This window comes from Streptomyces sp. NPDC048331 (assembly GCF_043201215.1).
Classification (GTDB): Bacteria; Actinomycetota; Actinomycetes; order Streptomycetales; family Streptomycetaceae; genus Streptomyces.
This window is the reverse complement of record NZ_JBICYT010000006.1, coordinates 55,625-112,662: the sequence shown is the minus strand read 5'-3', so window position 1 is coordinate 112,662 and position 57,038 is coordinate 55,625. Positions and strand designations below refer to the sequence as shown.

Below are 57,038 nucleotides of genomic sequence, written 5' to 3'. Positions count from 1 at the left end.
GCCGTCGTCGGTGGCCAGGATGCGGAACTTCCCGTCCACCGGATCGCTCATCGCCAGACCGTGCCGGGCGTCGAAGAAGGTGAGGCAGTCGTAGAAGGCGCGCGGGTCGGGGTTGCGGAAGGCCTCGGTCCAGGTGGCTCCGCCGTCCTCGGTGCGCAGCACGCGGGAGGCTTCGCCCTCCCCGATGGACAGGGCCACCGCGCGCCGCGCGTCGAAGGCCTCGATGTCACGGAACTCCAGGCCCTCCGCGACCGCGCCGGGGGGCGAAACGTCACGCCAGCTGCGGCCGCCGTCCACCGTGCGCAGCACGGTCCCCTTGGATCCGGCCACCCAGGCCGTGCTCCGGTCGACCGCCGCCAGCCCGCGGAACCGTACCTCGTCCTTCCCGGTGTCCTTCAGGGCCCAGCCGGCGCCACGTAAGTCCTGTGCCGGCGGCGCCGGGTCGGGGGCCGGGGCCGCTTCGGCCCGGGCCGGGGCGGCCAGGGCCCCCACGACCAGGGCTGCCGCGCACATGCCGATTCCGAGTTCCAGAAGTCTCATGGCGCCGGAAGCTAACGCACCCCGGATACGCCGTCCAGAGCGTCTTCCGGCCCCTGCCGCCCCACGCGCCTCGGCCCCCGTTCCCGGGTCACAGGCTCGCGTCGCGGTGGGTCACGCCGCCGTCGAGGACGGTGAGGAGCACGGGCAGGTGGGGCAGTTCGGTGGCGGCGACGGTGAGCGGATCGTCGGCGAGGACCGTCAGGTCGGCGCGGTGGCCGAGGGCGATCCGGCCCGCCAGGTGCTCCTCGCCCGCCGCACGGGCGGCGTTGACGGTCATGCCCTGGAGGGCCTGGAGGGCGGTGAGGGCCTGCTCGGGACCGTGCGGTGGCTGGGTGAGGTCGCGGCGGGGGCGGCGGTGGCGGGCGCCGCCCATGACGCCGAGCGGCGGGTACGGGGCGATCGGCCAGTCCGATCCGAGGACCACGGTGGCTCCGGAGTCCCACAGGTCGCGGCAGCGCCAGGCGCGCGAGGCACGCTCCTCGCCGAGCCGGCGGGACCAGTTGTCGGTGTGGTCGGCGCGGGTGAAGTCGCAGCAGTGGGTGGGCTGTACGGAGGCGATGACGCCGAGCTCGGCGAAGCGGCGCAGGGTGTCGTCGGGGACGGTTTCGATGTGCTCGACGCGATGGCGCACCGCGGACCCGGAGCGGGAGCCGGCTCCGGGCCCGGCCAGGGGCTCGGCCCCGCACCCGCGCCCGTCGGAGGCCTGGGCCTTCTCGATGGCGTCGAGCACGTGCCGTACGGCGGCGTCACCGATCGCGTGGGTGGCGACGGGCACGCCGGCCCGATGGAACTCGCCGACGATCCTCGTGTAGACCTCGGGGTCGGGCCAGAAGGCGTGCGTGGACTCGCCGTTGCGGTCCGGCTGTTCCAGCCAGGCGGTGCCGTTGTCGATCGTGCCGTCCATGAAGATCTTCACGCCTTCGGTGCGCCAGAGCGTGCCGCCGACGCCCTGCCCGGCGATGAGCGCGCGCACGGCGTCGGGGTCGGCGCCGGGCTGGCACCAAGGCGCGACGCGTAGGCGCAGCGGCAGTTGACCGGCCTCGTCGAGTTCGGCGTAGAAGGCGAGGCTGTCCCCGTTCGCATCCATCGCGTGGCCGCCGGTCAGCCCGGCGGCGGCCATCTCGCGCAGCGCGGCGGCCAGCCGGTCGCGGCGCTCCTCGCGGGTGGGCTGCGGGGCGACGCGTTCGACGAGTTCGCAGGCGGCGTCCTCCAGGAGCAGGCCGGTGGGGCGGCCCTCGGCATCGCAGACCACTTCGGCGGAGGCCTGGTCGAAGGACCGCGGCCCGTCCACGCCCGCGAGTTCGAGGGCGCGCCGGCTGGCCAGCATGGAGTGCGCGTCGAAGAGCAGGAGGGTGGCGGGGACGCCGTCGAGTACGGAGTCGAAGGGGGCGGTCCCGACGGGGCGGTCCCCGAAGGCGTTCGGGTCCAGGCCCCACCCGGTCAACCAGGCGCCACGGGCGAGCCCGCGCACACCGGCGGCGAGTGTCTCGCGGAGTTGTTCCAGGTCGGTGCAGCCCGACAGGTCGAGTCCGTGGGTCAGTTCGGCGCCGGAGACGGGATGGATGTGGCCGTCGACCAGGCCGGGGGTCACCACGGCCCCCTTGAGGTCCACCACCGTGGTCGAGGCGTCGGCGAGCGTACGGATGTGACGGTCGTCGCCGAGCGCCGTGATCCGTCCGCCGGCGGCGGCCAGGGCGGTGTCCGGCAGGAACCCGCCCGTGGCCGGGTCGAGCAGGCGGGCGTTGAGCAGGACGAGGGGGGTGCGCACGGAACCTCCAGCGGGGCGGGGTGGGGAGCGTCGGGCGGGGGTGAAGTGCGGGCGGGCGAAGCCGGCCGCGTGTGTCAGGCGTCGCGGGTGAGGGCGCCGTGCGGCAGGCCGAGTTCGCGTTCCGCGGTGGTGACCGCCATCCGGGTCACCGCCTCGGGACGGCCGCGGTCCTCGGTGTTGGCGTGGGCGCCGAGGCCGTCGAGGACGACGAGGATCTGAATCGCCGTCACGTGCGGTTCCTCCGTACGGAACTCGCCGCACTCGACGCCCTCGCGGATCACCTCCTCCAGCCGGCCCCGCCAGGCGGCCTCCTGCTCGGCGACCCGGTCGCGCAGGGGCGGGCGGTAGCGGCTGAGGTGGCGGGCGTTGATCCAGAGCCGACTGATGCCGTCGTAGTCCTCTCCGGAGGTGCGGGCGAAGAACCGCGCCAGCCGCCCGGTCGGGGTCGACGCGCCCGCGCCCGCCCCGACGGACCCTGCCGCCGATGTCGTCGCGGCGGGCGCGGCGGGCGCCTCCGCCACGGGCGGCAGCAGGACCTCCAGCTCGGCCCCGGCGGCCGTCCCGAACGCCTCGGCGACCAGGTCCTCCACCGAGGGGAAGTAGTGACTGATCAGCCCCGGCCGGACAGCGAGCTCGTCGGCGATCCGGCGCAGCGTGAGGCACTCCAACCCCTCGGCCAGGGCGACGACGGCGGCCGTCTCGACGATCTCGGCCCTGCGGGCCTCCGGGGACTTGCGGATTCGCTTGCGCTGGACGCTTGACGACATACCGAGGATGCTATTGAGTGTGCGACCAATAAGCAAGCGAGGCGGACACGCCCAGCACCCGGAGGTCCCCCATGGCGTCCCCGATCCCCGACCCGCCTCCCGGCTCGCCTCCCGGCTCGCACCCGGCCCCCGGAGCGCTCGGGCAGGCCGCACCGACCCAGGAGCGGGCCACCCGCATCGAGGCCCACGGCATCGACCACATCCCGGATTCCGAGCGCCACGGCCGCCCCCGCGACCTGTTCTCCGTCTGGGCCGCGGCGAACGTCAACTACCTCAGCCTGGTGATCGGCGGCGCACTGGTCCTCATGGGGCTGAGCCTGTGGCAGTCCGTCGCCGTGATCGTGATCGGCAATCTGTTCTGGCTGCTCACCGGCCTGCTCGCCACCTCCGGCCCGGCGGCCGGCGCACCCAGCGAGGTGATCACCCGGGCCATGTACGGGGTCATCGGCAACCGGGTGATGAACGCGGTCGGCGGCTGGCTGGTCTCCGTCTGCTACTTCGCCCTCAACCTGGCCGCCGCGGCGGCCGCGGCCTTCGCCCTCGTGGAACGGGCCGGCATCACGGCGAACACCGGGATCAAGGCCGTCGTCATCGTGACCATCGCCGCGTTCACCCTGGCCATCAGCGTCTACGGACACGCCATGATCATGAAGCTCTACCTTCCCATGACCGTGGTCCTGGCCGCCGCCTTCGCCGTCGTCGCCGTAGCCGTGCTCGGGCACACCGACTTCGCCTACCACCCCGCCCCGCCCCTGACCGGCGTCGACCTCTGGGCGGTGCTCCTGGCAGGCATCACGCTCATCGCCTCGGGCCCGCTCTCGTACACCACCAGCGCCGACTTCTCCCGGTACCTGCCGCGCTCGTCCTCGCGCAAGGCGATCATCGGCTGGACCGCCCTCGGAGCCTTCCTCCCCAGCGTCGCCGTGTGTTCCCTGGGCGCGTTCGCCGCGACCGCGGTCGACATGACCGACCCCCAGGCCGCGCTGCAACAGCTCCTGCCCGGGTGGTTCCACCCCGTCTTCCTGCTCGCCCTGATCCTCGGCACGATCTCCGTCAACGCCCTGACGGCCTACAGCGCCGGGCTCGCCCTGCAGGCGGTCGGGATCCGCATCCGACGCTCCGTCAGCGTCCTGTTCGACGGCGCCGTCGCGGTCGCCCTGACCCTGTACGGCCTGCTCGTCTCGAACCTCCTGGACACCGTCAGCAACTCCCTCCAACTGATCGTCGTCCTGATCGGCCCGGTCATGGCGATCTACGCGACCGACATCCTGCTGCGCCGGTGCCGCTACGACGGGCGGGCGTTGGCCGACGAGACTCCCGGCAGCCCCTTCTGGTACACCGGCGGCGTCCGTCTCGCGGGTGCCCTCGCGCTCACGGCCGGGGTGGGCGCGGCCGCCCTGTGCGTCAACACGCTCTACACCGGGCCGATCGCCTCGGCCCTGGGCGGCGTCGACCTCTCCCTGCCCGTCGGCATGACCGTCTCCGCCGCCCTCTACGCGACCCTCCACACGGCCTCCACGCAGACCCTTAGGCCTGTGGAGTGATCGGTAACCAGCCCTTCTCCGAGGCACCCCCGACCCCTCGCGGAACGGGGCCGCCTTCGGCCGCACCACCCGTCCGGTCACTCTGTGCGATCACACGGAGCGGTTCCGGCCAATCGGTGACACAGCTCACGCAACGGCCCATGCACGGATGTGCCGATTCCCGCGTCTATCGGGTTGCCGGGCCCCACCCACAGCCCGGCAGCAGATCCGCCGCAAGGGAGTGAGCCTTGATCACTGTCATCGAGCAGGCCGCACAGGCCCGTCTGGTCGCCACCGCGCCGAAGGTCGAGACCGTGCCCGTCACCCTCTGCTACGACCGTGCGGATCCATTCGCCGTGCGCATGGCCTTCCCCGCCCCCGCCACGCTGGAGGGCGTCGAGGTCTCGTGGACCTTCTCGCGCGAGCTTCTGGAGTCCGGGCTGGACCGCCCGTCGGGCTACGGCGACGTACGGGTGCGCCCGTACGACGGCGACCGGACGACCATCGAGTTCCACGCGACGGAGGGCGTCGCGATCGTTCTGATGCTGACGGCCGAGCTGCACCGCTTCCTGGAGCGGGCGGCGACCGTGGTGCCGCCCGGCCTCGAACACCTCTACCTGGACATGGACCACAGCCTGGCCGAGCTGATGAGAGACACCTGCTGAGTAATTCGATTGCGGGCGGCCACGGCCGCCCGTAGCTTCGAAGACGGCCCATCCCCGTCGAAACGGAGCAGGACATTGCTCGTCTGAGGTTCGAGACACCGACCACCACGCCCTGCGGCTGAACCGTCGGCTGTCTCCCCGCGTTGCACGCACCATTCACGCAACCTGGAGGCCTCCATGAGTCACGCCCCTGCTTTCATCACCTGCTCCACCCTGTCCTTCGACTGGCCCGACGGCACTCCTGTCTTCGACGGCTTCCAACTCGCCGTGGGCCCCGGCCGCACCGGCCTGATCGGGCTCAACGGCTGCGGGAAGTCCACCCTGCTGAAATTGATCGCCGGCGAACTGACCCCGACCGAGGGCCAGTCCTCCGTCGCCGGCTCGGTCGGCCACCTCCCGCAGAACATCACCCTCGACACCGCGCTGCGCGTGGACGAGGCGCTCGGCATCCACACCACACGCGCCGCGCTCCACGCCATCGAGGCGGGCGAGGCCACCGAGGCGAATTTCGCGGCCGTCGGCGACGACTGGGACGTGGAGGAGCGGGCCCTGGCCACGCTCGACCAACTCGGTCTCGCCCGGATCGGCCTGGACCGCACCGTCGGCGAGCTCTCCGGCGGCGAGTCCGTACTGCTACGGCTGGCCGCCCTGCTGCTCGCCCGCCCCGACGTCCTGTTGCTGGACGAGCCCACCAACAACTTGGACCTGCGGGCCCGCAGCCGGTTGTACGCGGCCGTCGAGTCCTGGTCCGGAGTGATGCTCCTGGTCAGCCACGACCGGGAACTGCTGGAGCGGGTCGACCAGATCGCCGATCTGCGCGACGGCGAGGTGCGCTGGTACGGCGGCAACTTCACCGACTACGAGGAGATGCTCGCCGCCGAGCAGGAGTCCGCCGAGCGGATGGTCCGGGTCGCGGAGGCCGACGTACAGCGGCAGAAGCGCGAACTGGTCGACGCACAGATCAAATTGGCGCGGCGCAAGCGGTACGGACAGAAGATGTTCGAGAACAAGCGCGAGCCGAAGATCGTGATGGGTGCGCGCAAGCGCGCGGCACAGGAGTCGGCCGGCAAGCACCGGATCATGCACACCGAGAAGCTGGCGCAGGCGAAGGAACGTCTGGACCAGGCGGTGGACGCGGTGCGCGACGACGACGAGATCCGGATCCAACTGCCCGCCACCGTCGTCCCGCCGGGACGACAGGTGCTGACGCTGAGCGATCTGCGCCTGGTCCACGGGGCCGCCGTACCCGGCGAGTGGGAACTGCGGGGGCCGGAGCGCATCGCCCTGGTCGGCCGCAACGGCTCGGGCAAGACCACCCTGCTGCGCACCATCGCGGGGCAGCTCGCGCCGGAGTCCGGGGCGGTGGTGGCGCATGTGACCACACGGTTCCTGCCGCAGCGGCTCGACGTGCTGGACGAGAGCCGTTCGGTGGTGGAGAACGTGGCGCGGTTCGCCCCGCAGGCCACGAACAACCTGATCCGGGCCCGGCTCGCGCACTTCCTGTTCCGGGGCGCCCGGGCGGACCGTCCGGCGGGCACGCTGTCGGGCGGCGAGCGCTTCCGGGCGGCGCTGGCGGCCCTGCTGCTGGCGGAGCCGGCTCCACAGCTGCTCATGCTGGACGAGCCGACGAACAACCTGGACCTGTCGAGCGTGCGGCAGCTGACCGACGCGCTGGAGTCGTACGAGGGCGCACTCGTGGTGGCGAGCCACGACGTGCCGTTCCTGGAGTCGATCGGCATCACGCGATGGCTCCTGCTGGACGGCGATCTGCGGCCGACCACGGCCGAGGAGGTCCGGGACACGCTGTGGTCGGGTGAGTGAGAGCCCGGCGGCTTCGCCGGGCGGGGCCGGAACCGGTCCCGCCCGGCGAAGCGGAACCGAATTTTTTGCGTCGGAACGGGGCTCGCGCACCACCTGCCGGCGTGTTTTTGCCCCCTCGAACCCCGCTCGGACCGGCCGTAAACTGCATAGATAACTGGACGCAACCGGACATTTACCTACCGGGGGGTTGGCTGGCCTTGATGTCACGCTTAACCTACGACTCCGTAGGCTACGGAACCGTAGGTAGTTCGCTTTCCCCCCAGGAGTACCCGTGACGATCACCTCTCCCCACCTCGGCAGCTCGGCGGCGTGGACGGACGCCAAGCTGCTGTTCGCGCTGGAAGAAGTGGTCGAAAAGGAACTCAACCGGCACCTGAAGGTCACCAAGGACTGGATGCCCCACGAGTACGTCCCGTGGAGCGACGGCCGGAACTTCCCCGGCTTCTTCGAGGACGGCGAGGCCTGGGACCCGCAGCAGTCCAAGGTCACCGACATCGGCAAGATCGCGCTGGTCGTGAACCTGCTGACCGAGGACAACCTCCCCAGCTACCACCACGAGATCGCGACGCTCTTCGGCCGCAACGGCGCCTGGGGCACCTGGGTGCACCGCTGGACCGCCGAGGAGGGCCGCCACGGCATCGTGATGCGCGACTACCTGCTGGCCTCGCGCGCCGTGGACCCGGACAAGCTGGAAGCCTTCCGCATGCAGCACATGTCGGAGGGGTTCGAGTCCGACAACCGCCACTCGATGCTGCACTCGGTGGCCTACGTGGCCTTCCAGGAGCTCGCGACCCGCATCTCGCACCGCAACACCGGCCACCAGTCCGGTGACCCGGTCTGCGACCGGATGCTGGCCCGCATCGCGCAGGACGAGAACCTGCACATGGTCTTCTACCGCAACCTGCTGGGCGCGGCCTTCGAGCTCGCCCCGGACCTCACCATGGAGGCCGTGCGCGACGTGGTCGTCAACTTCCGGATGCCCGGACACGGCATGCCCGGCTTCGAGCGGATGGCCGCGCAGATGGCCATCGGCGGGGTCTACAACCTGCGGATCCACCACGACGACGTACTGAGCCCCGTGATCCGCTTCCTCAAGATCATGGACATCGACGGTCTGGGCCCCGAGGGCCAGAAGGCCCAGGAGGAGCTCGGGCTGTTCATGAACGGCCTGGACTCCGAGGCCAAGAAGTTCGACGAGAAGCTGGCCGCCCGCGCCGCACGTCTCGCCGCCCGCAAGGGCTGACCGATTTCCGCTCGCTCGGGCGAGTGACGCCGATTGCCCTGGCAGAGCCCCGCTCTGCCAGGGTTTCGCGTCATGACCTCGCTCCAGGTGGACATCGACCAGCTGACCCGTCTGACGCGCGCCCTGGACTCCTCGCTGGTCTCCCTTCGGGAGGCCCGGCGCGCCCTGGACCACGTACGGCCCGATCAGCTGGGCACGGCGGACCTCGACGCGGCGTGCGACGGCTTCCAGGAACGCTGGGCCCACGGCACGCGCGAGCTGACCGAACGCGTCAAGGACCTCCGGGAGGGCGTGGACCGGAGCGCCGCGGAGTACGCGGAGCTGGATCAGGCCGTGCGTGCGGCCTTCCTCCGGGCGGCGGCCGCGCGTGGCTGAGTACGCGGCGCTGGGCTTCGACCCGGCCCCCGGGGACCCCGCGACCGTCCTGGCCCTGGCCAAGAAGCTCACCGCCTCGGCCACCTCCCTCGGCGAGGCCTCCCGGGTGATGAAGGACCTGGTCGCGCACAGCTCGGCCTGGCAGGGCGAGGCCGCCACGGCCTTCCGCGCCTCCCTGTCGAAGGACCTCCCCCGCTACCTCGGCGCGGCCCACACCTCCCTCGCGGAGGCGTCCCGCCGGCTCACGGGGTGGCACGACACCCTGGTCGCCCACCGCACGCTGGCCGGCCAGTACGAGGCCCGCGCCGCGGCGGCGAAGACGGAGGAGGCCCTCACCGACACCCGCCGCCTGGCCCGCGAACTCGCCTCCGAGCACGGCGCGGCCGCCCGCCGGGTGGCGCAGAGCCTGAACGCGGCGACGGACCGACTGGCCCCGAAGGAACCGGGCCTCCTGGCCTCGATCTGGAACAAGATCGTCGAGGATCCGGCGGACGCGTTGTCGAACGCGTCGGCGATGCTCGGTTTCGTCGGAGCTCTGGTGGCTCTGGCCTGCCCGCCGGCGGGGCTCGCACTCATGCTCGTCGGAAGCGGCCTCTCGCTGGCTGCCCTGGCGATGCACACCTCGGACCCGAAGTTCCGGAAATCCCTGACGGACGGCTTCACCAAGGGCCAGTTCGACGCGGACTTCTGGAAGAGCAGTGTGACCCTCTTGGGAGACACCGCCGGCGCGGTCCCGGGCGTGGCAGCGGTCGCCTCCGGCGCCAAGGCCGGCACGGCAGCCGCCCGAGCGGCCATGGCCGCCGCTCCGGAAGGTAGCGCGTTGACGGGACTCGCCCCCGGGGCCACCGCATTCAGGCAAACGGCGTGGAGCACTTCTGAGGAGCTGCGGCAGATGGACAGCCCTCTCACCGGATGGGCCATGCGGTCGTCGACTCAAGAAGCCAGAGACCGGATGGGTGTGGCGGTGGCGGGTACTGGTGCTCTGACTGCTGGCATGGATTACGGATCCGACAGCGAAACGATCGAACACGGCTCAACGGCCGCGGACGGCACCCGCGGGGTCCTGGACGACGCGCCTTCCGCGATCAGGAAATCAGGCCATGTCTGGTCGGTGCTGCGGCCGTGACCCAGCAGAGCAGCAGCCCATCGGTCTGGTTTCGCCTTCCACCGGGGTTCCATGACATCGGTCCTGGCGACGCGGCATCCCTGGACGCATTCGCAGAAGCCTTGGGTAGCCCAGCCGCCCAAGAGGACCTGTCCCGACTCGTGGATGGCCTTGAGGGACTCGCAGCGCACGACGTCGTACACACCGCTCTCGGCTTTCATCCCGAGGCGCCGGTCGGGGTCACCACTTCTTTGTTCTCCCTCGCGATCCGACCGATCGGGCAGCCCAACCCCCAGCTTGCCGTGGCTCGTACGGCTCTGGCGATCGCCCGCTCAACACTGTGGACCAGCTCCGTCAGCAAGTTCATCGAGGTGCCGTCAGCTCTACCCTGTTGTCTGGTCGCCGGGACCATTTCCGTACCAGGTATCGAGCATCACCTGTTTCAGGCCAGGGTCGCGACCGTACATCCCAACGGCAGCCATCTACTGATCCTCGACCTGACCAGTGCGTCCACCCAATACGCCGACGCCTACACAGACATCATCGAAGCGGTCGCGCACACCCTCGCCTTCGCCGACCCCGAGGCGAGCGCACCGACGGCAGCAGGGTCTTCACGCATCCTGGAGGCACTCCTATGAGCGTCACGCTCACCAAGGCGGCCTGGGACCATCCTCCAACCGTGGTCGGCTACAAACGGTTGGCTGCACGACGCCTTGGGTGGGTGCTCAGTCTCGGCGGCCCGCCGCTGACAGCCCTGGCCTGCATTGACCTGGTCCCGCACGCGGGATTGGCCTTCGCGCTCATGACCATGCTGGCAGCGCCGTTGTTCCCCTGGGTAACCATCGCCTATTTCCGGCGACGTCGCGTCGCCCTCGTACTGAGGTCGTACCCCTGGCGCGAGTGGCAGTGTCGGCACCCGCGCCGGCCGCCCGGAAGCCCCTCGACCATCGCCATCCCGTTCGAGGGGGACTTCACGGCCACGTTCAGGATCATCCCGCTCCCCGTCCCGCTCGCCACGCTGGAGGATGACCACCCGGACCGGATCTGGTTCGCCGGGGACCCGCGGTTCGGTGGGGTCGTGTCGCCCGTCGGGGGGCATTACCCCGTGCGCGTCGTACCCCACACACCTCGCCGGGAGGAGTGTGGGGGCGAGGGGTTCGAACTCGCGCGGCGGGTGGGGCTGGTGCGGGCCAGTGGGAAGGCCACCCGCACCTGATCAGCGGCGGCGCGGGCGCAGGGCCTGGCGCTCGGATTCCGAGAGGCCGCCCCAGACTCCGAAGCGCTCGTCATTGGCCAGGGCGTACTCCAGGCACGCGGCCCGACCTTCGCAGGCACCGCACAGGCGCTTCGCGTCGCGCAGTGAGGAGCCGGGCTCCGGGAAGAAGAAGCCGGGGCCCGTCTGGGCGCACAGGGCGAGGTCGTACCAAGCGGTGTCAGTGGTTGCGGCAGTGGTATTGATCGACATGCCGGTGATACTTATCTCTGCGGATGGACGTCCGATCAACGACTGATCAACACCACGTCATGACGCGGGCGCCGGCACTCCACACATCGGGACGCTGCCGGTCCCCGGTCCGAGCGGGCCGGGTCGCGGTGTCGGCGGTGGGCGGGGCGTGGACCGCGTCCCTCCCCCGCCTATGGCCCTCTCGACCCAGGGTGATGGCGCCCGTCAGTCCTCGTGCTTGGCCCGGCTGGGCTGGACGCGCTTGGGCTCGCCCGGCATCTTCGGGTAGTCCGGGGGGTAGGGCATGTCCCCCAGGCCGTGATCGTGTTCGTCGCGGGCCGCGAGTTCCAGTACGGCGTCCAGGGCGAAGGCGTGCTCGTCCATGTCGGCATGCAGGTCGCCCAGTTCGGCGAAGCGGGCCGGCATCGTCACGATGTCGAAGTCGCCGGGTTCCGCGTCGTCCACCTCGTCCCAGCGCAGCGGCGCCGATACCGGGGCGTGCGGGCGGGGGCGGACGGAGTAGGCGGAGGCGATCGTGCGGTCGCGTGCCGTCTGGTTGTAGTCGACGAAGATCCGCTCGCCGCGCTCCTCCTTCCACCAGGCCGTCGTGACCTTGCCCGGCATTCGGCGCTCCAGTTCCCGGCCGAGGGCGATGGCGCACCGGCGGACCTCGGTGAAGGTCCAGCGCGGCTCGATCGGCACGAAGACGTGCAGCCCCCTGCCGCCCGAGGTCTTGGGCCAGCCCCGTAGGCCGAGCTCCTCCAGCAAGGCACGCAGTTCGTGGGCGGCCGCCACCGCGTGGTGATAGTCGGTGCCCGGCTGCGGGTCCAGATCGATCCGGAGCTCGTCGGGGCGGTCGGTGTCCTCACGCCGTACCGGCCAGGGATGGAAGGTGAGGCAGCCCAGGTTGGCCGCCCACAGGACGGCGGCCGGTTCGGTCGGGCAGATCTCGTCGGCGGTGCGGCCGCTCGGAAAGGCGATGTGGGCGGTGGGGATCCAGTCGGGCAGGTTCTTCGGTGCCCGCTTCTGGAAGAAGGACTCGCCGTCCACCCCGTCCGGGAAGCGTTCCAGGGTCGTCGGCCGGTCGCGCAGGGCGCGCGTGATGCCGGGTGCCACCGCCAGGTAGTACTCGGCCACGTCCCTCTTGGTGAGGCCGCGCTCCGGGAAGTACACCTTGTCCGGGCTGGACAGTCGTACCGTCCGTCCGCCCGCGTCGAGCTCGATCGCATTACCGGCAGCACCCATGAGCGCCACGGTAGGCGGGCCCGGTCCTGCGCGCATACCGGGCGGGTCCGGACGTACCACCGCAGAATCGGAGGCATGGATCTGCCAGTGATGCCGCCCGTGAAGCCGATGCTCGCCAAGTCCGTGGCGAAGATCCCGCCCGGGATGCAGTACGAGGCCAAGTGGGACGGCTTCCGGGCCATCGTGTTTCGCGACGGCGACGAGATCGAGCTCGGCAGCCGCACGGGCAAGTCCCTGACCAGGTATTTTCCCGAGCTGGTGGAGGCCCTGAAGGAAAGTCTGCCGAGCCGCTGCGTCATGGACGGCGAGATCGTCATCGTTCATGGCGGGCGCCTCGATTTCGACCGGCTGACCGAACGCATCCATCCCGCGCAGTCCCGCGTCGCCCTGCTGGCCGAGACCACACCCGCCGGTTTCGTCGCCTTCGACCTGCTCGCCCTCGGCGACGACTCCCTGCTCGACAGCCCGCTCGCCGACCGCCGCGCCGCCCTCGTCCGTTCCCTCTCCACCGCTCGGCCCCCCGTTCATCTCGCGCCCGCGACCACCGATCCCGCGCTGGCGCAGGAGTGGTTCGAGCGATTCGAGGGCGCCGGGCTCGACGGGGTGATCGCCAAACCGCTCGATCTCCGCTACCGGCCCGATGCCCGCCTCATGTTCAAGGTCAAACACCAACGTACGGCCGACGTCGTCGTCGCGGGTTTCCGTTTCCACAAGAGCGGTCCGATTGTCGGATCGCTGCTGCTCGGCCTGTACGACGCCCACGGCGCCCTCCAGCACGTGGGCGTGTGCGCCGCCTTCCCCATGAAGCGCCGCGCCGAGCTGGTGGAGGAACTCGAACCCCTGCGGATGCCCGATCCGACCGGCCACCCGTGGGCCGCCTGGGCCGAGGAGTCCGCCCACGAGAGCGCTCGGCTGCCCGGCGCGCAGAGTCGCTGGACCGGCAAGAAGGACCTGTCCTGGGTGCCGCTGCGACCCGAGCGGGTCGTCGAGGTGAAGTACGACCACATGGAAGGCGACCGCTTCCGCCACACCGCCCAGTTCCACCGCTGGCGGACCGACCGGACGCCCGAGAGCTGTACCTACGCCCAGTTGGAGGAGGTCGTCGGCTACGACCTCGCCGAGGTCCTCGGCCACACCCCCGACCCCGCCGCCGGCCCGACCCCCGACACCACCGCCGACCCCACCCCCGGCTGAGCGGCTCCCGACCGCCTCGCCTCAGCCCGCCGTCAGCTTCTCCCACTCCTCCCGGTCCGGCCCCGCCACGTTCGGCGCGTAGTGCGGCCGAGCCGCCAGCCAGCGCGTCACTCGGGCGCGGATCTCCGGATCCGCGTACGCCCGCTCCGGCGGCTCCACCAGGTGCCGGACCCGCGCCCGTGCGCGCATCACCAGCGGATCCTCCAGCGCGCAGTCGAACAGCGCGGACACCTCGCGTGCCGTCCCCCCGCGCACCGCCCGGGTCGCGAAGCGCTCGCCGATCGCCGCGTCCGCGACGACCTGGAAGTCGAACCACGGTTTCAGGGTGCGTTCCGTCCAGGCGTGGTGATCGGTGGCGTACCGCGCCGATCCCGGGTCCCGGTGTGCCGTTCGGGCCACCCTGCGCGCGGCCCACAACGCGAGCGAGGTGCCCTGCCCGAGGGTCGGGTTGGTGTGCGTGATCGAGTCCCCGACCGGCACCAGCCCGGTCACCACCGGGCCCGCCTCGTCGACCAGCGCGCTCCACCGGTTGTCCAGGCTCGCCGTGGCCAGGACGCCCGACAGCGGTTCGGCGCCCAGTGCCAGCCAGGCCGCGCCGGGCGGGAAGGCGCGTGCCGCCGCCTCGAACACGGCGGGGTCGCGCAGTGCCGAGCGCGTGGTGTCCGTGGTGTGCACGAACAGCGTCACGGCGAACACCCGGTTGTCGGCCGGGAAGACGGCGCACCCGGCGAAGGGCCCTCCGGTCACCGCCCATGGCCGGCGCGGCCCCTCGTCCATGCCGTCGGGCAGCCGGTACCAGCGGCAGAAGTACGCGAGCCCGGTGCGATGCCGTTCCACCACGGGTGGCCGGCAGCCGGCCTCGGCCAGCCTGCGCTCGGTGCCGCCGCGCCGCCCGCCGGCGTCCACGACGAGGTCCCCCGGGTAGCTCCCGGTCTCGGTGGTCACTCCCATCACCTGGATCCCGGCGCCCTCGGACGGGCCCGGAGCCGTGATCAGCCCGTTGACCGGCTCCCCGTACCGGACGACGACGCCCGGTTCCGCGCGAAGGGCCGTGGCCAGCGCACTCTCCAGGACGATGCGCCGGGCCTGCAGCATCACGAGGTCCTCGTCGCCGGGCAGCGCGGGCGGGCGTACGTCGAACCAGTCCAGCTCGTGCCGTTCGCGGGCGCCGAGCCGCAGCATCTCCGCGTGGACGTCGGGCAGATCGCCGCGCAGGACGTTGCGGGCGGCCCCGAGCAGCACGTGCGGCTGGGCCGCCTGCGGTACGGTCGGCCGCCGCCAGCCGAAGAAGTCACGGTCGAGCGCCGTGCCCGGGGCCCGCGTGTCGCGTTCGAAGACCTCCGCCGTGTGTCCGCGCCGCGCCACGAGCAGGGCGGTGGCGGCCCCCGCGACACCTCCGCCGATGACCAGCACATGTGCCATGGAGCGTCCCCCCGAGCCGTTGGACCGTATGACGATCACACCGTTCAGAGCCTGCGCGAACGGGAGCCGACCGAAACCCGCACAGATGTCCGAGAATCGGCGAACGGTCATCACCTCGCCCCGCGCCGCCCTCACACACACCCCGCACGCCCCTCACACGACGGCGCCGGCCCGGTGGACCTCCAGGGCCCGCCGGGCCTCCGCCTCGACGAGCTCGGTGTTGATGGCCACCGCCGCCCGCACCCCCTGGGCGGCCGCGCCCGGGACCTTCTCCAGCGGGGCGGTCACATTGCCCGCGACCCAGACCCCGTGCAGGGCCGTGGCTCCGGTGTCCGGGTCGGACTCGACGCAGGTGCCGACGGGCAGGCCGTCCCGCTCCACCACGACGGTCGGCAGGCCGAGGCTGCTCAGGACACCCGAGCGGGCGGTGAACCGCGGGGCGACCACCAGGGCCTCGCACTCCACCACGGCGCCGCCCGCCAAGGTCACCCCGGTCAGCCGGTCGTCCTGGACCCCGAGGCCGGTCACCTCGCCCTCCACGACCCGGATCCCGAGGGCGGCCGACAGTTCCCGGTCCTCGGCGGTGAGCCGCCAGGTGTGCGCGAGCAGGGTGATCCGCTCGCTCCACTGCCGCCAGAGCTGGGCCTGGTGCACGGCGAGGGGCCCGTCGGCCAGCACCGCGACGGGCCGGTCCCGGACCTCCCAGCCGTGGCAGTACGGGCAGTGCAGCACGTCCCGCCCCCAGCGCGCCCCGAGGCCGGGCACGGCGGGCAGCTCGTCCACCAGGCCGGTGGCGACCAGCAACCGGCGGGCCCGGACGCTCGTACCGTCCCCGCGACGCACCAGGAAGCCGCCGTCGGGCAGCCGGTCCGCGGCCACGGCCGTGCCCGGCCGGATCTCCCCGCCGTAGCCGGCCACCTCCGCCCGCCCCTTGGCCAACAGCGCGGCGGGGCTCTCCCCGTCCTGCCCGAGGTATCCGTGCATGTGCGCGGCCGGGGCGTTGCGCGGGCTGCCGGAGTCGATGACCAGTACCGAACGGCGGGCCCGGACCAGGGTCAGTGCCCCGGCCAGGCCGGCGGCCCCGCCGCCCACGACCACCACGTCGAAGGAGTTGTCGCTTGCGTTGTCCATACCTGTGAGGGTCCGCCCACGGCGGCCCGCTTGACAAATGTTCTTGCCGAAGTGGCAAATGGATCCATGGCCACCGAGGAACAGGACGAGGAACTCGCCGACGTGCTCACCGCCGTGGGCCCGCGGCTGCGCGCCCTACGCCGACAGCGCGGCACCACCCTGGCCCAGCTCAGCGAGACCACCGGGATCTCGCTCTCGACCCTTTCCCGGCTGGAGTCCGGACAGCGCAGGCCGACGCTGGAGCTGCTGCTTCCGCTGGCCAGGGCGCACCGGGTGGCGCTCGACGAGTTGGTCGGCGCCCCGGAGACCGGGGACCCCCGGATCCGCCCGCGCCCGTTCGTCCGGCACGGCAGCACCTATGTGCCGCTGACCCGGAAGTTCAGCGGCGTGCACGCCTTCAAGCAGATCCTCCCGCCCCTCGACGGTCCGCCGCCCGAGCCCGAGCTGCAGGTCCACGAGGGCTACGAGTGGCTGTACGTGCTCGCCGGACGCATCCGGCTGCTGCTCGGCGGGCACGACCTCGTCCTCGGTCCGGGCGAGGCCGCCGAGTTCGACACGCGCACCCCGCACGCCTTCTTCAACGCGGGTCCGCAGCCGGCGGAGTTCCTGAGCCTCTTCGGCCCCCAGGGCGAGCGGATCCATGTCCGGGCCCGGCCCACCCCTCCATCGGAAGGACGTCCATGACCACCACCGGCGAACGCCCCGAGCGCGCCACGCCGCGGCCTCACGCCGTCGTCGGCGTCGGACTGGTCGTCCTGGCTGCGGACGGCCGCGTGCTGCTCGGCCAGGCCCACGACGGCCGCTGGGAGCTGCCCGGCGGAAAGGTCGACCCCGGGGAGGGCTTCGAGCGCGCCGCCGCCCGGGAACTCGCCGAGGAGACGGCACTGCGGGCGGACCCCGCGGCGATCCGGATCCTGTCCGTGCAGATCGACGCGCAGGCCGGAGTGACCAGGCTGACGGCCGCCGCCGTCACCACCGCGGCGGAGGGCGTCCCGGCCGTCACCGAGCCGGACAAGATCGTCCGCTGGCAGTGGTTCGCCCCCGCCGAGATCCCCTCGGCCCTCTACGTCCCGTCGGCGAGCGTGCTGCGCGCCTGGCGCCCGGATCTCACCACGCCGCCGCCCGTCCCCTCGTACGACTACCCGGTCTCGGGCCCGGCTCCGAGCGTCTGAGCGGCCGCACCACCCGCCGGAGGGCACCCGCCGGAGAACGCCCGTCGGAGGGCGCCCGCCTTGAGGACGCCCAGGTGGCCCGCTAGGAGGTGGCCGTCAGGACCGTCACGACGGACACCGCCACCATCGCGGCCTGCATGTCGCGGATGGCGGCCCGGACGCTCTCGGCCGCCCACCGGCCGGCGGCTATCTCTTCCATCCGGGCGGACACCTCCTGGGGCTGCCGGCCGGGGAAGACGAGCCGGTGCAGCTTGGCCGAGTGGATCAGGGCGATGAGCCCGGCCGTGCGCTCGTCCGGCTCGGCGCCGTCGAGGACGACCGCGCGGAGCCGCTCGCGCAGGGCGCTCTCGACGGTACCGTCGGCCTCCGGGTAGCGGCGCTGCGGGAACACCCCGAACACCTTGTGGACCTGGGCCACCACCAGTCCACGCGCACCCAGCCTCTCCAGGGTGGCGCCGACCGCCTTGGGTTGGTCCTTCGTCAGCCAGTCCGTCACCCGGCGCTTGTCACGCCCTCGCAGCCAGGCCTCCAGCAACCGGATCCGGCCGTCGAGCAGTTCCTCCCCCGTGGGTTCGGTGCTGCGGAGCTCCAGGTACTTGCCCGACACCGACACCCGCTCCGCCATGACCAGTTCGAGCAGGAGCGCGCCCGCCACGGCCCAACCCGCCGACTGGCGCTGTCGCGCCGCCCCGGACTCGTCGTCGAGGGACAGCAGCATGATCTCCTCGGCCAGTGTGATCCTCACGAGCGCCCCCGTCGTCCTCGTCCGTCGTCCGTGGTCCGCCGTCCGGCTGCCGGTCCGGCTGTCCGAACGCTTCGAAAGGGATGACGATCGCCGACGCCACCGGGTTCCGCTCCGGGCCCCGTTCTACCGCCGCACCACCACCTTTGGCGCGAAGTTGCCCTCCCCCAGGTCCTCCGCGAGCAACCGCTTGGCGATGGCGTCCGCCGCGACCCGCAGTTCGGCGCTCCGCGGCCGCCCCCGGTCCTTCTCCAGCTGGTCCTTGAGCCACTCGCCCCACGCCTTCGAGATGACGTCGGCCTCCCGCTGCCCGGCCGCCGTGAGGGTCACGAAGCCGTCCTCGCGGCTGACGAAGCCCTCGTCCGCCATCCGCTCGTAGACGGGGATCAGCACTTCCGGCGGCAGGGACCGGCGGCCGGCGATCAGTCCGAGGCTCGCGTGGCCGATGGTCCGCGTCATCACGTCCACCTGCATCACCGCCCAGGCGCCCGCGATGTCCAGCCGGGTGTCGGAGCCTTCGACGATCCCCCGCGCCGTGTCCGCGCCCATGTTCCGTACGAGTTTGCCGACGGCCAGCTCCAGCAGCTTGGCCGAGTCGCCCGAGGCCGTGGCCGGCGAGCCGAACCCGTCGCCCATGTCCGTGGACCCGGCCCGGGCGCTGTCGCGCAGCCGCACCTGCTTGAGGAAGAGCGCCACGACGAAGCCGAACGCGGCGACCGGAACGGTGTACAGGAACACCGTCTGCAGGGCCTGCGCGTACGCGTCGATCACCGGCGCGGCGGCCTCCGGGGCGAGCCGGTGCACCCCGCCCGGGGTGGACGCCGCCCTGGCCAGTTGCTCCGGATCCTGTCCGGTGAGCCGCGCCGCCTCCCCGTAGGCGGCCTCCAGTTCGGGCCCCAGGTGGTTCGCGTAGATGGTCCCGAAGACCGCCGTGCCGAAGGCGCTGCCGAGCGTACGGAAGAAGGTGACGCCGGAGGTGGCGGTGCCGAGATCGGCGTAGTCGACGGTGTTCTGCACGGCGATGGTCAGCACCTGCATGGACAGGCCGATGCCCGTGCCCAGCACGAACATGTACAGCGATTCCAGCAGGGTGCTGGTCCCGGGTCCCATCACCGACAGCAGGTAGAGGCCGACGCCCATGACCGCGTTCCCGACGATCGGGAAGATCCGGTACCGGCCGGTCCGGCTCACCACGTTGCCGCTGAAGACGGAGGCGATCAGCAGGCCGATGACCATGGGCAGGGTCCGGACGCCCGAGATCGTGGCCGAGTCCCCGTCGACGTACTGGAGGTAGGTCGGCAGGAAGGTCATCGCGCCGAGCATCGCGAAGCCGACGACGAAGCTCAGGATGGAGCACACGGCGAAGACCGGATTGTGGAAGAGCCGCATCGGCAGCATCGGTTCCGCGGCGCGTGTCTCGGCCAGGCAGAACAACGCCAGCGCGACCGCGCCGCCCGCGAACAGGCCGATGATGACCGGCGAGGTCCAGGCGTACTCGTTCCCGCCCCAACTGGTGGCCAGGATGAGCGCACTGGCGCCGATGGCGACCAGCGCGATGCCCAGGTAGTCGATGACCGGCCGGCCCGAGGACCGGACCGCCGGAATCGTTTTCGCGGCCGCGATGACGACGAGGATCGCGATCGGGACATTGACGTAGAAGCACCACCGCCAGGTCAACTGGTCGGTGAAGAAGCCTCCGAGCAGCGGTCCGATGACGGTGGCGACCCCGAAGACGGCGCCGATCATGCCCTGGTACTTGCCGCGTTCTCGCAGGGGCACCACATCGGCGATCAGTGCCATCGCGGTGACCATCAGGCCGCCGGCCCCGATGCCCTGGACGCCGCGCCACACGATCAGGAAGGTCATGTTGCCGGACAGGCCGCACAGGAAGGAACCGCTGATGAAGACGATGGCGGAGATCTGGAAGATCAGTTTCCGGCCGAAGAGGTCACCGAATTTACCGACCAGGACCGTCGCCACGGTCTCGGCCAGCAGGTACGAGGTCACCACCCACGACATGTGGTCGCCGCCGCCCAGATCACCCACGATCGTGGGCAGCGCGGTCCCGACGATGGTCTGGTCGAGTGCCGCGAGCAGCACACCGAGCATGATCGTGCCGAAGATGACGTTGCGCCGCCGCCGGTCGATCACAGGGGGCGCGGCGGCTTCGGCCGGGGCAGTGGTCACCCTCGCACTGTCACAGCGCGCCCGCCGCGGCGCATGCGGCGCTGCGCCGTACGGGGGACGCCCGCGCCAGGGCGGGGCGGCGGATCAGCGCAGGTAGGCGAGGCCCGGGTGCTCCGCCGCGTACCCGTCCAGCAGCCGCCGGGCCACGCCCACCGAGTCGACGAGCGGATGGAGCGCGAAGGCCTTGACCGCGTCCGCCCGCGAACCGCTCGCGGCCGCTGCCAGGATCTCCCGTTCGACGGCCTTGACCGCCGTCACCAGCCCCACCGCGTGCAGGGGAAGCTGCGCGACGCCCACCGGGTGGGCGCCGTTCGCGTCGACCAGGCAGGGCACCTCGATGACGGCCTCGGCGTCGAGGACGGACAGCGTCGAGCCGTTGCGGACGTTCAGGATCAGTGTGGCCCGCTCGTCCCGGGCGATGGCCCGCATCAACGCGAGCGCGACCTTCTCGTAACCACCGGATTCGAGGTCGCTCTCCTCGCGCTCCGGGGCACCCGCCGCCTCACGGTTCTCGGCCATGTACGTGGCCTCGCGCTCGGCCCGGGTACGGTCCCAGGCGGCCAGCGCCGCCCCGGCCGGGGCCTCGGCCCGGCCGGCCTCGGCGTAGAAGCCGCGCTGCTGGTCGCGCAGGAAGGCCCCGCGGGTCTGCTTCGCCTCCTGGTACGCCCGTACCGTGTCCCGGTTGAAGTAGTAGTAGTGCAGGTACTCGTTGGGGATCGCGCCGAGCGAGCGCAGCCATGCCGCCCCGAAGAGCCGGCCCTCCTCGAAGGACTCCAGGGCCTCGGTGTCGGCCAGCAGCCGGGGCAGCTCGTCGCGACCGCCGATGCGCAGCCCGCGTACCCAGCCCAGGTGGTTGAGGCCGACGTAGTCGATCCAGGCGTCCTGCGGGCGGGCGCCGAGCAGCCGGGCGATGCGCCGGCCGAGGCCCACGGGGGAATCGCAGATGCCGATCACCCGCTCGCCGAGCTCCTCGGCCATGGCCTCGGTGACCAGCCCGGCCGGGTTGGTGAAGTTGATGACCCACGCGGCGGGGGCGCGGCGGGCGATCCTGCGGGCGATCTCGCGCGCCACCGGCACGGTGCGCAGGCCGTAGGCGATCCCGCCCGCGCCCACCGTCTCCTGGCCGAGGACCCCCTCGGCGAGGGCGATCCGCTCGTCCGCGGCGCGCCCTTCCAAGCCACCGACGCGGATCGCGGAGAAGACGAAATCGGCCCCACGCAGGGCCTCGTCGAGGTCTTCGGTGACGGTCAGGGTCGGGGCGTGCACCGCCGGGTCGGCCGCCGACGCGGCCGCGGCCTGGTCTCGGAGCACCCGGGCCATGGCGATGAGCCGCACCGGGTCCTCGTCGTAGAGCGTCACATGGGTCACCCGGCCCTCGACGTGGTCGCCGAGCAGTGCTCCGTGGACGAGCGGGACCCGGAAGCCGCCCCCACCGAGGATCGTCAACCGCATGCCCCTACCGCCTCTCACCCGTGCAGATCCCGACGCCGGCGCCGCCGCCGTGCCGGCCGCCGCCCGACCCGATGCCACGATCGGCGACATGGCGGATGGCCCGACCGGTGGCACGGAAGCCACGGCGCACACCTACGGGCACCAGTCTGCCCCGATCGGTCACTCCACCGGCGACGGCACGGCGCGCAGCCTGGCGCCCTGCTGCTGCGTGAAGCCGCCGCCGCGGACGGGGCCGCTCGGTGCGCCCGTGGGCGTCGACAGGATCAGGGTGATCCGGGTCAGCCCCATCTCGCCCAGCATCCGACTGGTCTCGGCCACCATCCGGCACCGCACCAGCCCCCACCTCGGGTCGGGGTGGCGCACGGTGCGCACCGCCCCGTCGAGCTCGGCGGCGTCGGTCCCGTGGGTGCTCAGCCAGTGCGGCACGCCGTACCGGTAGGCCGCTTCCATGAACGGGTCACGGGCCACCTCCTGGCGGATGCTGCGCAGCCCCTCGTCCTCGGGGTCGCCGGCCAGCGCGGTCGCGAACTGGGCCAGCAGCGGTACGCACCAGGCCGGTTCGTGGTCCTCCAGTACGGCGGCCGCGTCCGGGTGGAACAGCACAAAGCGCAGGAAGTTGTCGTCCGGCAGGGCCGTCGGGTGCGGTCTCACGGACCGGAAGAGCTGGTCGAAGGCCGAGTTGGTCAGAGCCACGTCCCAGCGGTGGTCCACCAGGAAGCTCGGGTACGGCACGGACTCCATGAGGGCCGCGTAGTCGCACAGGTAGTCACGCTGCGCCGGGTCGTCGGGCAGCCGGTTCTCCTCGGCGGCCCGCCACGTGGGCGGCGGGTCGCGGTCCACCATGACGCGGAACAGCCAGAAACACTGCCGCTCGCTCATCTCCAAGGCCTCGGCCAGGGCGAGCAGTTTGCGGTCCGTCCATTCCTTGACCAGACCTCTTTCCCAGTTCCCGTACGCGCGCACGCTGATGCGCAGTCGAGCGGCGAGGTCCTCCTGGCTCAGGCCCAGCTCCTCGCGGCGCTGGCGCAAAATCTCCTTGCGTCGCTCCGACCGCACGGCGCCGCGGGCGGGTTCCTCGCCCGTCAAGCGCTCTTCAACGGCTCGGGCGAGTCCATCGGACGGGCCCACCGCTGCGAGATGTGGCACTGAGAGCTCCCCCTCCTCCGGTCTGGATCTTCATTTCCGTGTGGCGATCCTGCTACCGACTTCATTCGAGTGTCAACTATTGTGGCAATTCCAGCCTCTTGACAGCTCATTCCCGCCACAGCTGTGGCACGTTCTAGCCCTTCTGGGCGAGAGCGGCTAGATTCCAGAAGCCGACCATGTGCCCATACCGACTTCGCGCGATCTAGGAGAACCACTGGTGACAGACGGCTTCCCGGCTCCCGTCGCGGTGGCCGACGCACCCCTGGCAGCCACCATCACGCGTGTCGCCGAACTCGCGGGCAAGATGGGCCGCGACCGCAACCAGGTCTTCGACCTGCGGCGTCTCTCCGAGGCCTCCGGCGTACCCACGGACGTGGTCAGGACCCTGCTCGACGGCAGGCCGGCCGGCGAACCCGATCTGCAGACCCGTTTCCTCCAGCGCCTCGACCTGCTGCGGCGGACACGTGTCAAGCCGAACGGGCGCCGCTACACCCAGCAGGAGATCGCGGACGGCGCCGGCATGTCGCGGCAGCAGGCCGGAGCACTGATCAACGGCGACCGGCGCCCCACCATGGAACATTGCGACGCGATCCAGCGGTTCTTCGGCGTGCACGCCGGGTTCCTCACGGCGCACGACGCCGACGCCCTCACCGACGCGCTCCAGCGGACGGAGCAACAGTTGCTCCAGGACTTCGCGGGGCGGGCGCGGGAAACCGTACCGGCCTCGGCCGCATCGGCGGGCGATCCGCTGGCAAGACTCCTCCAGAACCACGGTGTACGGGGCATCGCCTGGCGCGCGGCCCAACTGCCCAGCGACAAGCACCGGGACAAGGTGACCGAATGGCTGGACATGCTCCTCGAAAGCGTCAAACCGAACGAATCCTGACCCAGTCGAAAGTCTGGGTCTGATCCTTGAGTCCTGATCCGGATCCGCGCCGACGGGGAGAACGGTGAGCATAGGCAGAGAGCAGCGGCGGTTGTGCGGGGAGTTGGTGGCCGGGATCCGGCTCACCGCCCCCGTGGAGCCCGTGGACCTCTACGCTGCCCTCTGCGAGGGCATGAGCAGACACCGCGGCCGCCGGGTGGACTTCCGGATGGCCTCGTTCCCACCACGGACGGCCAGCGGCCTGTGGCTCGACATGGCGGACCGCGATCTCGTGGTCATCGAGGAACGCACCGCCCCGGACCACCAACTGGTGATCCTGGGCCACGAGCTGTGGCACATGAAGGCCGGCCACTGCAGTCACCACGTCGACGGCGCCGCCGTCGCCGCGCGGCTGCTGACCGACGAGGCCGACATCGGCGAAACCGTACGCCGCGTCGCCGCGCGCACCCGCGCCGACGTCCAGGAGGAGACCGAGGCCGAAACCTTCGGCTTACTGCTGGGTAGTCGGTGTCGGAACTGGCTGGCCGGATCGGCGAGCCACCGCGCTCCGGTCCAGCGCGATCAATTGGCGGGCCGGATCGAGGCTTCGCTGGGCTACCGGGGGCACAGGAACGAGCGTTGAACGGCAAGGACTACTACATACCGGCGGCCGCGATGGCGGTCTCACTCGCCTTCAAGCTGCCGGCCCTGCGGCACAACTGGCGCGACCCGCTCCTGCGGTCGGTGGTCGCCCTGCTGACCCTGGCCGGAGCGGTGTTCACCTTCGCCGCCCCGCCCACCATCGCGGCGGTCAACCGCTGGACCGGGATCGTCAACGTCTCGGCCCCCCTCGTCTACTGCCTGATCACCGCTTTCAGCGCCTCCTGCCTGGTCCTGATGGTCAACTGGCGGGGCGGACCGGCCGAACGGACCCAAGGTGTTTCGCGCCGCTGGATCCTGGGCTACAGCGTGGTGGTCGCCGCCCTGGTCGTGCTCTTCGCCCTCGGGGAGACCCCGGTCGAGCGCCTGCGCGACTTCGACACCTACTACGCGAACACGCCCTACATCGGCCACATGATCGCCCTCTACCTGCTGGCCCACTTCGTGGCCGCGGTGGTGATGATGGTCCTGTGCTGGCGCTGGTCGCTCCAGGTCCGCGGCTGGCTGCGGATCGGCCTGGTGATCATCGTCATCGGCTACATCTTCAACCTCGCCTACGACGCCACCAAGATGACCGCGGTCGGCGCCCGTTGGACCGGTCACGACCTCGACGGCCTCAGCACCTACGCCGCTCCGCCGCTCGCCTCCCTCGGGGCACTGATCAGCGCGATGGGCTTCGTGGTCCCGCTCGTCTGCCAGCGGCTGTCGGACCACTGGGAGAGTTGGGCCACGTACCGCGGGCTCGGACCGCTCTGGCACGAGGTGCAGATCTCCGCGCCCAGCGGCACGCCCTCCGTACAGATGGCCTGGTGGTCGGCGGCGGAACTGCGGGTGATCCAACGCGAGTCGGACATCCACGACGGCTTCCTGCACCTCGGGCCGTACTTCGACAAGGGGCTGCGCGACGGCGCCTACGACAGCGCCGTCGCCGAGGGGGCCGACGAGGAGACGGCCCGCGCCGTCGCCGAGGCCGCGATGGTCGCGGCCGCCGTACGGGCCCGCTCCGCCGACCCCGACGGAAAGATCATCGGAGAGGACGAGGAGACCGTCGTCGACACCGCCGACGGTCCGCGCGACCTGCTACGTATCTCCCAGGCACTGCGGCACTCGCCGGTGGTGCAGGCGGTCCGGCGGCGCGAGGTGAGCGTGTAGCGGTGAAGAGACGGCCGCCGTGGCCGCTCAGCGGGCGGCCACCGCCGCCGTCGCCGTGGCCGGGAACAGGTCCTGGAACGGCCCCGCCGAGTCGATCCCCTCCCGCCCGTACGGCGCGTCGAAGCTCCACACCATGAAGAGCAGGAACACGATCAGCGCGCTGAACAGTCCGGCGAGCAGCAGCTCCCGCCCGGAGCGGCGGATCTGCAGGGTGAAGATCAGCCCGACCGTGACCAGCCCGCCGACCAGCAGCCCGAACCACACCACCCCCGGCAGGGTGGACTCGGAGCTCTGCGTCCGCGAGTGCCGGGCGTCGTCGGCGGCCGCGATGTGGTCCAGCAGCGGCTGGTAGGCCTGCGCCTGGAGCTCGTCGGCCGGGGTCTGGTGCGTGACGTCGGTGCGCAGCTTGCCGAGCAACGCGGCGCCCTCGGTCGAGGCGCCGTCGCCGGAGGTCAGCAGCGGCCAGTCCACGGCGACGGTGTGGGAGACGTACGCGTCCACCTCACCCCGGATCCGGTCGCGGACGGCCGCCGGGTAGACGTCGGCGCGCTGGGTGACCTCGTACAGGGCCTGGGCCTCACGGCGCACGCTGTCCTCGGCGGCGCCGCGCGCCTCCCAGACGCCCGCGATGGCCAGGCCCAGCACGATCGCGTAGACCACCCCCACCATCATCGTCATGTACTCGATGACATCGGGGGTTTCGCTGGTGTCCTCGTCGTCGGCGGCCCGGCGGTGCCGGATCGCGGTGATGGCGAGGACGAGGGCGCAGACGAGCGCCATGGCGATGGCCAGGACCAGCCATTCGGACACGTGGATTCTCCCGGTGTGGGTCGGTGGATGAACTGGGTGAGGTGGGTGAGGTGGGTGAGGTGGATGAACTGGGTGAAGTGGGTGAAGTGGGTGAGGGGAACGAAGGGGGCGAAGGGGAGCTGCGGCGACGGGGTCAGCCGCGGCTCTTGGAGCGGGGGCGCAGGGCGGCGGCGGCGAGTACGGCCGGGGTGGTGACGACGACCATGAGCGTCACGGTGGACATCCCGCCCGGGCCGCGCCGCTCCAGGGCCACCGAGCGGTACGGACGCACGTGGAAGGCGCTCACCCGTGCGGCGGCGGCCCTGGCCGCGGGCGGGGCGGGTGCGTCGGCCGACGCCGGCGCGGACGGCTCCTCGGGACCCGCCGCGGGTTCCGGCGGCTCCGACCCCCCGGCCTCGGCCTCCGCGGAAGGCTTCACCTTCGCCCCCGGCGGGCTCGGCGGCGCGGGCTCGACCGGCCGCACGGGTCTGGTGGGCTGCGCGGGCCGCCCCGGGTGACGCACGGTCGGCCGCTCGGCTCCGGGCACGACCACCCGTACCGAGGGCTGCCCGGACGGCGGCCGGAAGACCGGCCGCTCCGGCTGCCCCGCCGGCACGCACAGGTCGACGCGAGCACCGTAGCCGTCGCCGTCGTCCTCGCCCGCGACGGCCACATGGCCCTGCAACGGACAGAGCGCCGCCACCAGGCCCGCCCCGGCGAAGTACTGCCAAGCGGTCACCGCACGCCTCCCGAAATCCGCAGCAGAAGTAAGGGCTACCCGTGAAAAAACGATCAAGTGGCGGCTACGACACGCCGCGAACGGGTGCTCATCGCGGATGCGGCATGATGTCGCCATGGGGACCGAGGGGGCGAACGCCCGGCTGATCGCAGGGCGCTACCGGTTGGACGCCAAGCTCGGACGCGGTGGCATGGGCATCGTGTGGCGCGCCACCGACCAGTTGCTCGGCCGGAACGTCGCCGTCAAGGAGGTCGCGCTCGACCCGGCGCTGTCCGAGGAAGAGGCCCGGCACCAGCGTGAGCGCACGCTCCGCGAGGCACGGGCGGCCGCGCAGCTCAAGCACCCCCACATCATCGTGGTGCACGACATCGTCGAGGACGGCGAACTCCCGTACATCGTCATGGAACTGGTCGAGGGCGGTTCCCTGGCCGACCGGCTCTCCCGGACCGGCCCCGTGGACGTCGCCGAGGCGGCCCGGATCGGGATCGCGCTGGTGGGCGCGCTGCGCACCGCGCACGCGGCCGGGGTGCTGCACCGCGACATCAAGCCGGCGAACGTCCTTCTGGAGGCTCCGGGCGGGCGGCCGGTGCTCACCGACTTCGGTATCGCGCAGGTGTCGGGGGCCACGACGCTGACCACCACCGGGTCCTTCGTCGGTTCCCCCGAATACACCGCGCCCGAGCGGATGTCGGGGCAGACGCCGGCCGGTCCCGAGGCCGATCTGTGGTCGCTGGGCGCGCTGCTCTGCGCGGCCCTCAGCGGTACCTCGCCCTTCCGGCGGGACTCCCTCGGCGGGATCCTGCACGCGGTGGTCTTCGACGAGATCCGGCCGCCCGAGGCGTGCGGTCCGCTCCTGCCGCTGGTACGGGGACTGCTGGAGCGCGATCCCGCCGGGCGACTCGGCTCGGATCGGGCCGAGCAGATGCTGCGGGACTGCGCGGAGGCGGCCGCGGCGCCGTACTCCCCGACGTGGTCCGCCCCGGCCGCGCCGCACCCCGCCCCGCGGACCCCGGCCCCGCGGACCGCCGCGCCGCACCCCGCCCCGCTCACGCCGGTCCCGCACGCTCCGGTGCCGCACGCTCCCGTTCCGCACGGCCCGACGCACCCCGGCACGGCCCCGGTGTCCGGCCCGACGCCCGTCTCGGCCCCCGTGCCCGGGAGCGTACGCGCACCGGGGAAGCGGCGGCCGGGGGCCGCGCTGATCGCCGGTCTGCTGGTGGCCGCGATCGCCGGGGCGGGCGTGTCCGCCGCGCTGCTCATGAACGACGGCGAGCGCGGCGGGGGGACGTCCACGAGCGGGGCGGCCGGCCTGCCGTCCGCCGCCGCCTCCGCCACCCCCGGCGAACGGACCGACCCGGTCTCCCCCTCGTCCGACGACAAGCCCGCGCCCGCCGGCTACCACGTGGTCACCGACCCGGAGGGCTTCTCCCTCGCCGTGCCCCTCGGCTTCACCCGCAAGGTGGAAGGTCCACGGATCTTCTACATGTCACCCGGTGAGACCTTCCGCATCGGCATCAAGGTGGCGGAGCCCGCTTCGGGCGGCCCGCTCGCCGTCCACCAGCGCGCCCACGCCAACGGGCCCGGGACCAACCCCGGTTACCGGGACGCCGAGGTCGTGATCACCACGCGGAACGGCCGGCAGGCCGCCCTGTGGCTGTTCACCTGGGACGGCTTCTCCTCGGCCGAGGGCCCCCGGCACACCCGTGACCTGTGCTGGGAGGAGGACGGCCGGCTGTACGACGTGTGGGTGTCCTCGCCGGTCCGCCAGGGCGACGAGGCCCGCGGCTACTTCGACACCGCGGTGCGGACCTTCGTACGCACCGCGAGCTGACCGGCGCCCCGCGCCCGGTTCACCCGGCAGGCGCAGCCCACCTCGGCACCGGCCGCTCCCCCGCTCCATGATCGGAGAAGCGGACCGGCGACCGGCGGCGGGCGGCCGGCGGACCCTCTCAGGGATGGTGGCGGATGGAACCGGAACCGAACGGCCGAGGCACCCGTTGAGCACGGCTCCCCCGACACCCCCGGCGCCCCCTACCCCCGCCGATCCGGTCCCCTCCCCGGCTCCCGAGGGGCCCGCCGGCAAAGGGTTCGGCTTTCCGAGCGCGCTGACCGTCCTGGCCGTGGTCACGGTGGGAGTGTGGCTGCTGGCCTTCCTCGTGCCGGCGGGTACGTACGACCGCAACGACAACGGTGCCCCCATCTCCGGCACCTACCACCGGGTCCCGGACACCCAGAGCTTCGTCGACCGGCTGAACGACCTCTTCCTCGCCCCCGTGAACGGCCTCTACGGCATCCGGGACGCGAAGACCGGCGAGGTCGGCCCCACCTTCAGCGGCGAGCTGTACGGCAGCGCCGGCGTCTTCCTCTTCGTCCTCGCCATCGGCGCGTTCATCACCGTCGTCTTCGCCACCGGCGCCCTGGACCGCGGGATCGCCCGCCTCGCCCACCGGCTGCGCGACCGCGGCGCCCTGCTGATCGCCGCCGTGATGCTGGTGTTCTCCGTCCTCGGCACCGTGGAGGGCTTCGCCGAGGAGACCCTCGGCTTCTACGGTCTGCTGGTGCCGATGATGTTGGCCCTCGGCTACGACCGGATGGTCGCCGTCGGCACGGCCATCCTGGGCGCGGGCATCGGTGTCCTGTGCTCCACCGTGAACCCGTTCGCGACGGGCGTGGCCTCGGCGGCCGCCGACATCTCGCTGGGCGACGGCATCGCGCTGCGCTTCGTGATGTGGGTGGTCCTGACGGCCGTGACCATCCTCTACGTCGTCCGGTACGCGAAGCGCGTCGAGAAGGACCCGACCAGGTCCGTGTGCGGGTTCCTCCCCGGTGACCGCGAGCAGAAGGCCACCGGCGCCGAGGAAGTGGCCCCGGCACTGACCCGGCTGCACCAGCTGGTGCTGGTCCTGGTCACCGTGGTCTTCGGCTTCATGATCTTCTCGGTGGTCCCCTGGGCCGGCGCGCTCACCGGCGAGGCGGACGCGGCCCCGTACACCTGGGAGCTGGGCTGGTCCTTCCCGGAGCTCTCGGCGCTGTTCCTGTGCGCCGCGGTGCTGGTGGGACTGGTGGCACGGATGGGCGAGGCGAGGATCAGCGCCACGATCATCCAGGGTGCCGCCGACTTCATCTCTCCGGCCCTGGTCATCATGTTGGCGCGCGGGGTCACGGTCATCATGAACAACTCGAGGATCACCGACACCGTCCTGCACTCCATCGAGGGCGCGGTGCAGGGCACCTCGTCCGCGCTCTTCGCGGTGATCGTCTTCCTGGTCAACCTCCCGCTCGCCTTCCTGATCCCCTCCACCTCCGGCCACGCCACCCTCGTCATGCCCATCCTGGCCCCGCTCGCCGACTTCGCGGGCGTCTCCCGTGCGCTGGTGGTCACGGCCTGGCAGTCGGCGAGCGGCTGGATGAACCTGTGGGTCCCCACCTCGGCCGTGACCATCGGCGGTGTCGCCCTGGCCAAGGTCGGCTACGACAAGTACCTGCGCTTCGTCTGGCCCTTGCTGGCCATCCTCCTTGTACTGATCTGCGGCTTCCTGACGCTGGGCGCGATGATGTGACGACCCGTCGGCCGATCCCCCGGCCTGCGGAACACACCCGGTGCCGGCCTAGGCTGGGCGGACATGTCCCACTCGACCCCCCTCCCCGAACCACCGGCCGACGCCGTCCCGATCGCCGTCCTGGCCGCGCTGCGCCGGCCGCTGAGGTTCCTGGGCTCGTGGTGGCCCTGGCGATGCTGGGCGTACCTGGGCAGCGGGTTCCTCATCGGCTATCCCGTACTGGTCGTCCTCGTCCTGCTCGTCGGGCTCGGGGTGGCGCTGGCGCTGGTCGGGATCGGGCTGCTGCTCCTGCTGGGCGCCGTCGTCGCCGGGGTGCCGCTGGGGGCACTGGAGCGGTGGCGGCTGCGGTGCGTGGAGCCCGCGCGCGTGCCGGATCCGCACACCTCCCTGGCCGGGGCCGGGCCCGCCGCCTGGTTGCGGACGCGGCTGCGGGAGCGGGCCACCTGGCGGGAGTTCGCGTACGCGGCCCTGCTCGGGCCGGTGTTCGGGGCGGCCGGGTTCGCCGTGGTGACGCTGCTGGCTTTCTCCCTGATCCTTGTGGCGACCCCGGTGATCGTGTGGGCCATCGCCCCGGACACGGTGATGCTGATACCCGGCCGGGCGGTGTCCGGGCCACTGGAGGCCCTGGGCGGCACGGCCGTGGGACTGGTCGCGATGGCGGTGGCGGCATACGCGGGCGCCCTGCTCGCCGGGGCCCAGGTGAAGGCCGCCCGCCTGTTGCTCGGACCGCGGGTGGAGGCCGATCGGATCCTGGAGCTCACCCGCTCCCGGGTCCGCCTGGTCGACGCCTTCGAAGCCGAACGGCGCCGTATCGAGCGGGATCTGCACGACGGCGCGCAGCAGCAGCTGGTGGCCCTCAGCATGACCCTGGGCCTCGCCGAGCTGGAGCTGCGCGGCATCCCGCAGGCGGCCGGCGCCGCCGCCCTGGTGGCCCGCGGCCGCGGCGAGGCCAAGGTCGCGCTGGAGCAACTGCGCGACCTGGTACGGGGGATCCACCCCCAGGTGCTCACCGATCACGGGCTCGCGGCGGCCGTCGCGGAGGTGGCCCTGCGCCATCCCGTGCCGGTGACCGTGGACCTGGACGTGCCCCGGCTGGCCGAATCGGTGGAGATCACGGCGTACTTCACGGTCACCGAGGCCCTCACCAACGCGGCCAAGCACAGCGGCGCTTCGCGCGTCGCGGTCGTCGGTAAGGTCGAGGGTGACCGGCTCACTCTCACCGTCACCGACGACGGTCGCGGCGGCGCCGATCCGGGCGCGGGAGCGGGCCTGGCAGGACTGGCGGACAGGGTGGCGATGTTGAAGGGCAGGCTGGTGGTGTCCAGTCCGGTGGGCGGACCGACCCGACTCCGGGTGGAGGTCCCGTGCTCCGGCTGATCCTCGCCGAGGACTCCGTACTGTTGCGCGCCGGGTTGACGGAGCTCCTCACCCGTGGCGGGCACCAGGTCCTCGCCGCCGTCGGGAGCGCGGAGGAGCTGGTGCGGGCGGTGGGGGCGCAGCGGCCGGACGTCGTCGTGACCGATGTGCGGATGCCGCCGGGTTTCCGCGACGAGGGTCTGCGGGCCGCGCTCGAACTCCGCGCCCAGGATCCCTCGTTGCCCGTGCTCGTGCTGTCGCAGTACGTGGCCACGGCCTACGCCACCCAGCTGCTCACGGGCACCTCGGGGGGCGGGCTGGGCTACCTTCTCAAGGACCGGGTCGGCGAGGTGGCCGAGTTCCTCGACGCGCTCCAGCAGGTCGCCGAGGGCCGTACGGTCATCGACCCGGAGGTGGTGCGGGTGCTGCTCAGCCACCGGTCCGCGGACCGGCCGCTGGCCCGGCTGACCCCGCGCGAGCGTGAGGTGCTGACCCTGATGGCCTCGGGGCTCAACAACCAGGCCTTGGCGGGCCGGCTGTTCATCACCGAGGCCGCCGTCGTCAAGCACGCGTCCAGCATCTTCATGAAACTCGACCTGGACGCCACCGAGGGCAACCGCCGGGTCCTGGCGGTCCTGGCCCATCTCTCGGGCCAGGAGGCGTAGGGGAGCGCCCGGCGACGAGCTGTCATCGCAGGATGACGCTCACGCCCCTGCCCTCGAAGATCTCCAGGATCAGGTCGAACAGCGCGACCTCGTGATCGCCGGTGGGCACGCGCTCCACCAGTCGATTCCGGGCCGCGGCCGAGGAATCCCAGTACAAGGTGAACGGAGCGGTGGCGCCCCAGCGGCCCCCCAGGCAGTCGTCCAGAGCGTCCAGGTTCCAACCGAAGTAGCCACCCGGTCCGTTGATCGCCTCACCGATCGCGCAGAAGAAGCTGTCCCTGTCGACGATGTGCCGGCCGTCCAGGGTGAACGCATGGCCTGCCGGTGCATCAGGTCTTCCTCGGCGTCGGTACACGTGGGACCACAGGGCCACCGAAAGCCACGCGCGCCTGTCCTCGGGAGCGAGTGCGTGCCACATTCCGGTGCGGTTCAGGTGACCGGTGCGGACCAGATCCCATGCTCGTTCCGCTCCGGGCAAGGCGTCCTCGCACCACAGCGTCACCGTGAGGTCGACGAGGCCGAATCCACGGGCGGAGGGCTCGACGTCGACGACGGTGACCTCGCCGACGAAGTAGGAGCCCATGACGGCACCGTCGCCGTCGAGAACGTCGAACCAGGCGTTCCCTGCCATGGCGCGACGACTACCGACACGGTCCACGCTCTTCGCCAGACCACCCTGCGGGAGGCACCCTTCGAGGCGCACCCGGCGTGCGCCCTCCTCGTCGGGCACCGGCGTGAAGAGCCCCACGGCATCGTGAGCGGAGCCCCAGAAGTCGCTGTCGTCCTCGTCCGAGGTCAGCGCGTACTTGTGCCCCTCGCCGCTCCGCTCCGACGATGACCGGCCCGGCGACGGTATGCGGTCAGAGCGCCGGGCGGTCACTCGTGTCCCGCTGCGGGTGCCGGGCCCTGATCCGCAGGGCGGCCGGGACGGCCGCGAGGAGGAGGACGCCGACCGCGCACCAGAGGGTGGTGGTGTAGGAGTCCAGCAGCCGGGCGAACACGTCGGTGTCGTCCGAGATCTGGTGCATGCGGCTCACCAGGACGGTGCCGAGCACCGCCCCGCCGATCGACTGCCCCAGGTGGTGGGCCGCGCCGAGGGCCGCCGAGGCCGCGCCGGCGTGTTGCGGGGCCACCCCGGCGGTGGCGGTGGCGTAGAGCGGGGCGAGGGCCAGGCCCAGGCCGGCGCCGGTGAGCAGCATGCCGGGCAGCACCCCGGTCGCGTACGGGGTGGCGCCGCCCACGCCGGCCAGCAGGGCCGATCCGAGGGCCGTGACCACCAGGCCCGGCAGGACGAGGACGCGGGGCGCGACGCGGGGCAGCAGGCGGGCGGAGACCTGGGTGGCGACCACGAGGGCCGCGGCGACCAGGGGCAGGTGGGCCGTCCCGGACGCGGCCGGGCCTTCGCCGCGGATCTGCTGGGCGAAGACGCCCAGGGCCGGGAGGAGCGCGACCACGGCGACGCCGGCGCAGAGCAGGGCCACGAGGGAGGCGAGGCGGCTCCGGTCGGCGAGGACGTACGCCGGGAGCAGTGGGCCGGACGTTCGCCTCTGCCACCACAGGAACGCGGCGAGCAGGGCGACGCCGACGACGACGAGAATCAGGGTCTGGACGACGCCCCAGGCCTCGGCCTGGGCGAGAGCGCAGGTCAGGGCGGCGGATCCCGTGGTGCCGAGGAGGACGCCGAGTCCGTCGAAGCGGGCGCCGGTGCGGCCGGGACGGTCGGGCAGCAGGGTGAGCGCGCCGATCAGGGCGAGCACGGCGAGCGGAACGACGGACCACAGGGCCCAGCGCCACGCCAGGGTCTCGGCGAGCCACCCGCCCGTGCACAGGCCCAGCGCGCTGCCGCCCGCGGCGACCGCCGCGTAGACGCCGAAGGCCCGGCCGCGTTCCCGAGGGTCGGTGAATCCGGTGGCCACCAGGGACAGCGCGGCCGGGACCAGCAGGGCCGCGAAGGCCCCTTGCAGGGCGCGGGAGGCGATCAGCGGTCCGGAGCCGGAGGCCGCGCCGCTGAACACGGCGGCCGCCGCGAAACCGATCAGGCCGGCCACCAGCATCCGCCGGGCCCCGAGCAGGTCGGTGAGGTGCCCGCCGAGGAGCAGGAGTCCGCCGAGGGCGACCGGGTAGACGCTGAAGACCGGGTTCGAACCGGCGGCGCTGAGGCCGAGTTCGGCATGGATCTGCGGACCCAGCAGGGTGAACTGCGCCGCTTCGATCAACACCAGCAGCTGTGTCAGGGCGAGGACCGCGAGGCCCCACCAGCGCCTGGGGTGCGGGGGCGCGAGGGCGGCGGACGGGTCACCGGGAACGGGGCCCGGGGGCGGGCCGAAGCCGCCCGCGGGGCCGAAGCGTCCGGGGGGCGTGGGGGCGTACGCGGGCGGCGGGGGCGGGGTCCCGTACGGGGAGGCGTCCTGCCGGGACTGCGCGGGCACGAGGCGGGGGTCCGGCGGCGCGGCGGTCGTGTCCTCGGCCGGGGCCTCGCCACCGGCCGCGGCCCCGCCACCGGCTCCCACGGGGGACGCCGGGGCGTAGTCCAGCAGCCGCGCCGCGTGCCGGCCGAGCTCGGCCAGTACCGCGCCCGGCAGCCATTCCCCGGTGGTGTCCGCGGCCGTACGCCGCGACACCTCCTCGGGGGTGGGCCGTCGGGCCGGGTCCTTGTGCAGGCACGCGCCGACGAGCTCGACCAGGGGGTCCGGGACCCCGGTCAGGTCCGCCTCCTCCTCGGCGATCCGGAAGAGGTGGGCGTTGAGCCCGGTGTCCGTGGCGCCGAAGAGCATGCGTCCGGTGGCGGCGTACACCAGGACCGCGCCGAGGCAGAAGACGTCGCTGGCGGGGGTCAGTTCGAGGCCGCGGACCTGCTCCGGGGACATGAACCCCGGCGAGCCGATCAGCATGCCGGTGCGGGTGTGGAGGCTGTCCCCGGTCAGGCTGTCCATCGCCCGTGCGATGCCGAAGTCGATGACGCGGGGGCCGTCGACGGTGACGAGGACGTTGGACGGCTTGAGGTCGCGGTGGATCAGGCCCGCCTCGTGGACGGCCCGCAGGGCGAGGGCGAGCCGGTCGGCGAGGGTGCGCACCGAGTCCTCGGGCAGCGGCCCGAACTGCCGGGCGACCACGGTCTGCAGGTCGGGCCCCGGGATGTACTGCGTCGCCACCCAGGGCACGGCGGCCTCGGTGTCGGCGTCGAGCACCGCCGCCGTCCAACTGCCGCCCACCCGCCGCGCGGCGGCCACCTCGCGGGCGAACCTCCGGCGGAATTCGGGGTTCCCGGCGAACTCCGCCTGGACCACCTTCACGGCGACGGTACGGCCGCCCTCGGAGCGGCCCAGGTAGACCAGGCCCATCCCACCGGCGCCCAGCCGGGCGATCAGGCGGTACGGTCCGATACGGTTCGGGTCTTCGGCGGTCAGCTGATCCACGACCGGAAGGATAGTGCAACTATCCAACACGCGGGGGCCGTCAGGCGAAATGTCCTCCCGACCTCTCGCTCCGCTCCGGCCGCCGCCCGTCCGACGATCGGAGCCGGAACGAGCCCGTCACCACGCGCGAGACACCGGGCCCGGTCACCGAGCGGGCCCAGACCGACAGCAGGACCGGCAGCGCGAGGTAGCCGAAGCGGCCCGCCGGGGCCAGGAGGAAGGCCAGCGTCAGGCCGAGGGCGAGACGGTCGGCGGCGGCCACCACGGTACGCGGCGGCCGCACGACCAGGGAGACGGCCACCGCGACGCCTCCCGCCAGCAGCAGACCGACCGCCAGGTACCAACCCCAGGAGCCCAGTTCGGCGAGCAGGTGCCCGGGCAGTGGACTGCTCGCCGGGGTCGCCACCTCCGCGCGCCCGGTGGGGAAGGCGAACACCTGCCGCCACAGCTCCGCCGGCTGGAGCAGCACGGCCGGCAGCACCAGCAGGGCCGTGCCGCCGGCCGCCACCAGAGCGCCCCGCAGCGCCGGCCGCCCACCGCGGCGGACCGCGAGCAGGGCGACGGCCACGGCCACCGCGGGCAGCGCCGTCCACTTCAACGCGCACGCCCCGGCGAGGGCCGCTCCGGCCAGGACGGGCCGCCCGGTGGCGGCGGCCGCCAGCGCCAGGCAGCAGAGCCCGGCCAGCGGCAGGTCCACCCCGCTCACCGCCAACGGCAGGGCCACCACCGGCGAGGCCACCAGGAAGGGCAACAGCCCGCGGGCCGACCCACCACCCGACTCGCCGCCCGGCCCGCTACCCTGCCCGCAGCCCGGCCCGCCGCTCAGCAGCCGCCGGGCGGCCCACAGGCAGCCGTACAGTGCGGCCGCGCACCAGATGCGGGCGTCACCCAGCAGCCGCACCGCCCAGCCGTCCCCGCTGCCGTCGCCCCCGAGCAGCGCGCGCGGTACACCGAGCAGCGCCATGCCGGGCAGGTAGGGCGTGTACTCCTCGACGTGCGCGGGCCGGTCGACGTAGAGCCGGCCGGACTCCAGCAGGAGCCGCCCGGACCGTTCGATGACCGTCACCTCCGACTGGCCCCGGCCGGTCAGGACCAGCCACAGCAGGGGCAGGGCGACGGCGCCCAGCAGGGCGGCGGCGAGCGCCGCGCGGCGGCGGCCGACCGCGGTGGCCACGGCGGCCGCGAGGTAACCGACGGCGGCGCACCAGCCCCACAGCCGGTGCGGCGCCAACGAGGAGAACAGGGGGAAGGACAGCGCCCACGCGGCGGCCAGCAGCCAGCCGGTGGTCCACCGGGCGGTAGGGGAAAGGGTCATGGGCCCATTCCAGCCGCGCCGCCGCGCCCGGTCTGCACAGCCAGGTGGACGGTCCGCGGTGGGGTTTTCCCTACCTCCCCCCTCCCCGCGGGCACGCGAAAGGGGCACGACCCCGACGGGTCGTGCCCCTCACGTGGTTGTCGCCGGGGGGCCTCAGGCCTCCGGGTTGCCGCCGAACCGCTCGCGGTAGGACTCCAGGTCCTCCTCGGTGACCCGCGCGAACAGCACCGGCGGCACGGTGAACGGGGTACCGGCCGGCACCGCGTCCAGGGACCGGGCCCGCTCCGGGGTGATCCAGGTGGCCGTGTCGTCGGCGAGCGCGAACGAGGAGCGCATGACGCGCGCCGAGGCCGGGATGAACGGCTCGGAGACCACCGAGTAGAGGTGGATGAGGTTCATCGCCGTACGCAGGGTGAGCGCGGCGCCGTCCAGGTCGGTCTTGACCTCCGTCCAGGGGGCCTTCTCGTCCAGGTAGGCGTTTCCGGCCGACCACAGGGCGCGGAGCGCGGCCGCGGCCTTGCGGTACTGGAGGGCGTCCATGTGGCCCTCGTACTCGGCCAGCAGCTCGGCGATCTGCTCGCCCAGCTTGGCCTCGACCTCGCCGGCCGGGCTGCCGGCGGGGACCTCGTCGCCGAACTTCTTGCGGGAGAAGGTCAGGACGCGGTTGACGAAGTTGCCGAGGGTGCCGCCGAGGTCCTTGTTGACCGTGGCCTGGAAGTGCTCCCACGTGAAGGACGAGTCGTCGGACTCCGGCGCGTTGGCGATGAGGAAGTAGCGCCAGAAGTCGGCCGGGAGGATCTCCAGCGCCTGGTCGGTGAAGACGCCGCGCTTCTGCGAGGTGGAGAACTTGCCGCCGTAGTACGTCAGCCAGTTGAAGGCCTTGACGTAGTCGACCTTCTTCCACGGCTCGCGGGTGGCCAGCTCGGTGGCGGGGAACATCACCGTGTGGAACGGGACGTTGTCCTTGGCCATGAACTGGGTGTAGCGGACGTCCTCGGCCTCGTACCACCACGACGTGTAGTCGCGGTTCGCCGGGTCCAGGTCGGACCACTCCTTGGTCGCGCCGATGTACTCGATCGGGGCGTCGAACCAGACGTAGAAGACCTTGCCCTCGGCCGCGAGTTCGGGCCAGGTGTCGGCCGGGACCGGAACGCCCCAGTCGAGGTCACGGGTGATGGCACGGTCGTGCAGGCCCTCGGTCAGCCACTTGCGGGCGATGGAGGAGGCGAGCTGCGGCCACTCCTCCTCGTGCTCGGCGACCCAGGCCTCGACCTCGTGCTGGAGCGCGGACTGCAGGAGGAAGAGGTGCTTGGTCTCGCGGACCTCCAGCTCGGTGGAGCCGGAGATGGCCGAGCGGGGCTCGATCAGGTCCGTGGGGTCCAGGACTCGGGTGCAGTTCTCGCACTGGTCGCCGCGGGCCTTGTCGTAGCCGCAGTGCGGACAGGTGCCCTCGACGTAGCGGTCCGGGAGGAAGCGGCCGTCGACCGGCGAGTACACCTGCCGGATCGCACGCTCCTCGATGAACCCGTTCTCCTGGAGCTTGCGCGCGAAGTGCTGGGTGATCTCGCGGTTCTGCGCGGAGGAACTGCGGCCGAAGTAGTCGAAGGACAGCTCGAAGCCGTCGTAGACCGCCTTCTGGGCGTCGTGGGCCTGCGCGCAGAACTCGGCGACCGAGACGCCGGCCTCCTTGGCGGCGAGTTCGGCGGGGGTGCCGTGCTCGTCGGTGGCGCAGATGTAGAGGACGTCGTGGCCGCGCAGGCGGAGGTACCGGGAGTACACATCCGCCGGAAGCATCGACCCGACCATGTTGCCCAGGTGCTTGATCCCGTTGATGTACGGAAGCGCGCTGGTGATCAGGTGTCGAGCCATCCTCGGATGCTCCATTTCCTTTGTGCGGTACGACGTGACGTAACGGATGGTGAATGCGGTTCATCGTATCGAACCGCCGTGAGGCCACGCGCCGCAGTTGTTCATGGGTGGACTTAACGCAAAAGCGAGGGCAGTGACCTCTCCGTCACGGCCCTCGCGATCAGGCCCATGCTACAGCGGGACCGCGGCGCACCCGACCGGTGTCCAGGGGCCGGCAGCGGCGCCGGGCGAGGGATGGCCCGACGATGGCACCGGCAGCGGGCATATGCATACGTGCTGGCTGGAGCCGTGCGTGATCGGGATCGATCACGGGTCGATCATCCACGACGCATTGCTTCCAGGTTTCTTCTCTGCGCCCCCCGAGTGCGCCCGCGCTGCTTTTCTGTTCAGCGCACAGGGGATGAGGTGGAGCGGTGAACGATGGCGGACCGGAGGAGTCCGGTGGGGCCGTGGGACTACCGAGCCGGCGTCGGCGGCCGACTCCCATGAGTCAGTGGGATCCGACGGCGCGCCTTTCGTACTGGGCCTTCCACGCCAATCGGCGGCCCGCGTACATGCGCTTCGCGTATCTGCAGCTGGGCTCCGACGCCGCGGCGGAGGAGGCCGTGGACGCCACCTTCGACTCGATCATGGGTGAGTGGCTGCGGATGCTCCACATGGACCGTCTCGACGCCTACGCCTGGACCGTCCTCAAGCACTGCCTGATCCACCGGCAGCGCCGGCGCCATCCGTGGCAGCAGCGCCCCGAGCCGATGGACATCAGCGCCTTCGAGGCCGCCCTGGAGGAGGCCCACGCCGACCGGTACGAGGTGCTGACCGACACCATCCGCTTCTACTCCGCCGTCTCCCGGCTCGCCGAACGGCAACGCGACGCCGTACTCCTGCGGTACGGGCTCCAGTGCACCCCCGGTGAGGCCGCGGCCGTGATGGGCGTCGACGAGGCCACGATCCGCTCCCACCTCGGGCAGGCCCATCGGCGGCTCGCCCGCCTGCTCGCCACGTCCGCCGCGTCCCCCGACTCCGCCGCGTCCCCCGACTCCGCCGCGTCACCCGAATCAGCCGAGTCATGAGGCGCCACGAACGGCAGGAGCGGCCGGACGGCGAACCGATCCCCCGCACCCTGGCCGACCTCCTCGCCCGGGCGGGTGTCCGCGACCGCTACCGGCACTACGACCTCGGCGCCGCCGAGGCCCGACTGCTGCGCGCCACACCGCACCCGCCCTCCGGACACCGCGCCCGACGCCGGTCGGTGCACGGCTGGAGCGACCCCGCCCGGGACTGCCCCCTCGACGCGGAACGCGCCCGGCGCGACCTCAAGGCCGTCTGCCTCGCCTCCGCGTGCGCGCCCAAGGCCGGGGCGCGCCTCGACTCCTTCCTGACCGACGACCACACCGACCTGGCGGGGGCCGTCGTCTTCGGCTGCCTGCTGCACCTGGCCGGGCTGCGCGAAGGGGCCCGTTTCTGGTGGCAGTTCGCCGCCGGGTCCGGGAGCCCGCGGACCTCCGTGGCCGCATACTGCCTCTTCCTCGACCACTCCCGGCGCGGCGAGCACCACGACGCCCGGCACTGGGCGCGCGAGCTGGGCCGGCGCGGTTTCCGGCCGGGCGGCCGACGGGATCTGCGCGAGGTCCGGCTGTGCACGCAGGCGGCCGTGCTGCGCCACGTCGACCAGCGGGAGGATCCTGACCTCGGCCCGGTGCCGCTGCCGAGGCCCGGGCTGTCCGGGGTACTGGCCGCGTTCCTGCCGCAGCCCGTCACCGTGTCGGCCTCGGCGCCGCGGCCGGTGGTCCCGCTCCGCCCGGCCACCGGACCGCTGCGCCACCCGGCGCTGACGGCGGCGCACCGCGGGACCGCCGCCCGGGCGGAGACGAGCCAGGCGCTGACGGAGGCGCGCCGCGCGCTGGCCGTCGTACGCGTCCTGGAACGGCACCCGTTGGGGGTCCGGGCCGCCCAGCTCGCCCGGGAGTCCGGCCTCGCCGAGGGGGAACTGCGGCCGCTGCTCGCGATGCTGTGCGAGGAGGAGTACGCGGTGCGCCCGGCGCTCGGGGTGTACGGGCGCGGCCCCGCCCTGGACCGGCTCGCGGCGCCCGGCGGGCACGGCCTGCCCGGGCAGCTCCAGCGGACCTTGGCCCTGGCCCGGGACAGCGCGGGCGCCGCGGTCTACCTCGGCCGGTACGCCGAGGGCGAGGTCCGGATCACGCAGATGGCGGACGGGCCCGCGACCCCGCCGGTGCGGGAGTGGGTCGATTTCCGGGCCGCCGCGCACGCCAGCGCGGTCGGCAAGTGCCTGCTGACCCAGCTCGACCACGACGGGCGCGCCGACCACGTGGCCCGGCACCGGCCCGCGCGGCTCACCCCGCGGACGATCACCGACAGCGGGGTCCTGTTCAGCGCCCTGGACGCGGTGGCTCCGGGCGCGCCCGTGTTCGACCTGCGCGAGTACTCCCCCGGGGTCGTCTGCTCGGCGGTCCCGATCGCCACCGGGGTCGCCGCCGGGAGCCTCGCGCTCTCGCTGCCGGCGAGCCACGCCCACCGGCTGGGCGCGGCCACCGAGACCCTGCGCCGCAAGGCAGTCCCGGTACTCCTGGCGCTGCTCCTGACGGGCGCGATCCCCCCGGACGTCCCGGCCACTCCGGCGGCCTCGCCGGTTCCGGTCGACCGGCCCCGGCCGATGCGGGCCCCGGTCACCCCGGAGACCCTGCGCCACCTCCGCCGGCTCTTCCGCACCCCGCTCACCGGCGTCTCGGCCGCTCCGGGCGGCCCCCACCTGGTCAGCGACACCGCGGCGGCCGCGGCCTACCTCTTCGACCCCGTCCCGGACACCGACCGACCCCGCCTGTCGTTGCCCCACACCTTCACCTCGCTCCCCCCGGGCGGCCTGACCACCCCGACGGGCCTGGTGGTCCTGGGCCCGTGACCGACCCCGGGCTCCGGACCCTGGTTCCGGACCCCGGCCCCGGCCCCGGAACCAGGACAGGAAAAGCAGAAGAGCCCCACACGATGTGTGGGGCTCTTGCTTCTTGTGTCCGAGGGGGGACTTGAACCCCCACGCCCGATAAAGGGCACTAGCACCTCAAGCTAGCGCGTCTGCCATTCCGCCACCCGGACCAGGTGGTCGGCCCCGGTTTCCCGCGGCGACATGGACAACAATAGCAAAGGATCGGCGGGGCTCCGACCACTTATCCGGGCGGTGATCATCCGCCACGCCGGGCTGACCTGCACGCATGCACCGGCGAGCTTCGCGAGACGAGTCGTCTCGCCGCCGGATGTCGATACCGGCTGGACATCAGGGGTGGCCGGACGGTCGGATGGCTGCGCACACGTCCGGGGGGAGCCGCGCATGGAATCCGAGCACCGCGTCAGCACGCTGGAGCTGTTCTTCGACCTCGTTTTCGTCTTCACCATCACGCAGTTGACGGTGCTTCTGGCGGACGACCTGAGTCCGCGGGGCGCGGGTCAGGTCGTGCTGATCTTCACCGTCCTGTTCTGGATGTACGGGGGCTACGCGCACCTGACCAACCAGGTGCCGCCCGACCGGACCGTCCGGCGGGTGCTGCTGATGCTGGCCATGGGGGCGTTCCTGGTCTGCGCCCTGGCCGTACCGACCGCCTTCGGGGCCGGCGGTATCGCCTTCGGCCTCGGATACCTGCTGGTCGTCCTCGTGCACAGCGCCCTGTACACGCAGGCGCACGGGTTCGGAGTGCTCTGGTTCGCGCTCCCCAACGTGCTGTGCGCGCTGTCGGTACTGGTCGCCGGGTTCTTCGACGGGCCGCCCGCCTGGGGGCTGTGGATGCTCGCCCTGCTGATCCAGTTCGCCGTGCCTCAGCTGGTTCAGCGGGTGACCGCGAGCGGGACGGGGCCCGTCGAGGTCGAGACCGTGGTGACGACCGTCAGCGACCAGCTCGGTGGCATGAGCTCCGGGCACCTCGTGGAACGGCACGGGCTCCTGCTGATCATCGTCTTCGGCGAGTCCGTCATCGCGATCGGCATCGGGACCGGCTCACTGCCGCTGTCCGTGGGGATCGCCGGTGGCGCCTTCCTCGCGCTCGCCGTCGCGTCGGCGCTGTGGTGGATGTACTTCGTGCGCGACGAGGGCCGGGCCGAGGAGGTCTTCGCCGAGACACCGCCCGAGAGCCGTTTCAAGCTGGCGATGCTCGCCTACTACTACGCCTTCCTGCCCATGCTGCTCGGGATCGCCGCCTTCGCGGCCGGTGTCAAGAAGACCATCGGGCACCTGGGCGAGCACCTGCACACCGGCCCGGCGCTCGCCCTCGCGGGCGGAGTCGCCGTCTACCTCGCCGGTGACCTGGCGTTCCGGGCCGTGCTCGGCATCGGCCCGGCCCGGTTCCGCGCGGCGGCGCTGGTGCTCGTCCTGGCGACGGTCCCGGTCGGCACGGGCGCCTCCGGGCTCTGGCAGCTGGTGGCGCTCGTCGTCGTGCTGCTGGGGACGTTGGGCGCCGAGGTCCGCTGGACCCCGGGCTGCGCCGCGACGCCTACGGGCAGTGGATGACCTGGCCCGCGTAGGAGAGGTTGCCACCGAAGCCGAAGAGGAGGACCGGGGCGCCGGAGGGGATCTCGCCGCGCTGGACCAGCTTCGACAGGGCCATCGGGATGCTGGCCGCGGAGGTGTTGCCGGACTCGACGACATCGCGGGCGACGACGGCGTTGACGGCGCCGATCTTCGCGGCGAGCGGCTCGATGATGCGCAGGTTCGCCTGGTGGAGGACGACTGCGGCCAGTTCCTCCGGGGTGACTCCGGCCTTCTCGCACACCTTGCGGGCGAGCGGCGGGAGCTGGCTGGTGGTCCAGCGGTAGACGGACTGGCCCTCCTGGGCGAAGACCGGCGGCGAGCCCTCGATGCGGACCGCGTTGCCCATCTCCGGGACCGAGCCCCACAGGACGGGGCCGATGCCGGGCTCCTCGCAGGCCTCGACGACGGCCGCGCCCGCACCGTCGCCGGTGAGCACGCAGGTGGTGCGGTCGGTCCAGTCGGTGATCTCGGTCATCTTGTCGGCACCGATGACCAGGGCTCGGGTGGCGGAGCCGGCCCGGATGGCGTGGTCGGCGGTGGCCAGGGCGTGGGTGAAGCCCGAGCACACGACGTTGATGTCCATCACGGCGGGGCCGCCGCCCATGCCCAGCTTGGCGGCGACGCGCGCGGCCATGTTGGGCGAACGGTCGATCGCCGTCGACGTGGCGACCAGCACCAGGTCGATGTCGTCCGGGGTCAGGCCGGCGCCGGCCAGCGCCTTGCCCGCCGCCTGGTAGGCCAGCTCGTCCACCGGTTCGTCCGGGCCCGCCATGTGGCGCGTGCGGATACCGACGCGGGACCGGATCCACTCGTCGGTGGTGTCGACCATGGCCGAGAGGTCCTCGTTGGTGAGCACTTTCGCGGGCTGGTAGTGCCCTAGCGCCACCACGCGTGAACCGGTCATGGGCGGGGTCCCCCCTTGTACGGAAGTCAGGATCACCCAGCTTTGCCTGCTACTGGTGGGTACGTGTGCGTGTGACCCGACAGGATTCCGGCACCGGATTTTGGAGCTTCCCGAGGATCCACCTGCCGGGAGCGTCGTGGGAAGCGGAACCGCGACAATGAGCATGTCGGAAACCGGCGGGAACAGAAGGGGTGTGCTGATCACCATGGGACGGGTCACCGAGCGTCGACGCGTCGTCCGGATCCGGAACGGCGCGGTGGGTGTCCGGCCGGACACGCTGGTGGCCGAGGAGCCGCTGGAGATACGACTGAACGGCAAACCGCTGGCGATCACGATGCGCACGCCGGGCGACGACTTCGCCCTGGCGGTGGGCTTCCTGGTCAGCGAGGGGGTGCTGGGCTCCGCCTCGGACGTACAGGCCGTGACCTACTGCGAGGGGGCGACCCAGGACGGGTCGAACACCTACAACGTGGTGAACGTGCAGCTGGCCGCCGGGGTCCCGGTGCCCGACATCACGCTGGAGCGGAACGTCTACACCACCTCGTCCTGCGGCCTGTGCGGCAAGGCCAGCCTCGACGCGGTCCGTACGGCGACCCGTTTCCCGGGGATCGCCGCCGATCCGGTACGGGTCCCCGCGGAGGTCCTGAGCGCGATGCCGGACCGGCTGCGCGAGGCCCAGAAGGTCTTCGACCGTACGGGCGGCCTGCACGCGGCCGGACTGTTCACGGCGCGGGGCGAGCTGCTCGACCTGCGGGAGGACGTGGGCCGGCACAACGCGGTGGACAAGATCGTGGGCCGGGCGTACCGATCGGGGCGGCTCCCGCTGGCGGGCGCGGTCCTGCTGGTGTCGGGCCGGGCCTCCTTCGAGCTGGTGCAGAAGGCCGTGATGGCGGGCATCCCGGTGCTGGCGGCCGTCTCGGCGCCGTCCTCGCTGGCGGTGGACCTGGCGCTGGAGTCGGGCATGACGCTGGTGGGCTTCCTGCGGGGGCCGGACATGAACGTCTACGCGGGCGAAGAGCGGATCACGGTGTAGGGACCCTGCGGTAGGTCTCGAGGCGTCCGGGGCCGAGGAACCCGGCCCGCACGTCGCTGCCGTCTCCAAGGGTGCCGCTCTTCCCGGTGCCGGCGAGGGTGAAGTAGTCCCCGCAGTACGGCACCGCCGACGGTCCGTCGATCGTGAACTTGATCAGGATTCCCGGGTTCTCGTCGGAGTGCCGGCTGATGATCCAGGTGCCCTCGGCGGTGAGTGGGCCGGGCGCCCCGCTCGCGGTGCACTCCCAGCCCGAAGCGTCCGTGAGGCGGGCCCGGCCGTCGGCCAGCACCTCCAGTCGGGCTCCGTGGTCACCCTGCCAGGTGTCCGTGACGTCCTGCGCCGTCAGTGGTTCGGAGGGTTCGGTGGGCTCGACGGACAGGGCCACTTTCACGACGACCAGGACCAGCAGACCGAACAGCACGATCACCGCGCGGGCGAGGTTCTGCACGTCACCGCCCCCGGCGGGCGCGCCGGGAGGCGACGGAGGGCGAAGGCTCCTTCGGGGTCGGGGGGTCGATGCGGTGCAGGTCCAGGGTGGGCGGGACCGGGGTGGTGCCCGGGCCGCCGGATTCGGCCCAGGCGATGATCTCGTCGGTCGCGGTGTCGTCCAGGGCCCAGCCGAACCAGGCCGCGCGGGCGCCGCGGCGGCGGGCCTCGGTGGTGGGCTGGACCACGATGACGTTGGCCTGCGCGCAGGGGCCGAGGCACTCGCTCGTACGGACCGCCAGGCGGCCCCCGGACGCGGCGGCGGCCTCACGCAGCCGGGCGAGCTGACCGGCGTGGTCGGAGCCGGGGTTCTTGCGGGGGTCACCGCAACAGCAGCCACGGCAGACCACCAGCGTGCAGGGGCGTTCGGCGTGCGCGCCGAGCGGGCGTATCCAGGTCACCACCGAACGTTAACGGGCGCGGGGCGCGGGTCGTTCGAGCACGGGCGAGACGTCCGCCACACGGTCGGCGGCGAGTTCGGGCGTCGGATCCTGGGCACGACGCCGGGCGATGACCGCGCAGACCATCAACTGCATCTGGTGGAAGAGCATCAGCGGGAGCACGGCGAGGGCGGCGTGGGCCCCGAACAGCACGCTCGCCATGGGGAGTCCGGCGGCCAGGCTCTTCTTCGACCCGGCGAACTGGATGGCGATGCGGTCCGCGCGGCCGAAGCCGAGGCGGGCCGCTCCGTACCAGGTGGCGAGGAGCATGACGGCGAGCAGTACGGCCTCCACCAGCATCAGGGCGGCGAGCCTCTGGAGGCTGACCTGGTGCCAGATGCCCGCGACCACGCCCGCGCCGAAGGCGGCGTAGACGACGAGCAGGATCGAGCCGCGGTCGACGTGGCCGAGGACCCGCTTGTGGCGGACGAGGAAGCCGCCGACCCAGGGGCGCAGGGCCTGTCCGAGGAGGAAGGGGAGCAGGAGCTGGAGGGTGATCTTCAGGAGGGAGTCGAGGGAGAAGCCGCCCGCGTCGCCGCCGAGCAGGCCGGCGGCCAGGAGGGGGGTGAGGACGATGCCGGCCAGGCTGGAGAAGGAGCCGGCGCAGATCGCGGCGGGGACGTTGCCGCGGGCGATCGAGGTGAAGGCGATGGAGGACTGCACGGTCGAGGGGACCAGGCAGAGGAAGAGCAGGCCTCCGTAGAGGGGGGCGGTGAGCAGGCCGGGGACGAGGCCGCGGGCGGCGAGGCCGAGGAGCGGGAAGAGGACGAAGGTGGCGGCGAGCACGGTGAGGTGGAGCCGCCAGTGGCGCAGGCCGTCGAGGGCCTCGCGGGTGGAGAGCCGGGCGCCGTAGAGGAAGAAGAGCAGGGCCACCGCACCGGTGGAGGCGAGCTCGGCGCTGGTGGCCGCCGGGCCGCGAGCCGGCAGCAGGGCGGCGAGGCCCACGGTGGCGAGCAGGGCCAGGATGTACGGGTCCAGGGGCAGCCGGGCGGGGAGGTGCGGGCGGCGCATGCGGGGGTGCTCACTTGCTGTCGGGGCGGGGTGCTCCCTTCATGGTCGGCGGTGGTCGTTCATCGGGAAACCCGCACACCGCACTCACTGTCATCACGATCCATGATGATCGGCGCTAGCGTGGCCGGTATGTACGACCCGGTGCAGTTGCGTACGTTCCTCACGGTCGCCCAGACGCTCAGTTTCACGCAGGCCGCGGGGCGGCTGGGCGTGGGGCAGTCCACGGTGAGCCAGCACGTGCGGCGGCTGGAGGAGGCGACGGGGCGGCCGCTGTTCGTGCGGGACACGCACAGTGTGGGGTTGACGGAGGACGGGGAGGCGCTGCTCGGCTTCGCGCGGACGATCCTGGAGGCGAACGAGCGGGCGGCGGCCTTCTTCGCGGGGACCCGGCTGCGGGGGCGGCTGCGGTTCGGGGCCTCGGAGGACTTCGTGCTGACCCGGCTCCCGGAGATCCTCGAAGGGTTCCGGCACGAGCATCCCGAGGTGGATCTGGAGCTGTCGGTGGAGCTCTCCGGGACGCTGCACGAGCGGCTGGCCGCGGGGCGCCTGGACCTGGTGCTCGCGAAACGGCGGGGACCCGGAGACGAGCGGGGTCGGCTCGTCCGGCGGGACCGGCTGGTGTGGATCGGCGCGGAGGGGATGCGGGTGGACCCGGAGCGCCCCGTGCCGTTGATCGTCTTCCCGCCGCCGGGCATCACCCGGGCCCGGGCGCTGGAGGTGTTGGAACGGGAGGGCCGGGCCTGGCGGATCGTGTGCACGAGCGGCAGCCTGAGCGGCCTGATCGCGGCGGCCCGGGCGGGGCTCGGCGTGATGGCGCACGCCCGCGGGCTGATCCCGCCGGGGCTGGTGCGCGTGGGCGGGCTGCCGGAACTCGGGCCGGTGGAGTTCGCGCTGCTCCGCGGGCCGCGTCCGTCGGCGGCCGCCGAGGCGCTGGCCGGGGCCGTCCTCTTCGGCGCGGACCGGCTCAGTCGCACGTCAACGGCGTGAACACCGTGATCACTGGGGAGGTCTTGTGGAGGTGTGCGAAGGCCGGTGAACCCCTGTTGACCGTGCGGTACGTTCACCGCGGCGCGCGGAGAGGAGCGGGGCATTGCGCGAGATCACCGTCCCACCCGTCGTCACGGGCGCGCCCGTCGGCGGCCTGGCCGACATCGTCTTCCAGCACGCCCAGGAGGAACCGGACCGGGTGGTGCTCGGCCGGAAGGTCGACGGGGTCTGGCGGGACGTGACGTCCCGGGAGCTGGCCGCCGAGGTGGTGGCGCTCGCCCGGGGACTTCTGGCCCAGGGGGTGCGCTTCGGGGACCGGGTCGCGGTCATGTCCCGCACCCGGTACGAGTGGACCCTCTTCGACTTCGCCCTGTGGGCGATCGGCGCCCAACCCGTCCCGGTGTACCCGACGTCCTCCGCCGATCAGGTGCACTGGATCCTCTTCGACTCCGACTGCACGGCCTGCGTGGTCGAGGACGAGAACCAGGCCATGACGGTGGGGTCGGTCATCGATCGGCTCCCCCACCTGCGCCGGTTGTGGCAGCTCGACGCCGGGGCGGTGGACGGGCTCGTCGCCGACGGCCGCGGGGTGGCCGAGGGCGTGGTGCACCGACACCGGGGTGCCGTGACGCCCGATGCGACCGCCACCGTCATCTACACCTCCGGGACCACGGGCCGGCCGAAGGGGTGCGTGCTCACCCACGCCAACTTCATGTACGAGACCGACACCCTGGTCAGCCGGTGGGAGTCGGTCTTCCAGGCCCGACAGGGCGAGCAGCCGTCCACCCTGCTCTTCCTGCCGCTGGCCCACGTGTTCGGGCGGATGGTGGAGGTGGCCGCCGTTCGGGCGCGGGTCAAGCTGGGCCACCAACCGGTGCTGGCGGCGGCCGAGTTGCTGCCCGATCTGGCCGCCTTCCGGCCGACCTTCGTGCTGGGCGTCCCGTACGTCTTCGAGAAGATCTTCGCGGGCGCACGCCGCAAGGCGGAGGCGGAGGGGCGTACGGGTCCCTTCGACCGGGCGGTGGAGACGGCCGTGCGGTACGCGGAGGCGCGCGAGCGCAAGGCCTTCGGCATCGGGCCGGGGCCTTCGGCCGCGCTGCGCATGGAGCACCAGCTCTTCGACCGGCTCGTCTACGGGAAGGTCCGCGAGGCGATGGGTGGCCGGGTGCGGCACGCCATGTCGGGCGGGTCGGCGATGTCACGGCGCCTGGGGCTCTTCCTCGACGGGGCCGGGATCACGGTGTTCGAGGGGTACGGGCTCACCGAGTCGTGCGCCGCGGCCACCGCGAACCCGCCGGGGGCCACCAAGTACGGCACGGTGGGGCGGCCGATCCCGGGCAGCGCGGTGCACATCGCGGACGACGGCGAGGTCTGGCTGCACGGCAGCCACATCTTCTCCGGGTACCTGAACGACCCTCGCGCCACGGAGGCGGTGCTGCGCGGTGGCTGGCTGGCCACGGGGGATCTCGGCCGGTTGGACGCGGACGGGTACCTGACGATCACCGGGCGCAAGAAGGACATCCTGGTGACCTCCAACGGCAAGAGCGTCGCGCCCGCCGCGTTGGAGGAACGGGTCAGATCGCACCCGCTGGTGTCGCAGTGCGTGCTGGTGGGCAACGACCGGCCGTACATCGCGGCGCTGCTCACCCTCGACATGGACGGGATAGCGCACTGGCTGTCGATGCGCGGCCGGCCGCAGTTGCCGGCGCGGGAGCTGGTGGGGGACCCGGAGCTGACGGCGGAGGTCCGCCGGGCGGTGGTGGCCGCGAACACCCTGGTCTCGCAGGCGGAGGCGATCCGCACCTTCCGGGTGCTGGGTGAGCAGTTCACGGAGGAACGGGGGCTGCTGACGCCGTCGCTGAAGCTCAAGCGCCGGGCGATCGAGAAGGTGTACGCGAAGGAGGTCGCGGCCCTGTACTCCTCCTGAAACAGCGGCCCGGCACCGCAATCTGACGGATCGTCATTTCTCCTGGTCGACAATATTGACGATCCGTCAGGTCGCGCACAGAATGCGGGGATTCCGACCGGAGGGGATCCCCGACATGTTGCGACCGATCCGCACCCTGGCCGCCGCGGCGGCGGCCCTCGCACTCGTCTCCGCCTGCAACTCCGCCTCCACCGCCGGCAGCTCCCCCGGCACACCCGGCCAGGCGTCCGGCAACTCCCGCGGGGTGAGCGCCGACTCCGTCAAGGTCGGCGGGATCGTGTCGATGACCAGCGCCGGCGGCTACAGCAAGAAGGACACCGACCTCGGCGCCAAGGCCCGCTACCTCCGGGCCAACGCCGAGGGCGGGATCAACGGACGGAAGATCGACTACCTCGGCGCGGAGGACGACGGCCAGGACCCCGCCAAGAACCTGGCCGCCGCCCGCAAACTCGTCCAGCAGGACAAGGTCTTCGCCGTCGCCCCCATGAGCTCGGTGACCTTCTCCGGCGCGGACTTCCTGGAACAGGAGAAGGTCCCCACCTTCGGCTGGGGCACCCTGCCCGCCTTCTGCGGCCCGCGACACATCTACGGCTTCAACGGGTGCCTCGTCCCCGCCCCCGGCGGCACCATCAACCAGACCTGGCCCGAGGGCATCGGCCGGATCCTCGGCGGGGCCCAGGGCAGGTCGGTCGCGATCATCGCCAACGACAGCGACGCCGGCACCTTCGGCATCCGCACCTTCCAGCAGGGCTTCGCCGCCGCCGGCTTCAAGGTCTCCTACGCCAAGGCCTCCGTGCCCGCCACCGCCGTCCCGAGCGACTGGTCCGCGTACGTGAAGGAGATCCTCACCGCGAACGACGGCAAGGCCCCGGACGCCGTCGTCTCCGTCATGCAGACCCCGAACAACATCGGACTGTTCACCGCGCTCAAGCGCAGCGGGTACCAGGGGCTGCTCTCCGACCCGACCGACTACGACCCCGGGCTGCTCGCCAAGGACGCCACCAAGCAGGCCCTCGACGGGGTGCACGTGCTGTTGCAGTTCCAGCCGTTCGAGTCGACGGATCCCCGAATGGCACAGTTCAAGGCCGACATCAAGGCGGCCGCGGGCGGCCAGGACATCCCGCTGAACATGCACATGTTGACCGGATACATGTCGGCCGACCTCTTCCTCGCCATCGCGCAGAAGGCCGGCAAGGACCTCACCGTCGAGTCCTTCCAGGCCGCCGCGCAGGGCTTCTCCGACACCGGCACGCTCGTCGGCGACCGGGCGGAACCCAAGGGGCAGAAGGACAGCTTCGGCTGCGGGGCGCTCGTACAGCTGAAGAACGGCGCGTACGAGGTCTCCGTACCGTTCACGTGCTACGAACCGATCCCCTTCAAGTAGGGCAGCGGCATGGGGGATCTGCTCGTCTTCGTCCTGAGCGGTCTGGTCTCCGGCGCCCTGTACGCACTGCTCGCCACCGGGCTGGTGCTGTCGTACTCGGCGTCCGGACTGTTCAACTTCGCGCACGGGGCCACCGCCTACCTGTGCGCGCTCACCTTCTACGAGCTGCACTCGGGCCTCGGCTGGCCCGCCGTCCCGGCCGCCCTGCTGGTGGTGTGCGTCCTGGCCCCCGGTCTCGGCTGGGGGCTGGACCGGCTGATGTTCCGGCGGCTCGCCCGGGTCGGGGAGACCGCGCAGATCGTGGCCACCATCGGGCTGCTGGTGGCGCTGCCGGCCGCCGGGCTGTGGGTGGTGGAGCTGCTGGCGGACGCCGGCGCGCCGGTGCAGCCGGCGGAGAACCAGTTCGGGCTGCCGGGAGTGGGCCCCAGCCCGGCGAAGTCCTGGCAGCTCGCGGACGGCGTCGGCATCGACTCCGACCAGTTGATCACCTGGGTGGTGACGGCTCTGGTGGCGGTGGCCCTGTGGGTGCTGATGCGGCACACGCGGCTCGGGCTGCGGCTGCGGGCCGCGGTCGACAACCGCTCGCTGACCGAGCTGCGCGGCATCAGCGCCGACCGGCTGTCGTCGGTGGCCTGGATGATCGCGTCGGGGCTCGCCGGGCTGGCGGGTGTGCTGGCGACCCCGCTGCTGGGGCTGTCGGCACACGACTTCACGCTGTTCCTCTTCGTCTCGGCCACGGCGGCGGTCATCGGACGGTTCGCGTCCGTGCCGCTCGCCTTCGCGGGCGGACTCGGGCTCGGGGTGCTGCAGAACCTGGTGGCCGGGTACGCGTCCTTCGCCGAGTCCGTCACCGGCTTCCGTACGGCCGTGCCCTTCCTGATCCTCTTCGGCGGCCTGCTGGTGCTGACCCGTCGGGCGCGCGCGGCAGGGGTCGCGGCCGTGGACCCGCCGCCGGTCGACCATCTGGCCGGGGCCTCGTGGTCGCGCCGGTGGGGGGTGTGGGCGGCGGGCGCGGCGCTGCTGTGCGTGGCGTTCTACACCGTGACCACGCCCTTCTGGAGCGGACTGTTGGCGCAGGGACTGGCCGTCGCGCTCGTGTTCATGTCCTTCACGGTGGTGACCGGGCTCGGGGCGATGGTCTCGCTGGCGCAGGGCACCTTCGTGACCGGCGCGGCACTCGTGGCGGGACTGCTCATGAGCCGGGGCTGGCCCTTCGTGGCCGCGCTGGCGGTGGGCACGTGCGTGGCCGCCCTGCTGGGCGCGCTCGTCGCACTGCCGGCGCTGCGGCTGGGGGGCAGGTCCTTGGCCCTGGCCACGCTGGCGCTGGCCTTCCTCGCCGATCAGGTGCTGTTCCAGCTGCGGTGGCTGCGCAACGGCGACGCCGGGTGGTCGATCCCGCGGCCGGTGTTCGGTCCGGTCGACCTCTCCGACGACCGAGCGCTGGGGGTGGCCCTGGTGGTTCTGGTCGCGCTGGTCGCGGCCGGGCTGACCGCGCTGCGCGACTCCCCGTCGGGGCGGGCGATGCTGGCGGTCCGGTCGGCCCCGGCGGCAGCGGTCGCCTCGGGGGTCTCCGTACTCCGCACGAAACTGCTGCTGTTCACCCTGTCGGCGGGGCTCGCCGGGTTCGGGGGCGTGCTGTACGCCTCGTACAACACCCGGATCACGGCGACGGACTTCACGGCGATGACCGGGCTGGTGTGGCTGGCGGTGGTCGTGGCGGCGGGGGTGCGCAGGCCGCAGTACGCGGTGGTGGCGGGGCTGGTGTTCGCCGTCGCTCCGCGGGTGCTGTCCGACTACGTGACCGGGTCCGCGCACCTGCCGGTGATCCTGTTCGGGCTGGCGGGGCTGGCCCTGGCCAACGACCCGGACGGGTACTGCGCGGCGGTTCCGGTGCGGCTCGCACGGCGGCGCGCCGCCGCCTCTTCCCGGCGCTCCGCCCCGGACCCGTCGGGGGCTGCGCCTCCGAGCCCCCGCGCCTCGACCTCCCCCGGCTACCTGAAGGAGGGGCCCCCTGGCGGGGCTGATGTCGCCCTGGAGTTGCGCGAGGTGACCGCCGGGTACGACGGGGGGCTCGTGCTGCACGGGGTGGACCTCGTCGTCCGCTCGGGCGAGATCCTCGCCGTGCTGGGGCCCAACGGGGCCGGCAAGAGCACCGCCTGCCGCGTCGCCGCCGGGCTGCTGCCGGTCGGGGCCGGGGCGGTGTACGTGGGCGGGCGGGACGCGACCCGGGACGGGGCCGTACGCCGGTCGCGGGCCGGGGTGCTGCTCGCTCCCGAAGGGCGCGGGATCTTCCCCGCGCTCACCATCGAGGAGAACCTCGCCCTGTACCTGGAGGACGCCGAAGCCCGGGCCGCCGTCTACGCGCGCTTCCCGCGGCTGGCCGAGCGGCGCCGGATCCCCGCCGGGGCGCTCTCGGGCGGGGAGCAGCAGATGCTGGCCCTGGCGCCGCTGCTCCAGCGGCCTCCGGCGGTGCTGATCGCCGACGAACCCTCGCTCGGGCTCGCCCCGCGCGTGGTGGAGGAGGTGTACGCGCTGCTCACCGAGCTGCGGGAGGCCGGGACGGCACTGCTCCTGGTGGAGGAGAGGGCGGCCGAGATCCTCGGGATCGCCGACACCGTGGCCTACCTCTCCCAGGGCCGGGTGTCCTGGTGCGGCCCGCGGGCCGAAGTGGAGGCCGACCGACTCACCGAGGCCTACCTGGGGACGGCGACATGAGCGAGGGCGGGTACGTACTGGAGGCCTGCGGGGTCGGCGTGCGCTTCGGCGGCGTGCGGGCGCTGACCGGGGTGGATCTCGGGGTCCGCGCGGGCGAGGTGTGCGGGCTGATCGGGCCGAACGGCGCCGGGAAGACCACGCTGTTCGACGTGCTGTCCGGGATCCGCCGCCCCGACCGGGGGCGGATGTTGCTGGACGGGGCGGACGTCACCCGCCGCTCCCCGGTCTGGCGGGCCCGGCACGGGATACGCCGGACCTTCCAGCGGCAGCAGTTGTTCGGGCAGCTCAGCGTGGCCGACAACGTGCTGGTGGCGCAGGAGTGGCGGGGCGGCGGGGGCGGACCGGCCGCCGATCTGCTCGCCCTGCCGACCCGGCGGGCCCGGGAGCGCGAGCGCCGGGCCCGCGGCGAACGGGTGCTGGCCGACTGCGGGATCGGGTCGCTCGGAGCCTCGTACGCCGGCGGACTGCCCGTCGGACAGGCCCGGATGGTGGAGCTGGCCCGGGCGGTGGCCGACCCGCCGCGGGTGCTGCTGCTGGACGAGCCCGCGTCGGGCATGTCCGCGCCCGAGCGGGAACGGCTCGCGGAGGTCGTACGACGGCTGGCGGAGCGGGAGGGCTGCGCGGTGCTGCTGGTCGAGCACGACGTGGGCTTCGTGATGGGGCTGTGCGCGCGGGTCGTCGTGCTGGACCTCGGGTCCGTACTGGCCGAGGGCACCGCGGCCGAGGTGCGGGCGAACCCGCTGGTCCGGGAGGCGTACCTCGGGACGGCCTGAGGGCGCGCCCGCACGAAGCGGACGGCGGGAATACGCCGTACGAGTGGCTGGTTGTCGCCCCTCGTACGACGCTCCATCCAGCCGCACCACCACACCGACGTGAGGGAACGACCAGACGTGAACCAGGTCCCCGCCATCAAGCTCAACAACGGCACGCTCATGCCCCAGCTCGGCTACGGCGTCTGGCAGGTGCCGGACGCGGACGCGGAGCGCGCGGTCGGGACCGCCCTGGAGGCCGGTTACCGCAGCATCGACACGGCGGCCATCTACGGCAACGAGGCGGGTACCGGCAAGGCCGTGGCCGCTTCCGGGCTGGCGCGCGAGGATCTGTTCGTCACCACCAAGCTGTGGAACGGCCCGAAGCAGACGTGGGGCCGGGACCAGGTGCTGCGCGCCTTCGACGACTCCCTGGCCAAGCTGCGCCTCGACCACGTCGACCTGTACCTGATCCACTGGCCGCGTCCGATGCGGGACGACTTCGTCGCCATCTGGAAGACCTTCGAGGAGATCGCGGCGAGCGGGCGCGCCAAGGCGGTCGGCGTGTCGAACTTCCGCCCGGCCGACCTGGCGCGCATCGCCGCCGAGAGCGAGCTGGTCCCGGCCGTGAACCAGGTCGAACTGCACCCGCTCTTCCCGCAGGCCGAGCTGCGCGCCGTGCACGCCGAGCGCGGGATCGTCACCGAGGCCTGGTCCCCGCTGGGCCAGGGCAAGGAGCTGCTGACGCTCCCGGCCGTGACCGCGATCGCCGCCGCGTACGGCCGGAGCGCCGCGCAGGTGGTGCTGCGCTGGCACCTGCAGCACGGGAACGTCGTGATCCCGAAGTCGGTGACCCCCGCGCGCATCCGGGAGAACCTGGACGTGTTCGGCTTCGAGCTGGCGGCCGCCGACATGGCCGTGCTGGACGCCCTGGGCGCGGGCGCGGCGGGCCGCCGGATCGGTCCGGACCCGGCCGAGTTCGACGTGTGACGTGGTTCCGGCCCGGCGCGGGGTCGGCTCCCGGGGTCGGCTCCGAGCCCGGAGCCCGGTCCGGCTCCGGGCGGGCCCGCTCGCGGGTCAGACGCGTACGAAGCTCCGTATGCGGTACGTCGGCTCCGCGCGCGGGACGTCCTGGTCCGGCAGCAGCTCCAGCCGGGCCGCCAGTTCCCGCGCGGTGATGCCGCGCGGGACGATGCGGGAGGCGTACCGGCCCGCGAGCAGGTCCTCGGCGGAACCGCGCGGGGTACGGCCCTGGCCGTGGCCGGTGAACCGGGCCTCGCCGACCGCGAGGAGCCCCGCCCGGGCGGCGTAGGCCTCGACCTCCCCGGAGGCGTCCGAGGGGGTCGGGGTCAGGTGCGCGGCGAAGACGGTGTCGATGTCGCTGCCGACGTCGTGCGCCGAGTCCTTGTCCACGGTGGCGAGGAGGACCCCGCCGGGCCGCAGGACCCGGGCGGCCTCGGCGATCACCGCCGGGACCAGGCCCGGCTCGCGCAGGAGGTGCAGCAGCCAGACCGCGCTCACCGCGTCCAGGGATCGCGATCGG

Annotated in this window: 49 protein-coding genes, 1 tRNA gene and 1 pseudogene (2 of these 51 running past the window's edge); 28 read left to right on the top strand and 23 right to left on the bottom strand. The window is 72.5% G+C overall.

The window, feature by feature from the left end:
- The 3 genes from ACGFYY_RS12300 to ACGFYY_RS12290 all read right to left on the bottom strand — a co-directional run.
- Positions 1 to 513: the beginning of a WD40/YVTN/BNR-like repeat-containing protein gene (locus ACGFYY_RS12300; RefSeq protein ID WP_393708937.1), read on the bottom strand. The gene continues 573 nt to the left of window position 1, outside the view; the window shows 513 of its 1,086 coding nt (coding positions 1–513); it begins with the start codon at positions 511 to 513; its stop codon lies beyond the left edge, outside the window.
- Between the two features lie 115 nt (positions 514 to 628).
- Complete coding sequence (locus ACGFYY_RS12295; protein WP_393708708.1) at positions 629 to 2,308, bottom strand: amidohydrolase; 1,680 nt, start codon at positions 2,306 to 2,308, stop codon at positions 629 to 631.
- A 74-nt stretch (positions 2,309 to 2,382) separates the two neighbouring features.
- Positions 2,383 to 3,075: a TetR/AcrR family transcriptional regulator gene (locus ACGFYY_RS12290; protein WP_393708706.1), complete on the bottom strand. Its 693-nt coding sequence runs from the start codon at positions 3,073 to 3,075 to the stop codon at positions 2,383 to 2,385.
- A 71-nt stretch (positions 3,076 to 3,146) separates the two neighbouring features.
- Here ACGFYY_RS12290 and ACGFYY_RS12285 point away from each other — a divergent pair, with 71 nt between their 5' ends.
- The 8 genes from ACGFYY_RS12285 (at position 3,147) to ACGFYY_RS12250 (ending at position 11,023) form a co-directional block, all read left to right on the top strand.
- Positions 3,147 to 4,619: a purine-cytosine permease family protein gene (locus ACGFYY_RS12285; protein WP_393708704.1), complete on the top strand. Its 1,473-nt coding sequence runs from the start codon at positions 3,147 to 3,149 to the stop codon at positions 4,617 to 4,619.
- A gap of 227 nt (positions 4,620 to 4,846) precedes the next feature.
- Positions 4,847 to 5,263, top strand: coding sequence for an SsgA family sporulation/cell division regulator (locus ACGFYY_RS12280; RefSeq protein WP_033220016.1), 417 nt, complete (start codon positions 4,847 to 4,849; stop codon positions 5,261 to 5,263).
- A 177-nt stretch (positions 5,264 to 5,440) separates the two neighbouring features.
- Positions 5,441 to 7,084, top strand: a complete 1,644-nt coding sequence (locus tag ACGFYY_RS12275) for an ABC-F family ATP-binding cassette domain-containing protein (RefSeq protein WP_393708701.1) — start codon at positions 5,441 to 5,443, stop codon at positions 7,082 to 7,084.
- A gap of 271 nt (positions 7,085 to 7,355) precedes the next feature.
- On the top strand, positions 7,356 to 8,327 hold the full coding sequence (locus ACGFYY_RS12270) for an acyl-ACP desaturase (protein ID WP_393708699.1): 972 nt from the start codon (positions 7,356 to 7,358) through the stop codon (positions 8,325 to 8,327).
- Between the two features lie 72 nt (positions 8,328 to 8,399).
- A complete protein-coding gene (locus ACGFYY_RS12265) occupies positions 8,400 to 8,702 on the top strand; it encodes a hypothetical protein (RefSeq protein ID WP_365268488.1) in 303 nt (100 codons plus the stop codon).
- Positions 8,695 to 9,828 (top strand): hypothetical protein, encoded by a 1,134-nt coding sequence (locus ACGFYY_RS12260; RefSeq protein ID WP_393708697.1) that lies wholly within the window; start codon positions 8,695 to 8,697, stop codon positions 9,826 to 9,828. Before ACGFYY_RS12265 ends, ACGFYY_RS12260 begins: the two co-directional genes overlap by 8 nt.
- Entirely contained in the window at positions 9,825 to 10,445 is a 621-nt protein-coding gene (locus ACGFYY_RS12255; protein WP_393708695.1) for a hypothetical protein, read from the top strand. The genes ACGFYY_RS12260 and ACGFYY_RS12255 overlap by 4 nt, the downstream gene beginning before the upstream one ends.
- Positions 10,442 to 11,023 carry a hypothetical protein gene (locus ACGFYY_RS12250; RefSeq protein WP_393708693.1) on the top strand — a complete coding sequence of 194 codons (582 nt, stop codon included), beginning with the start codon at positions 10,442 to 10,444 and terminating at the stop codon, positions 11,021 to 11,023. Before ACGFYY_RS12255 ends, ACGFYY_RS12250 begins: the two co-directional genes overlap by 4 nt.
- Here ACGFYY_RS12250 and ACGFYY_RS12245 read toward each other — a convergent pair whose 3' ends face one another.
- Positions 11,024 to 11,272 carry a WhiB family transcriptional regulator gene (locus ACGFYY_RS12245; protein WP_365268479.1) on the bottom strand — a complete coding sequence of 83 codons (249 nt, stop codon included), beginning with the start codon at positions 11,270 to 11,272 and terminating at the stop codon, positions 11,024 to 11,026.
- 204 nt (positions 11,273 to 11,476) lie between these two features.
- On the bottom strand, positions 11,477 to 12,496 hold the full coding sequence (gene ligD, locus ACGFYY_RS12240; protein ID WP_393708691.1) for a non-homologous end-joining DNA ligase: 1,020 nt from the start codon (positions 12,494 to 12,496) through the stop codon (positions 11,477 to 11,479).
- A 75-nt stretch (positions 12,497 to 12,571) separates the two neighbouring features.
- On the opposite strand from ligD, the gene ACGFYY_RS12235 reads away from it, so the two are divergent.
- The gene (locus tag ACGFYY_RS12235; RefSeq protein ID WP_393708689.1) at positions 12,572 to 13,690 is read left to right on the top strand and encodes an ATP-dependent DNA ligase; all 1,119 of its coding nucleotides are present in this window, start codon (positions 12,572 to 12,574) and stop codon (positions 13,688 to 13,690) included.
- Between the two features lie 21 nt (positions 13,691 to 13,711).
- Here the strand turns inward: ACGFYY_RS12235 and ACGFYY_RS12230 are convergent, their stop codons facing one another.
- Both ACGFYY_RS12230 and ACGFYY_RS12225 read right to left on the bottom strand, forming a co-directional pair.
- On the bottom strand, positions 13,712 to 15,112 hold the full coding sequence (locus ACGFYY_RS12230; RefSeq protein ID WP_393708686.1) for an NAD(P)-binding protein: 1,401 nt from the start codon (positions 15,110 to 15,112) through the stop codon (positions 13,712 to 13,714).
- Positions 15,113 to 15,265: 153 nt separating this feature from the next.
- The gene (locus ACGFYY_RS12225; RefSeq protein ID WP_393708684.1) at positions 15,266 to 16,243 is read right to left on the bottom strand and encodes an NAD(P)/FAD-dependent oxidoreductase; all 978 of its coding nucleotides are present in this window, start codon (positions 16,241 to 16,243) and stop codon (positions 15,266 to 15,268) included.
- A 66-nt stretch (positions 16,244 to 16,309) separates the two neighbouring features.
- Between ACGFYY_RS12225 and ACGFYY_RS12220 the strand changes: the two genes are divergently transcribed.
- Positions 16,310 to 16,927 (top strand): helix-turn-helix domain-containing protein, encoded by a 618-nt coding sequence (locus ACGFYY_RS12220; RefSeq protein ID WP_393708682.1) that lies wholly within the window; start codon positions 16,310 to 16,312, stop codon positions 16,925 to 16,927.
- Positions 16,924 to 17,415: an NUDIX hydrolase gene (locus ACGFYY_RS12215; RefSeq protein WP_365268461.1), complete on the top strand. Its 492-nt coding sequence runs from the start codon at positions 16,924 to 16,926 to the stop codon at positions 17,413 to 17,415. The genes ACGFYY_RS12220 and ACGFYY_RS12215 overlap by 4 nt, the downstream gene beginning before the upstream one ends.
- Positions 17,416 to 17,497: 82 nt before the next feature.
- Here ACGFYY_RS12215 and ACGFYY_RS12210 read toward each other — a convergent pair whose 3' ends face one another.
- From ACGFYY_RS12210 to ACGFYY_RS12195, 4 genes are all read right to left on the bottom strand, one after another.
- Positions 17,498 to 18,160, bottom strand: a complete 663-nt coding sequence (locus ACGFYY_RS12210) for a GPP34 family phosphoprotein (RefSeq protein WP_393708680.1) — start codon at positions 18,158 to 18,160, stop codon at positions 17,498 to 17,500.
- A 123-nt stretch (positions 18,161 to 18,283) separates the two neighbouring features.
- Positions 18,284 to 20,266, bottom strand: a complete 1,983-nt coding sequence (locus ACGFYY_RS12205) for an MDR family MFS transporter (RefSeq protein WP_393708935.1) — start codon at positions 20,264 to 20,266, stop codon at positions 18,284 to 18,286.
- A gap of 162 nt (positions 20,267 to 20,428) precedes the next feature.
- Positions 20,429 to 21,796: a 6-phospho-beta-glucosidase gene (locus ACGFYY_RS12200; RefSeq protein WP_393708678.1), complete on the bottom strand. Its 1,368-nt coding sequence runs from the start codon at positions 21,794 to 21,796 to the stop codon at positions 20,429 to 20,431.
- 159 nt (positions 21,797 to 21,955) lie between these two features.
- Positions 21,956 to 22,825, bottom strand: coding sequence for a helix-turn-helix domain-containing protein (locus ACGFYY_RS12195; RefSeq protein WP_033220045.1), 870 nt, complete (start codon positions 22,823 to 22,825; stop codon positions 21,956 to 21,958).
- Positions 22,826 to 23,159: 334 nt separating this feature from the next.
- Here ACGFYY_RS12195 and ACGFYY_RS12190 point away from each other — a divergent pair, with 334 nt between their 5' ends.
- From ACGFYY_RS12190 to ACGFYY_RS12180, 3 genes are all read left to right on the top strand, one after another.
- A complete protein-coding gene (locus ACGFYY_RS12190; protein WP_030728783.1) occupies positions 23,160 to 23,828 on the top strand; it encodes a helix-turn-helix transcriptional regulator in 669 nt (222 codons plus the stop codon).
- Positions 23,829 to 23,892: 64 nt separating this feature from the next.
- A complete protein-coding gene (locus ACGFYY_RS12185) occupies positions 23,893 to 24,450 on the top strand; it encodes a hypothetical protein (RefSeq protein WP_030728780.1) in 558 nt (185 codons plus the stop codon).
- The gene (locus tag ACGFYY_RS12180; RefSeq protein WP_393708675.1) at positions 24,447 to 25,619 is read left to right on the top strand and encodes an MAB_1171c family putative transporter; all 1,173 of its coding nucleotides are present in this window, start codon (positions 24,447 to 24,449) and stop codon (positions 25,617 to 25,619) included. The genes ACGFYY_RS12185 and ACGFYY_RS12180 overlap by 4 nt, the downstream gene beginning before the upstream one ends.
- Before the next feature lie 27 nt (positions 25,620 to 25,646).
- On the opposite strand, the gene ACGFYY_RS12175 is transcribed toward ACGFYY_RS12180, so the two are convergent.
- The gene (locus ACGFYY_RS12175) at positions 25,647 to 26,429 is read right to left on the bottom strand and encodes a hypothetical protein (protein WP_365268447.1); all 783 of its coding nucleotides are present in this window, start codon (positions 26,427 to 26,429) and stop codon (positions 25,647 to 25,649) included.
- A gap of 133 nt (positions 26,430 to 26,562) precedes the next feature.
- The gene (locus ACGFYY_RS12170; protein WP_393708672.1) at positions 26,563 to 27,147 is read right to left on the bottom strand and encodes a hypothetical protein; all 585 of its coding nucleotides are present in this window, start codon (positions 27,145 to 27,147) and stop codon (positions 26,563 to 26,565) included.
- 115 nt (positions 27,148 to 27,262) lie between these two features.
- On the opposite strand from ACGFYY_RS12170, the gene ACGFYY_RS12165 reads away from it, so the two are divergent.
- From ACGFYY_RS12165 to ACGFYY_RS12150, 4 genes are all read left to right on the top strand, one after another.
- On the top strand, positions 27,263 to 28,978 hold the full coding sequence (locus ACGFYY_RS12165; RefSeq protein ID WP_393708670.1) for a protein kinase: 1,716 nt from the start codon (positions 27,263 to 27,265) through the stop codon (positions 28,976 to 28,978).
- A gap of 124 nt (positions 28,979 to 29,102) precedes the next feature.
- On the top strand, positions 29,103 to 30,707 hold the full coding sequence (locus ACGFYY_RS12160) for a YfcC family protein (RefSeq protein ID WP_393708668.1): 1,605 nt from the start codon (positions 29,103 to 29,105) through the stop codon (positions 30,705 to 30,707).
- A 63-nt stretch (positions 30,708 to 30,770) separates the two neighbouring features.
- Positions 30,771 to 32,084, top strand: coding sequence for a sensor histidine kinase (locus ACGFYY_RS12155; RefSeq protein ID WP_393708666.1), 1,314 nt, complete (start codon positions 30,771 to 30,773; stop codon positions 32,082 to 32,084).
- Positions 32,072 to 32,728, top strand: a complete 657-nt coding sequence (locus ACGFYY_RS12150; RefSeq protein ID WP_393708664.1) for a response regulator transcription factor — start codon at positions 32,072 to 32,074, stop codon at positions 32,726 to 32,728. Before ACGFYY_RS12155 ends, ACGFYY_RS12150 begins: the two co-directional genes overlap by 13 nt.
- A 22-nt stretch (positions 32,729 to 32,750) precedes the next feature.
- Here ACGFYY_RS12150 and ACGFYY_RS12145 read toward each other — a convergent pair whose 3' ends face one another.
- The 4 genes from ACGFYY_RS12145 to metG form a co-directional block, all read right to left on the bottom strand.
- Positions 32,751 to 33,359, bottom strand: coding sequence for a barstar family protein (locus ACGFYY_RS12145; RefSeq protein WP_393708662.1), 609 nt, complete (start codon positions 33,357 to 33,359; stop codon positions 32,751 to 32,753).
- Positions 33,360 to 33,588: 229 nt separating this feature from the next.
- Positions 33,589 to 36,144 (bottom strand): MDR family MFS transporter, encoded by a 2,556-nt coding sequence (locus ACGFYY_RS12140; protein WP_393708660.1) that lies wholly within the window; start codon positions 36,142 to 36,144, stop codon positions 33,589 to 33,591.
- 40 nt (positions 36,145 to 36,184) lie between these two features.
- Positions 36,185 to 37,459, bottom strand: coding sequence for a glycosyltransferase 87 family protein (locus tag ACGFYY_RS12135; RefSeq protein WP_393708658.1), 1,275 nt, complete (start codon positions 37,457 to 37,459; stop codon positions 36,185 to 36,187).
- Between the two features lie 153 nt (positions 37,460 to 37,612).
- Positions 37,613 to 39,328, bottom strand: a complete 1,716-nt coding sequence (gene metG, locus ACGFYY_RS12130; protein ID WP_365277575.1) for a methionine--tRNA ligase — start codon at positions 39,326 to 39,328, stop codon at positions 37,613 to 37,615.
- 485 nt (positions 39,329 to 39,813) lie between these two features.
- Here metG and ACGFYY_RS12125 point away from each other — a divergent pair, with 485 nt between their 5' ends.
- Both ACGFYY_RS12125 and ACGFYY_RS12120 read left to right on the top strand, forming a co-directional pair.
- Positions 39,814 to 40,398 (top strand): sigma-70 family RNA polymerase sigma factor, encoded by a 585-nt coding sequence (locus tag ACGFYY_RS12125; protein ID WP_393708655.1) that lies wholly within the window; start codon positions 39,814 to 39,816, stop codon positions 40,396 to 40,398.
- A gap of 809 nt (positions 40,399 to 41,207) precedes the next feature.
- Positions 41,208 to 41,927: pseudogene (locus tag ACGFYY_RS12120) on the top strand (IclR family transcriptional regulator C-terminal domain-containing protein); the annotation flags it as partial.
- A 424-nt stretch (positions 41,928 to 42,351) separates the two neighbouring features.
- On the opposite strand, the gene ACGFYY_RS12115 reads toward ACGFYY_RS12120, so the two are convergent.
- Positions 42,352 to 42,436 (bottom strand) — tRNA-Leu (locus ACGFYY_RS12115).
- A 232-nt stretch (positions 42,437 to 42,668) separates the two neighbouring features.
- On the opposite strand from ACGFYY_RS12115, the gene ACGFYY_RS12110 reads away from it, so the two are divergent.
- Positions 42,669 to 43,838 (top strand): low temperature requirement protein A, encoded by a 1,170-nt coding sequence (locus tag ACGFYY_RS12110; protein ID WP_393708653.1) that lies wholly within the window; start codon positions 42,669 to 42,671, stop codon positions 43,836 to 43,838.
- Here ACGFYY_RS12110 and ACGFYY_RS12105 read toward each other — a convergent pair.
- Entirely contained in the window at positions 43,822 to 44,763 is a 942-nt protein-coding gene (locus ACGFYY_RS12105) for a beta-ketoacyl-ACP synthase III (protein WP_033220062.1), read from the bottom strand. The two genes, ACGFYY_RS12110 and ACGFYY_RS12105, sit on opposite strands and share 17 nt — an antisense overlap.
- A gap of 205 nt (positions 44,764 to 44,968) precedes the next feature.
- On the opposite strand from ACGFYY_RS12105, the gene fdhD reads away from it, so the two are divergent.
- Positions 44,969 to 45,796: a formate dehydrogenase accessory sulfurtransferase FdhD gene (fdhD, locus tag ACGFYY_RS12100; RefSeq protein WP_393708933.1), complete on the top strand. Its 828-nt coding sequence runs from the start codon at positions 44,969 to 44,971 to the stop codon at positions 45,794 to 45,796.
- Here fdhD and ACGFYY_RS12095 read toward each other — a convergent pair.
- From ACGFYY_RS12095 to ACGFYY_RS12085, 3 genes are read right to left on the bottom strand one after another with little or no spacing between them, the layout of a single operon-like run.
- Positions 45,786 to 46,244 carry a hypothetical protein gene (locus ACGFYY_RS12095; protein WP_393708650.1) on the bottom strand — a complete coding sequence of 153 codons (459 nt, stop codon included), beginning with the start codon at positions 46,242 to 46,244 and terminating at the stop codon, positions 45,786 to 45,788. The two genes, fdhD and ACGFYY_RS12095, sit on opposite strands and share 11 nt — an antisense overlap.
- Position 46,245: 1 nt before the next feature.
- Positions 46,246 to 46,683 (bottom strand): (2Fe-2S) ferredoxin domain-containing protein, encoded by a 438-nt coding sequence (locus ACGFYY_RS12090; protein WP_365277564.1) that lies wholly within the window; start codon positions 46,681 to 46,683, stop codon positions 46,246 to 46,248.
- Positions 46,684 to 46,692: 9 nt separating this feature from the next.
- Positions 46,693 to 47,733, bottom strand: a complete 1,041-nt coding sequence (locus tag ACGFYY_RS12085; protein ID WP_393708648.1) for a bile acid:sodium symporter family protein — start codon at positions 47,731 to 47,733, stop codon at positions 46,693 to 46,695.
- 129 nt (positions 47,734 to 47,862) lie between these two features.
- Here ACGFYY_RS12085 and ACGFYY_RS12080 point away from each other — a divergent pair, with 129 nt between their 5' ends.
- From ACGFYY_RS12080 to ACGFYY_RS12055, 6 genes are all read left to right on the top strand, one after another.
- Entirely contained in the window at positions 47,863 to 48,720 is an 858-nt protein-coding gene (locus ACGFYY_RS12080) for a LysR substrate-binding domain-containing protein (RefSeq protein WP_365277559.1), read from the top strand.
- 103 nt (positions 48,721 to 48,823) lie between these two features.
- Complete coding sequence (locus ACGFYY_RS12075) at positions 48,824 to 50,647, top strand: AMP-dependent synthetase/ligase (RefSeq protein WP_393708645.1); 1,824 nt, start codon at positions 48,824 to 48,826, stop codon at positions 50,645 to 50,647.
- A gap of 115 nt (positions 50,648 to 50,762) precedes the next feature.
- The gene (locus ACGFYY_RS12070) at positions 50,763 to 52,031 is read left to right on the top strand and encodes an ABC transporter substrate-binding protein (protein ID WP_393708643.1); all 1,269 of its coding nucleotides are present in this window, start codon (positions 50,763 to 50,765) and stop codon (positions 52,029 to 52,031) included.
- A 9-nt stretch (positions 52,032 to 52,040) separates the two neighbouring features.
- Positions 52,041 to 54,746 carry an ATP-binding cassette domain-containing protein gene (locus ACGFYY_RS12065; RefSeq protein WP_393708641.1) on the top strand — a complete coding sequence of 902 codons (2,706 nt, stop codon included), beginning with the start codon at positions 52,041 to 52,043 and terminating at the stop codon, positions 54,744 to 54,746.
- Entirely contained in the window at positions 54,743 to 55,519 is a 777-nt protein-coding gene (locus ACGFYY_RS12060; RefSeq protein ID WP_393708639.1) for an ABC transporter ATP-binding protein, read from the top strand. Before ACGFYY_RS12065 ends, ACGFYY_RS12060 begins: the two co-directional genes overlap by 4 nt.
- Positions 55,520 to 55,636: 117 nt before the next feature.
- Positions 55,637 to 56,485: an aldo/keto reductase gene (locus ACGFYY_RS12055; protein WP_393708637.1), complete on the top strand. Its 849-nt coding sequence runs from the start codon at positions 55,637 to 55,639 to the stop codon at positions 56,483 to 56,485.
- Between the two features lie 87 nt (positions 56,486 to 56,572).
- Here the strand turns inward: ACGFYY_RS12055 and ACGFYY_RS12050 are convergent, their stop codons facing one another.
- Positions 56,573 to 57,038 carry the 3' portion of a class I SAM-dependent methyltransferase gene (locus tag ACGFYY_RS12050; RefSeq protein WP_393708635.1) on the bottom strand. It continues 299 nt past the right edge of the window, so the window shows 466 of its 765 coding nt (coding positions 300–765); its start codon lies beyond the right edge, outside the window — the gene reads right to left on this strand; its stop codon occupies positions 56,573 to 56,575.

Coding starts and splice junctions, on each gene's coding strand:
- ACGFYY_RS12290 (WP_393708706.1), bottom strand. CDS start 3,075: ATGTCGTCAAGCGTCCAGCGCAAGCGAATCCGCAAGTCCCCGGAGGCC.
- ACGFYY_RS12285 (WP_393708704.1), top strand. CDS start 3,147: ATGGCGTCCCCGATCCCCGACCCGCCTCCCGGCTCGCCTCCCGGCTCG.
- ACGFYY_RS12275 (WP_393708701.1), top strand. CDS start 5,441: ATGAGTCACGCCCCTGCTTTCATCACCTGCTCCACCCTGTCCTTCGAC.
- ACGFYY_RS12265 (WP_365268488.1), top strand. CDS start 8,400: ATGACCTCGCTCCAGGTGGACATCGACCAGCTGACCCGTCTGACGCGC.
- ACGFYY_RS12250 (WP_393708693.1), top strand. CDS start 10,442: ATGAGCGTCACGCTCACCAAGGCGGCCTGGGACCATCCTCCAACCGTG.
- ACGFYY_RS12245 (WP_365268479.1), bottom strand. CDS start 11,272: ATGTCGATCAATACCACTGCCGCAACCACTGACACCGCTTGGTACGAC.
- ligD (WP_393708691.1), bottom strand. CDS start 12,496: ATGGGTGCTGCCGGTAATGCGATCGAGCTCGACGCGGGCGGACGGACG.
- ACGFYY_RS12235 (WP_393708689.1), top strand. CDS start 12,572: ATGGATCTGCCAGTGATGCCGCCCGTGAAGCCGATGCTCGCCAAGTCC.
- ACGFYY_RS12230 (WP_393708686.1), bottom strand. CDS start 15,112: ATGGCACATGTGCTGGTCATCGGCGGAGGTGTCGCGGGGGCCGCCACC.
- ACGFYY_RS12225 (WP_393708684.1), bottom strand. CDS start 16,243: ATGGACAACGCAAGCGACAACTCCTTCGACGTGGTGGTCGTGGGCGGC.
- ACGFYY_RS12220 (WP_393708682.1), top strand. CDS start 16,310: ATGGCCACCGAGGAACAGGACGAGGAACTCGCCGACGTGCTCACCGCC.
- ACGFYY_RS12215 (WP_365268461.1), top strand. CDS start 16,924: ATGACCACCACCGGCGAACGCCCCGAGCGCGCCACGCCGCGGCCTCAC.
- ACGFYY_RS12205 (WP_393708935.1), bottom strand. CDS start 20,266: ATGCTCGGTGTGCTGCTCGCGGCACTCGACCAGACCATCGTCGGGACC.
- ACGFYY_RS12200 (WP_393708678.1), bottom strand. CDS start 21,796: ATGCGGTTGACGATCCTCGGTGGGGGCGGCTTCCGGGTCCCGCTCGTC.
- ACGFYY_RS12165 (WP_393708670.1), top strand. CDS start 27,263: ATGGGGACCGAGGGGGCGAACGCCCGGCTGATCGCAGGGCGCTACCGG.
- ACGFYY_RS12160 (WP_393708668.1), top strand. CDS start 29,103: ATGGTGGCGGATGGAACCGGAACCGAACGGCCGAGGCACCCGTTGAGC.
- ACGFYY_RS12155 (WP_393708666.1), top strand. CDS start 30,771: ATGTCCCACTCGACCCCCCTCCCCGAACCACCGGCCGACGCCGTCCCG.
- ACGFYY_RS12145 (WP_393708662.1), bottom strand. CDS start 33,359: ATGGCAGGGAACGCCTGGTTCGACGTTCTCGACGGCGACGGTGCCGTC.
- ACGFYY_RS12135 (WP_393708658.1), bottom strand. CDS start 37,459: ATGACCCTTTCCCCTACCGCCCGGTGGACCACCGGCTGGCTGCTGGCC.
- metG (WP_365277575.1), bottom strand. CDS start 39,328: ATGGCTCGACACCTGATCACCAGCGCGCTTCCGTACATCAACGGGATC.
- ACGFYY_RS12125 (WP_393708655.1), top strand. CDS start 39,814: ATGAGTCAGTGGGATCCGACGGCGCGCCTTTCGTACTGGGCCTTCCAC.
- ACGFYY_RS12110 (WP_393708653.1), top strand. CDS start 42,669: ATGGAATCCGAGCACCGCGTCAGCACGCTGGAGCTGTTCTTCGACCTC.
- ACGFYY_RS12105 (WP_033220062.1), bottom strand. CDS start 44,763: ATGACCGGTTCACGCGTGGTGGCGCTAGGGCACTACCAGCCCGCGAAA.
- fdhD (WP_393708933.1), top strand. CDS start 44,969: ATGGGACGGGTCACCGAGCGTCGACGCGTCGTCCGGATCCGGAACGGC.
- ACGFYY_RS12085 (WP_393708648.1), bottom strand. CDS start 47,733: ATGCGCCGCCCGCACCTCCCCGCCCGGCTGCCCCTGGACCCGTACATC.
- ACGFYY_RS12080 (WP_365277559.1), top strand. CDS start 47,863: ATGTACGACCCGGTGCAGTTGCGTACGTTCCTCACGGTCGCCCAGACG.
- ACGFYY_RS12070 (WP_393708643.1), top strand. CDS start 50,763: ATGTTGCGACCGATCCGCACCCTGGCCGCCGCGGCGGCGGCCCTCGCA.
- ACGFYY_RS12065 (WP_393708641.1), top strand. CDS start 52,041: ATGGGGGATCTGCTCGTCTTCGTCCTGAGCGGTCTGGTCTCCGGCGCC.
- ACGFYY_RS12060 (WP_393708639.1), top strand. CDS start 54,743: ATGAGCGAGGGCGGGTACGTACTGGAGGCCTGCGGGGTCGGCGTGCGC.